This is a genomic window from Luteibacter sp. P1_D3 (assembly GCF_056406135.1).
This window is the reverse complement of sequence record NZ_JBFUAT010000008.1, coordinates 1-56,931: the sequence shown is the minus strand read 5'-3', so window position 1 is coordinate 56,931 and position 56,931 is coordinate 1. Positions and strand designations below refer to the sequence as shown.

General features: G+C 65.5%; 53 protein-coding genes. 24 read left to right on the top strand and 29 right to left on the bottom strand.

Annotated features, from left to right (window positions below):
- Nucleotides 1-241: 241 nt before the first annotated feature.
- A complete protein-coding gene (locus tag AC1DYM_RS07505) occupies nt 242-775 on the top strand; it encodes an acyloxyacyl hydrolase (RefSeq protein ID WP_046969198.1) in 534 nt (177 codons plus the stop codon).
- Nucleotides 776-853: 78 nt separating this feature from the next.
- Here the strand turns inward: AC1DYM_RS07505 and AC1DYM_RS07500 are convergent, their stop codons facing one another.
- From AC1DYM_RS07500 to AC1DYM_RS07480, 5 genes are all read right to left on the bottom strand, one after another.
- Nucleotides 854-2,380, bottom strand: a complete 1,527-nt coding sequence (locus AC1DYM_RS07500) for a DHA2 family efflux MFS transporter permease subunit (RefSeq protein WP_477337350.1) — start codon at nt 2,378-2,380, stop codon at nt 854-856.
- A 12-nt stretch (nt 2,381-2,392) separates the two neighbouring features.
- The gene (locus AC1DYM_RS07495) at nt 2,393-3,604 is read right to left on the bottom strand and encodes an EmrA/EmrK family multidrug efflux transporter periplasmic adaptor subunit (protein ID WP_477337349.1); all 1,212 of its coding nucleotides are present in this window, start codon (nt 3,602-3,604) and stop codon (nt 2,393-2,395) included.
- A 23-nt stretch (nt 3,605-3,627) separates the two neighbouring features.
- Nucleotides 3,628-5,088, bottom strand: coding sequence for an efflux transporter outer membrane subunit (locus AC1DYM_RS07490; RefSeq protein WP_477337348.1), 1,461 nt, complete (start codon nt 5,086-5,088; stop codon nt 3,628-3,630).
- Between the two features lie 23 nt (nt 5,089-5,111).
- Complete coding sequence (locus tag AC1DYM_RS07485) at nt 5,112-5,570, bottom strand: MarR family winged helix-turn-helix transcriptional regulator (RefSeq protein ID WP_477337347.1); 459 nt, start codon at nt 5,568-5,570, stop codon at nt 5,112-5,114.
- A gap of 78 nt (nt 5,571-5,648) precedes the next feature.
- On the bottom strand, nt 5,649-5,891 hold the full coding sequence (locus AC1DYM_RS07480) for a hypothetical protein (protein ID WP_477337346.1): 243 nt from the start codon (nt 5,889-5,891) through the stop codon (nt 5,649-5,651).
- 143 nt (nt 5,892-6,034) lie between these two features.
- Here AC1DYM_RS07480 and AC1DYM_RS07475 point away from each other — a divergent pair, with 143 nt between their 5' ends.
- Nucleotides 6,035-6,829 carry an AraC family transcriptional regulator gene (locus AC1DYM_RS07475; RefSeq protein ID WP_477337345.1) on the top strand — a complete coding sequence of 265 codons (795 nt, stop codon included), beginning with the start codon at nt 6,035-6,037 and terminating at the stop codon, nt 6,827-6,829.
- 26 nt (nt 6,830-6,855) lie between these two features.
- On the opposite strand, the gene AC1DYM_RS07470 is transcribed toward AC1DYM_RS07475, so the two are convergent.
- The 10 genes from AC1DYM_RS07470 to AC1DYM_RS07425 form a co-directional block, all read right to left on the bottom strand.
- Complete coding sequence (locus tag AC1DYM_RS07470) at nt 6,856-7,248, bottom strand: hypothetical protein (protein WP_477337344.1); 393 nt, start codon at nt 7,246-7,248, stop codon at nt 6,856-6,858.
- A 222-nt stretch (nt 7,249-7,470) separates the two neighbouring features.
- A complete protein-coding gene (locus AC1DYM_RS07465) occupies nt 7,471-8,169 on the bottom strand; it encodes a response regulator (RefSeq protein ID WP_477337343.1) in 699 nt (232 codons plus the stop codon).
- The gene (locus AC1DYM_RS07460; protein WP_477337342.1) at nt 8,166-10,826 is read right to left on the bottom strand and encodes an ATP-binding protein; all 2,661 of its coding nucleotides are present in this window, start codon (nt 10,824-10,826) and stop codon (nt 8,166-8,168) included. Before AC1DYM_RS07460 ends, AC1DYM_RS07465 begins: the two co-directional genes overlap by 4 nt.
- A gap of 135 nt (nt 10,827-10,961) precedes the next feature.
- Nucleotides 10,962-11,537, bottom strand: coding sequence for a potassium-transporting ATPase subunit KdpC (gene kdpC, locus AC1DYM_RS07455; RefSeq protein WP_477337341.1), 576 nt, complete (start codon nt 11,535-11,537; stop codon nt 10,962-10,964).
- Nucleotides 11,538-11,546: 9 nt separating this feature from the next.
- On the bottom strand, nt 11,547-12,965 hold the full coding sequence (locus AC1DYM_RS07450) for an outer membrane beta-barrel protein (RefSeq protein WP_477337340.1): 1,419 nt from the start codon (nt 12,963-12,965) through the stop codon (nt 11,547-11,549).
- Nucleotides 12,966-13,042: 77 nt separating this feature from the next.
- On the bottom strand, nt 13,043-13,249 hold the full coding sequence (locus AC1DYM_RS07445) for a hypothetical protein (protein ID WP_477337339.1): 207 nt from the start codon (nt 13,247-13,249) through the stop codon (nt 13,043-13,045).
- 13 nt (nt 13,250-13,262) lie between these two features.
- Nucleotides 13,263-15,341: a potassium-transporting ATPase subunit KdpB gene (gene kdpB, locus AC1DYM_RS07440; RefSeq protein ID WP_477337338.1), complete on the bottom strand. Its 2,079-nt coding sequence runs from the start codon at nt 15,339-15,341 to the stop codon at nt 13,263-13,265.
- Between the two features lie 3 nt (nt 15,342-15,344).
- Entirely contained in the window at nt 15,345-17,066 is a 1,722-nt protein-coding gene (gene kdpA, locus AC1DYM_RS07435) for a potassium-transporting ATPase subunit KdpA (protein WP_477337337.1), read from the bottom strand.
- Nucleotides 17,063-17,155, bottom strand: a complete 93-nt coding sequence (kdpF, locus tag AC1DYM_RS07430; protein WP_071924904.1) for a K(+)-transporting ATPase subunit F — start codon at nt 17,153-17,155, stop codon at nt 17,063-17,065. Before kdpF ends, kdpA begins: the two co-directional genes overlap by 4 nt.
- 348 nt (nt 17,156-17,503) lie before the next feature.
- Nucleotides 17,504-19,909: a S9 family peptidase gene (locus tag AC1DYM_RS07425; protein WP_477337336.1), complete on the bottom strand. Its 2,406-nt coding sequence runs from the start codon at nt 19,907-19,909 to the stop codon at nt 17,504-17,506.
- An 83-nt stretch (nt 19,910-19,992) separates the two neighbouring features.
- On the opposite strand from AC1DYM_RS07425, the gene AC1DYM_RS07420 reads away from it, so the two are divergent.
- From AC1DYM_RS07420 to AC1DYM_RS07405, 4 genes are all read left to right on the top strand, one after another.
- On the top strand, nt 19,993-22,095 hold the full coding sequence (locus AC1DYM_RS07420) for a prolyl oligopeptidase family serine peptidase (protein ID WP_477337335.1): 2,103 nt from the start codon (nt 19,993-19,995) through the stop codon (nt 22,093-22,095).
- A 90-nt stretch (nt 22,096-22,185) separates the two neighbouring features.
- Nucleotides 22,186-22,590: a DUF350 domain-containing protein gene (locus AC1DYM_RS07415; RefSeq protein ID WP_477337334.1), complete on the top strand. Its 405-nt coding sequence runs from the start codon at nt 22,186-22,188 to the stop codon at nt 22,588-22,590.
- A 13-nt stretch (nt 22,591-22,603) separates the two neighbouring features.
- Nucleotides 22,604-23,092 carry a hypothetical protein gene (locus tag AC1DYM_RS07410; protein ID WP_477337333.1) on the top strand — a complete coding sequence of 163 codons (489 nt, stop codon included), beginning with the start codon at nt 22,604-22,606 and terminating at the stop codon, nt 23,090-23,092.
- Nucleotides 23,092-24,192: a glutathionylspermidine synthase family protein gene (locus AC1DYM_RS07405; RefSeq protein WP_477337332.1), complete on the top strand. Its 1,101-nt coding sequence runs from the start codon at nt 23,092-23,094 to the stop codon at nt 24,190-24,192. The genes AC1DYM_RS07410 and AC1DYM_RS07405 overlap by 1 nt, the downstream gene beginning before the upstream one ends.
- Nucleotides 24,193-24,287: 95 nt before the next feature.
- Here the strand turns inward: AC1DYM_RS07405 and AC1DYM_RS07400 are convergent, their stop codons facing one another.
- On the bottom strand, nt 24,288-24,857 hold the full coding sequence (locus AC1DYM_RS07400) for a hypothetical protein (RefSeq protein WP_477337331.1): 570 nt from the start codon (nt 24,855-24,857) through the stop codon (nt 24,288-24,290).
- A 110-nt stretch (nt 24,858-24,967) separates the two neighbouring features.
- Between AC1DYM_RS07400 and AC1DYM_RS07395 the strand changes: the two genes are divergently transcribed.
- From AC1DYM_RS07395 to hemC, 4 genes are all read left to right on the top strand, one after another.
- Nucleotides 24,968-25,636 carry an alpha/beta hydrolase gene (locus AC1DYM_RS07395; protein WP_477337330.1) on the top strand — a complete coding sequence of 223 codons (669 nt, stop codon included), beginning with the start codon at nt 24,968-24,970 and terminating at the stop codon, nt 25,634-25,636.
- A gap of 44 nt (nt 25,637-25,680) precedes the next feature.
- Nucleotides 25,681-26,748, top strand: a complete 1,068-nt coding sequence (locus AC1DYM_RS07390) for a sensor histidine kinase (protein ID WP_477337329.1) — start codon at nt 25,681-25,683, stop codon at nt 26,746-26,748.
- On the top strand, nt 26,726-27,439 hold the full coding sequence (locus AC1DYM_RS07385; protein ID WP_477337328.1) for a LytR/AlgR family response regulator transcription factor: 714 nt from the start codon (nt 26,726-26,728) through the stop codon (nt 27,437-27,439). The genes AC1DYM_RS07390 and AC1DYM_RS07385 overlap by 23 nt, the downstream gene beginning before the upstream one ends.
- A 64-nt stretch (nt 27,440-27,503) precedes the next feature.
- On the top strand, nt 27,504-28,424 hold the full coding sequence (gene hemC / locus AC1DYM_RS07380; RefSeq protein ID WP_477337327.1) for a hydroxymethylbilane synthase: 921 nt from the start codon (nt 27,504-27,506) through the stop codon (nt 28,422-28,424).
- Nucleotides 28,425-28,545: 121 nt separating this feature from the next.
- On the opposite strand, the gene AC1DYM_RS07375 is transcribed toward hemC, so the two are convergent.
- The gene (locus tag AC1DYM_RS07375; protein WP_477337326.1) at nt 28,546-29,598 is read right to left on the bottom strand and encodes a DUF481 domain-containing protein; all 1,053 of its coding nucleotides are present in this window, start codon (nt 29,596-29,598) and stop codon (nt 28,546-28,548) included.
- A gap of 40 nt (nt 29,599-29,638) precedes the next feature.
- Nucleotides 29,639-30,568 (bottom strand): hypothetical protein, encoded by a 930-nt coding sequence (locus AC1DYM_RS07370; protein ID WP_477337325.1) that lies wholly within the window; start codon nt 30,566-30,568, stop codon nt 29,639-29,641.
- A gap of 224 nt (nt 30,569-30,792) precedes the next feature.
- On the opposite strand from AC1DYM_RS07370, the gene AC1DYM_RS07365 reads away from it, so the two are divergent.
- Nucleotides 30,793-31,785, top strand: coding sequence for a helix-turn-helix transcriptional regulator (locus tag AC1DYM_RS07365; protein WP_477337324.1), 993 nt, complete (start codon nt 30,793-30,795; stop codon nt 31,783-31,785).
- A gap of 13 nt (nt 31,786-31,798) precedes the next feature.
- Entirely contained in the window at nt 31,799-32,746 is a 948-nt protein-coding gene (locus tag AC1DYM_RS07360) for a patatin-like phospholipase family protein (protein ID WP_477337323.1), read from the top strand.
- 16 nt (nt 32,747-32,762) lie between these two features.
- Here the strand turns inward: AC1DYM_RS07360 and AC1DYM_RS07355 are convergent, their stop codons facing one another.
- The 7 genes from AC1DYM_RS07355 to AC1DYM_RS07325 form a co-directional block, all read right to left on the bottom strand.
- Nucleotides 32,763-33,476, bottom strand: a complete 714-nt coding sequence (locus AC1DYM_RS07355; RefSeq protein ID WP_477337322.1) for a glycosyltransferase — start codon at nt 33,474-33,476, stop codon at nt 32,763-32,765.
- A gap of 79 nt (nt 33,477-33,555) precedes the next feature.
- Nucleotides 33,556-34,293 (bottom strand): DUF3379 family protein, encoded by a 738-nt coding sequence (locus AC1DYM_RS07350; RefSeq protein WP_477337321.1) that lies wholly within the window; start codon nt 34,291-34,293, stop codon nt 33,556-33,558.
- Nucleotides 34,290-34,823, bottom strand: coding sequence for a sigma-70 family RNA polymerase sigma factor (locus AC1DYM_RS07345; RefSeq protein ID WP_477337320.1), 534 nt, complete (start codon nt 34,821-34,823; stop codon nt 34,290-34,292). The genes AC1DYM_RS07350 and AC1DYM_RS07345 overlap by 4 nt, the downstream gene beginning before the upstream one ends.
- Before the next feature lie 38 nt (nt 34,824-34,861).
- On the bottom strand, nt 34,862-35,734 hold the full coding sequence (locus AC1DYM_RS07340) for a ParB/RepB/Spo0J family partition protein (protein ID WP_477337319.1): 873 nt from the start codon (nt 35,732-35,734) through the stop codon (nt 34,862-34,864).
- A 10-nt stretch (nt 35,735-35,744) separates the two neighbouring features.
- Complete coding sequence (locus AC1DYM_RS07335) at nt 35,745-36,596, bottom strand: ParA family protein (protein ID WP_046968066.1); 852 nt, start codon at nt 36,594-36,596, stop codon at nt 35,745-35,747.
- Nucleotides 36,597-36,736: 140 nt separating this feature from the next.
- The gene (rsmG, locus tag AC1DYM_RS07330) at nt 36,737-37,366 is read right to left on the bottom strand and encodes a 16S rRNA (guanine(527)-N(7))-methyltransferase RsmG (protein WP_477337318.1); all 630 of its coding nucleotides are present in this window, start codon (nt 37,364-37,366) and stop codon (nt 36,737-36,739) included.
- A 67-nt stretch (nt 37,367-37,433) separates the two neighbouring features.
- Nucleotides 37,434-37,868, bottom strand: coding sequence for an SPFH domain-containing protein (locus tag AC1DYM_RS07325; RefSeq protein ID WP_477337317.1), 435 nt, complete (start codon nt 37,866-37,868; stop codon nt 37,434-37,436).
- Between the two features lie 275 nt (nt 37,869-38,143).
- On the opposite strand from AC1DYM_RS07325, the gene AC1DYM_RS07320 reads away from it, so the two are divergent.
- From AC1DYM_RS07320 to AC1DYM_RS07265, 12 genes are all read left to right on the top strand, one after another.
- Complete coding sequence (locus AC1DYM_RS07320; protein ID WP_477337316.1) at nt 38,144-39,415, top strand: hypothetical protein; 1,272 nt, start codon at nt 38,144-38,146, stop codon at nt 39,413-39,415.
- Complete coding sequence (locus tag AC1DYM_RS07315) at nt 39,412-39,789, top strand: hypothetical protein (RefSeq protein WP_477337315.1); 378 nt, start codon at nt 39,412-39,414, stop codon at nt 39,787-39,789. Before AC1DYM_RS07320 ends, AC1DYM_RS07315 begins: the two co-directional genes overlap by 4 nt.
- A 113-nt stretch (nt 39,790-39,902) precedes the next feature.
- Complete coding sequence (locus AC1DYM_RS07310) at nt 39,903-40,172, top strand: hypothetical protein (protein ID WP_477337314.1); 270 nt, start codon at nt 39,903-39,905, stop codon at nt 40,170-40,172.
- Entirely contained in the window at nt 40,172-40,435 is a 264-nt protein-coding gene (locus tag AC1DYM_RS07305; protein WP_477337313.1) for a hypothetical protein, read from the top strand. Before AC1DYM_RS07310 ends, AC1DYM_RS07305 begins: the two co-directional genes overlap by 1 nt.
- A 4-nt stretch (nt 40,436-40,439) precedes the next feature.
- Nucleotides 40,440-42,044 carry a PepSY-associated TM helix domain-containing protein gene (locus tag AC1DYM_RS07300; protein WP_477337312.1) on the top strand — a complete coding sequence of 535 codons (1,605 nt, stop codon included), beginning with the start codon at nt 40,440-40,442 and terminating at the stop codon, nt 42,042-42,044.
- Nucleotides 42,045-42,435: 391 nt separating this feature from the next.
- The gene (locus tag AC1DYM_RS07295; protein ID WP_477337311.1) at nt 42,436-43,455 is read left to right on the top strand and encodes a LacI family DNA-binding transcriptional regulator; all 1,020 of its coding nucleotides are present in this window, start codon (nt 42,436-42,438) and stop codon (nt 43,453-43,455) included.
- 210 nt (nt 43,456-43,665) lie between these two features.
- Nucleotides 43,666-46,689: a TonB-dependent receptor gene (locus AC1DYM_RS07290; protein ID WP_477337310.1), complete on the top strand. Its 3,024-nt coding sequence runs from the start codon at nt 43,666-43,668 to the stop codon at nt 46,687-46,689.
- Between the two features lie 167 nt (nt 46,690-46,856).
- Nucleotides 46,857-48,338: a glucoamylase family protein gene (locus tag AC1DYM_RS07285; protein WP_477337309.1), complete on the top strand. Its 1,482-nt coding sequence runs from the start codon at nt 46,857-46,859 to the stop codon at nt 48,336-48,338.
- Nucleotides 48,339-48,394: 56 nt separating this feature from the next.
- Nucleotides 48,395-49,624, top strand: a complete 1,230-nt coding sequence (locus AC1DYM_RS07280; protein ID WP_477337470.1) for a sugar ABC transporter substrate-binding protein — start codon at nt 48,395-48,397, stop codon at nt 49,622-49,624.
- Nucleotides 49,621-50,499: a carbohydrate ABC transporter permease gene (locus AC1DYM_RS07275; RefSeq protein WP_477337308.1), complete on the top strand. Its 879-nt coding sequence runs from the start codon at nt 49,621-49,623 to the stop codon at nt 50,497-50,499. The genes AC1DYM_RS07280 and AC1DYM_RS07275 overlap by 4 nt, the downstream gene beginning before the upstream one ends.
- On the top strand, nt 50,496-51,317 hold the full coding sequence (locus tag AC1DYM_RS07270; RefSeq protein WP_477337307.1) for a carbohydrate ABC transporter permease: 822 nt from the start codon (nt 50,496-50,498) through the stop codon (nt 51,315-51,317). Before AC1DYM_RS07275 ends, AC1DYM_RS07270 begins: the two co-directional genes overlap by 4 nt.
- 5 nt (nt 51,318-51,322) lie before the next feature.
- Nucleotides 51,323-54,064, top strand: coding sequence for a discoidin domain-containing protein (locus AC1DYM_RS07265; RefSeq protein ID WP_477337306.1), 2,742 nt, complete (start codon nt 51,323-51,325; stop codon nt 54,062-54,064).
- A 28-nt stretch (nt 54,065-54,092) separates the two neighbouring features.
- On the opposite strand, the gene AC1DYM_RS07260 is transcribed toward AC1DYM_RS07265, so the two are convergent.
- The 4 genes from AC1DYM_RS07260 to xth all read right to left on the bottom strand — a co-directional run.
- Nucleotides 54,093-54,452, bottom strand: coding sequence for a hypothetical protein (locus AC1DYM_RS07260; protein WP_477337305.1), 360 nt, complete (start codon nt 54,450-54,452; stop codon nt 54,093-54,095).
- Between the two features lie 226 nt (nt 54,453-54,678).
- The gene (locus AC1DYM_RS07255; protein WP_477337304.1) at nt 54,679-55,509 is read right to left on the bottom strand and encodes a pirin family protein; all 831 of its coding nucleotides are present in this window, start codon (nt 55,507-55,509) and stop codon (nt 54,679-54,681) included.
- A gap of 105 nt (nt 55,510-55,614) precedes the next feature.
- Nucleotides 55,615-56,286: a YecA/YgfB family protein gene (locus AC1DYM_RS07250; RefSeq protein ID WP_477337303.1), complete on the bottom strand. Its 672-nt coding sequence runs from the start codon at nt 56,284-56,286 to the stop codon at nt 55,615-55,617.
- Nucleotides 56,283-56,931: exodeoxyribonuclease III (xth, locus tag AC1DYM_RS07245; protein ID WP_477337302.1), on the bottom strand; the 649-nt coding region annotated here is incomplete at its 5' end. The genes AC1DYM_RS07250 and xth, both read right to left, overlap by 4 nt.

Here is a 56,931-nt window from a genome sequence, read left to right as displayed (position 1 = left end):
CCCTTGCGCCCCAACACCCATACCGTTCCCCAACCGAACGGCGGCGGGACCCTGTACGTCTTTAACGGCAGGCGGCCCCGCGTCTTGACCCCCGGCTTTCATGCGCGTGCTCAGACGAAAGGAGGGTGCAATATCGGCACGAATATTCTTAAGTACCCTCATTGATTCACGTTCGCTGAACACCAATTACCGAACGATCCGGTTCATAAACAAAACGTCCCACCACAAGGACCGCTCCCCCATGCGTTCGTCCCCCTTCGCCCTCGGCCTTGTCGCCGCGCTTTCGCTCTCCGCCGTCGCCCTCCCCGCCGTCGCCGATACGCACCTGGAAATCCAGGGCGGGCGCAGCTACATGGATACGCACGGCACCAACGTGTTCTTCATCGAATCCGTCTTCAACCCGTACCAGATCGGCCAGAGCCGCTTCACCTGGTCGCCGGATGTCTCGGTCGGTTACATCAATGGCCGCAACATCCAGCGCTACGAATTTTCGCAGCCTGGCGTCACCAACAACGTGTGGCTAGGCGCCGCCGGCGCCCGCTTCCACTACGGCACGGACAGCGACTGGTACCAGCCGCTTTTCTTCAGCTTCCAGGTCGCCGGCACCGCGGGCGGTCACACACAGGCGCTCTCCAGCAGCTACCAGTTCGTCAGCACGCTGGGCTGGCAGATGAAGAACGTGAGCTTCCAGATCCGCCACATCTCGAACGGCAGCTTCAAGGAGCCGAACCGCGGCGAGACGATGGCGCTGGTGGGTATCGGCTTCAATCTCTGATCCAGAACGACAAAGCCCGGCACGAAGCCGGGCTTTTTCGAAGAGCATCGCCGATGAATCGGCTCCTACACGGTAAGGTTAGTGGCCGGCGGCCGCCGGGCCGGCCTTGGCGGCGAACGGCGGCTTTGCGAGCCAGACGATAAAGACCAGCCCGATGAACACATACCCGAGCAGGTGGAAGACCTCGTTGAACGAGATCTGGTAGCCCTGGTTGGTGATCATCGCGTTCAGCGCCGAGGTCGCGTATTGCGAATCGCCGTGACCGATCGTCGTCAACGCCTGCTGTGCCGTCGGATCGAACGGCGTGATCGTCTCGGTCAGCCGCTCGTGGTGGACCACTGCACGTCGATCCCACAGGAACGTCGTGAGCGATGCCGCGAAGCTGCCACCCAACGTACGCAGGAAGGTGGCGAGGCCGGAGCCCGCCGCGATCTCGCGCGGCTGCAAATCGGACAGCAGGATGCTGAGGATCGGCATGAAGAACAACGCCACGCCCAGGCCCTGGATCAGCTGCACCATCGCGACACTGTAGAAGTCGATGTCGAGATAGAACTCCGAGCGCATGAAGCACGTCGCGCCCATCACCAGGAACGCTCCCGACGCCAGCACACGCAAGTCGAACTTGTGCGCGTAGCGACCGACGAACGGCGTGAGTATCACCGGGATGATGCCTAGCGGCGCCGCGGCGAGGCCGGCCCAGGTCGACGTGTACCCGACGTTGCGTTGCAACCACTGCGGCACCAGCAGGCCGATCGCGAAGAACGCCGCGTAGGCGAGCACGAGACACAGCGTGCCCATCGCGAAGTTGCGATGCCGGAACAGCTTCAGGTTCACGATCGGGTCCTTGTCCGTGAGTTCCCAGATCAGGAACACGGCCAGGCCGATGGCGGCGATGATCGCGGTGACGATGATGAACGGCGACGAGAACCAGTCCTCGTCGTTGCCCTTGTCGAGCACGACCTGCAGTGCACCCACACCGATGATCAGCGTGATCAGGCCGACGTAATCCACCTTGGGCTTCTCGGTGACTTCCGGACGTCCCTTCATCTGGTTCGCCACGACGAAGCTGGCAAAGATGCCGATCGGCACGTTGATGAAGAAGATCCACGGCCAGGTGTAGTTGTCCGTGATCCAGCCACCGAGGATCGGGCCCGCGATGGGCGCGACGACGGTGACCATCGCCAGCAGCGCCAGGGCCATGCCTCGTTTGGCGGGTGGATAGATCGAGATCAGCAAGCTCTGCGTGATCGGATACATCGGGCCCGCCACCGCGCCCTGGATGGCGCGGAAGATGATGAGCATGGTCATGCTCTGCGCGATACCGCACAGAAACGAGGCCATCGAGAACAGCAGCGTCGCCATGACGAACAGCTTCGTTTCACCGAAGCGGCGCGTCAGGAAGCCGGTCAGCGGCAGCGCGATGGCGTTGCTGACCGCGAACGAGGTAATCACCCACGTGCTCTGGTTGGAGCTGACACCCAAGTTGCCCGCGATGGTCGGCAACGACACGTTGGCGATCGTCGTGTCGAGCACCTGCATGAACGTCGCAAGCGATAGGCCGATCGTGGACAACGCCAGGTTTGGCGGTCGAAATTCGGTGCTCATGAGACCGTCTCCTTACTTCGGAGCTTTCTGCTGCTCGCCTTCACCCGCCGATGCGTTCTCGTGGATGACCCGCGCGATATCCGTGTCGGCGTCGGCAAGCTGCTTGTCGTAGATCGGCGTGGAGAACTCGGCCTTGGTCGGCGCCTGCGTCGAGAGCAGCGGACCGCTCTGGTCGTGCAGGTTCACCGTTACCTTGGTCGACAGCCCCAGGCGCAACGGCTTTTCTTCGAGCTGCTTCGGATCAGTGAAGACCACGCGGACCGGCACGCGCTGGACGATCTTGATCCAGTTACCCGTGGCGTTTTGCGCCGGAAGAATCGAGAAGGCGCTGCCGCTACCGATACCGAGGCTGCGGATCTTCGCCTTGTAGACGGTCTTGCCGCCGTACACGTCCGCCGTCACCTCGACCGGCTGGCCAATGCGCATCTTGTTCATCTGGGTTTCCTTGAAGTTCGCGTCGATCCACACTTCGTGGAGCGGCACGACGGCCATCAAGGCGGCACCCGGCTGCACGCGCTGGCCGACCTGCACCGTGCGCTTGGCGACGTAACCGTCCACCGGCGCGACGAGCGTGGCGCGGACGTCGTCGAGGTAGGCCGAACGCAGCTTGGCGGCAGCGGCACGAACGTCCGGATGCGAGGCGACAACGGTGTCGTCGACCAGCACCTTGTTGCTGCTGTAGGCCTGTTTCGCCGACGACAGGCTGCTCTCGGCGGAGGTCAGCGTATCGGCGGCATGCGACAGTTCTTCGGCCGAGATCGCGCCGGACTTGGCGAGATCGCGACGACGGTTATAGTCCTGGCGGGCACGATCGACCGCGGTCTGGCGAACGGCAACGTCGGCCTGCGACGAGGTTACGTTGTTGTACAGGCCACGCACCTTGCGCACCGTGTTGGCGAGGTTGGCGCGGGCGCTCTCCAGCGCGACTTCGGCATCGCTCGGATCGAGCTTGACCAGCACGTCGCCCTGATGGACGAGGTCGCCGTCATCGGCGCCGATCGAGGTCACCGTACCGGCGATCTGCGGCGTGATCTGCACGACGTTGCCGTTGACGTAGGCGTCATCGGTGTCTTCTTCCCAGCGACCGTCCACGAAGTACCAGACAGTCCAGCCGATCGCGGCGAGCACGATGACGGCAACCAGGAGCTTGAGGAAGAAGCCGCGACGGCTCTTCGGTGGCGGCGCAACGACGGCGCCGGATGGGGCAATGGTTTCTTGTGACATCGGAAGCGGCCTCGGTACGATTTTTAATGGGTGGCGGGCGTGGCGGCGACGACGGGCTGGTCGTCGGCCTCGGGGCGGAAACCACCGCCGAGCGCCTGAATGAGTTGGACGGACGTGTCGACCTGCTGCGCCTTCAGCGACGCCATGCGCTGCTGGGCTTCGAGCAGCTGCTGGCGCACCACGAGCGATTCCAGGTAGCTGCCGACACCGGCCTTGTAGCGAAGCTGCGAGAGGTCGTACGCCTGCTGCGCCGCATCCTGTGCGCGCTGCTGCGCCTGGATCTGCGTGCCGAGCGAGTCGAGACCCGAGAGGTCGTCGGCCACGTCGTTGAGCGCGCCGACCAACGTCTTGTTGTACTGCGCCACGGCGAGGTCGTACTCGGCGTCCTTACCCGACAGGTTCGCGCGGAGACGACCGCCATCGAAGATCGGCAGGCTCACCGCCGGCAACACCTGCCAGAAGCGCGCACGTGACGAGAACAGGTTGTCCGAACCACCCGCGGCCTGCGCGGCGAGGATACCGAGCGAGACGTTAGGCAGGAACTCCGTTTTCGCTGCGGCGATGTCCTTCGATGCCGCCTCGACGCGCCAGCGCGCGGCGACCAGGTCGGCACGATGGCCGATCAGGTCGGCGGGCAGGTTCGCCGGGATGGCCACGGCGGACGGGGCCAGCGCGGCGGGACGGGTGATGTCCATGCCGCGATCCGGACCCTTGCCCAGCAGCATGCTGAGCTGGATGCGCGCGGTGTCGATGGCGCGCGCGGACACGGCGATCTCGCGCTCGGCCGAGGCGACTTCGCTGTCCGCCTGCTTCACCTGCGTCTGGTTGTCGACGCCCGCGGCGACGCGCTGCACGGTCAGCGTCTGCGATGCCTTGCTGCGGTCCAGTTCGGCCTTGGCGACGTCTTCCTGGGTGAATGCGTAGCCGAGCTGCACGTACGCACGGGCGACGTTGGTCGAGATCTCGATGCGCGCGGCGCGGGCATCGATTTCCGTAGCGCGCTGGCTGCCAAGGGCCGCTTCCCACGCGGCACGCTTGCCGCCCCACAGGTCCAGGTCCCAGCTGAAGTTGCCGTAGCCGAACTTGGTCCACGAGAAGTGGTTACCCGGCGGCGACGGCAGCAGCGAACCCGGCAGGTGCGCACCTGCGGCGCCGGCACCGACGTTGAACGTCGGATCGCGCGCGGCATCGGCACCGCTGGCCTGCGCCTGTGCCTGCCGCACACGCGCATCGGCGGTGGCCAGATCCGGGTTGTCCTTCAGGGCTTCCTCGATCAGGGAGGTGAGCTGGCTGTCGCCGAGCCCCGTCCACCAGTCGGCCGACGGCCAGCCGGCCGGCGAGACGGCCACCTTGGCCAGGGTACGGTCGGCGTGGAGAGTGGTCGGGTCGGTGAGCTGACCCTGCGGATCCAGTCCACGGCTGGTGACGCAGCCGGAAAGAATCAACGCGGCCCCGACGGCCGCCACGAGAGTGTGCAGACGCATGCGTATTGCCTCGGACGTTTAGTTCAGTCTTTGTCGCGGAGCGCGTTGAGCACGCGCTCCAGGTAATCGTGCAACTGATCGCGTTCCGTCCCGGTAAGGTCCTTCTGGGCCCGTTCGAGCGTCGCGATGTTGCTTTCGTGCAGATGTTTCCAGAGGGCTTCGCCGGCTTCGGTGAGCTCGATACGCAAGGCCCGACGGTCCTGCTCGTGCTGCTTGCGCCGCAAGTAACCCTTGGCCTCGAGCTGGTCGAGCTGGCGCGTCATCGCGCCGCCGTCCAGATCGACCGCCCGGGCCAGTTCCGTGGCCGTCATGGCGCCATGGGTGGCCAGGCGCTTGAGGACGTGGAACTGGGTGAACTTCAGATCGACGCCCAGCGAGGCAAGATCCGACTCGATCGCACGGACGATTTCGCCGCGCACCATGCCGATAAGGGCACCCAGGCTGTCGCGGCCGTCATACGAAGGGCAAGTAGGGATGTTCATGAACACGCATTCTATTGCCCGGAAGATAGTTGTCAAGGCAAATATGTGTCCAACGGATATTTCAGGTTTCTCGGATATTCATCCTTCGTCGGCCAGCAGGGCCGCCAGTGCGGGGTCGCGCACGTCGAAAAGTTCGAAGACACCCAGTGCCTTCAGGGTCGGTAGTTGCGCCAGCAGGCGAGGTTCCAGGCGGCGTACCTGCTCCTCTGGGGTGCTGGGATCGAGCATGGCGTGGGCACAGGCGACAAAGGTCACGAGCGCATCGCCGGCCTCCTGGCCTTCGGTCAATTCGGTTAGATCAGTGGTGACGAGACGGATCATAGGGATCTCCGCTTCAGGGTCACGGGCGCCGGTCGTCGGCGGATGCCGGGCGCAGGACAGTTGCTTGGGGTTGCAAATGATAGTCATGGAAGCAATCGGCCTGATATCGTTAGTGGGCCAACTTATGTCGAGATCCGGCCAAGATGCACGACGAAACCCTTCACCGATTGCTGGAAAGCGCCGACGGTCCGCCCCTCATAGCGTACGAGGCGCGCGGCGAAATCCCCCTTAGGGAAACCGACTGGCACAGCCACGTCCGCGGCCAGTTTTTCTATGTGGAACAAGGGCTTTTTATCACCCGCACCGAGCACGGCTCCTACCTGCTGCCGCCCCATCGCGCCGGCTGGATGCCGCCGGGGATGATGCATACGGTGAGCATCGCGGGGCCGAGCCACGCCTGGGGCGTGTTCATCGCACCATGCGCCGCGTCGGTCCTTCCCGACCGCCCCTGCGTGGTCGGGGTCAATGACCTCTTCCGCGCTATCGTCAAACGGGCCGCCACCTGGCCGGCCGACGCCGTGACCGTCGAGCCCGAACGCGAACGACTGTTCGCCGTGTTGCTCGACGAACTGCGCCGCGCACCGGTGGAATCACTGCACCTGCCGATGCCGATCGATCGCCGGCTCCGCCGCGTCGCCGTGGCCATGTACGAGAACCCGCACGACACACGCGGCATCGACGACTGGGCCAACTGGGCAGGCATGTCATCGCGCACGCTCACGCGTCTGTTCCGCCAGGAGACCCAGTGCAGCGTGGCGCAGTGGCGACAGCAGGCGCGGCTGGCGCGTGGGCTGGAACGGCTGGCGCATGGCGAGCCTGTTTCGGTGGTCTCCGATGCGCTCGGCTATGCCACGCCGAGTGCCTTCGTCGCGATGTTCCGCCGTGCCTTCGGCGATTCCCCAGGTCGCTACCTCGCCCGCCAGGCGAGCGGCACGTAACGCGCCGCTCTTTGGTAGGAGCCGATTCATCGGCGATGGGTGCTCGCGGCGGCTTCCGCCACCGGCTTGCACATCCACAACCCCTCGAACGTGTAACGGTCGCCACTGCTTCGCTCGAGAACATCGACAGCGATGCGGCCATGCCGCCATGGGCCGTGACTCCCTTGCGAGCCGCTGTCGTGACACGAGCGCAAGGGCGCAAACGCACCTCGTTCCGGATGGGTGAGAGCGGATTCCTGCGCGACACATTCGGCCATGGCCTCGTCGTAGCTCGGCAGCGTCAGCTCGCCGGTACGGAAGTGTTCGCTACTGCACACGGGTGACGCGCTCAACGCCGGCGTCGCGGTGACGAGTCCGGAGAACAGGCTGGCAGCCGCAGCGAGACGCTGAAGGGTGGCGTGGGTTCGGGATGGTGTCATGACGCGCTCCTGGGTGAGAGGGGCGGAAGGTCATGGGTTCGTCGTGGTGGGGGAATCGGAATAGTCTGAAAAACGGGGCGGATTTCGCGGGGTGAGGGGTGCGTCACAGTTGGGCGGGCTCGGGAGTGATGTCCCATCTGTTCGCGCTTCAAGGCCTGCCGTTTTTGCGAGCACCCGTTCGCCGATGAATCGGCTCCTACAGGGGGCGGGTGCCGAATTTGGTCAGGTCGCGGGGAAGCGGTAGCCGACGCCGGGTTCGGTTTTCAGCCAGCGCGGCGTCGAGGGATCGTCGCCCAACTTGAGGCGGAGCTTGCCCATGACGATGCGCAGGTAATGCGTGTCCTGCGTATGCGTGGCGCCCCAGACTTCGCGGAGGATCTGTTGCTGGCTGACGACGCGGCCGGGGTGGCGGACGAGCAGCGACAATACGGCGAACTCCTTGCGCGTGAGCGCGACCGGCGTACCGTCGAGCAGCACTTCGCGCCGCGCAAGATCGATGACGAGGCTACCGTCATCGTAGCGTACCGGCGCATCGGCCTGACCGCCCTTGGCGCCCTGGCGCAGCAGCACGCGCAGGCGCGCCATCAGCTCCTGGATGCCGAAGGGTTTGGTCACGTAGTCGTTGGCGCCGTGATCGAGGGCGCGGACTTTCTCGCTCTCCGAATCGCGCACGGAAAGCATCAGCACGGGCACCTCGCTCCACATGCGGATCTCGCGCAGCACATCGTGGCCTTCCATGTCCGGCAGGCCGATGTCGAGCACGACGACATCGGGCGACTGCGTCGCGGCCAGCCCGAGGCCTTCCTCGCCGTTAGCGGCGAGTAGCACCTGGTAGCCCTCGGCGCGCAGGCCGATATCGAGGAAGCGGCGGATCTGCGCTTCGTCATCGATGACCAGGACTCGTGGAGCGGTGGGGTTCATGCGTTGGATTCGGGGGGCGGCGACAGCGGCAGCGAGACCCGAATGGTCGTGCCTCCGCCCACGTGGGGCAAGGCCTCCACGCTGCCACCATGCGCGCCGATCATGCCGCGGCAGATGGCCAGGCCAAGGCCCGTGCCCTTGCCACCGCGATCGCCGCGCGTTACCGAATAGAACATGTCGAAGATCCGCGCCCGCTCGTCTTCCGGGATACCCGGGCCACGGTCGGCCACGTCGACGAGCAGCCGGCCCGCTTCGGAGCGGACCGTGACGCGGATCGGTTCCTCGGGCGGCGTGAAGCGGCCCGCGTTCTCGAGGATGTTAAACAGGGCCTGCTCGATGAGCGCCGGATGCACGTGCAGGAGCACGGTATCCGTCGGCAGGTGCACGTCGATCCGCACGTCGGGAAAGAGCTTGCGCATGCGCGATACGGCAGCCGCCACGATCTCGCCGGCGTCGACCCAGTCGCGATGGAGCTGCAAGGTGCCGTGACCGAGCCGGGTCATGTCGAGCAGGTTCTGGATGTAGCGGTCCAGGCGCTGGCCCTCGCCGAGGATCGCCTGGAGCAGTTCGTGCCGCTCGTTCGCCGGCAGTTGCGCATCGTAGCTGAGCAAGGTTCCCGCCGAGCCGATCATCGAGGCCAACGGCGAGCGGAGGTCGTGCGAGACGGACGAGAGCAGGGCGCTGCGCAGGCGCTCGGTCGCGCCCTGCACGCGTGCACCTTCGAGTTCGTGGGCGAGCCGCGCGCGGTCGAGCGCCTGTCCGATGTCCTGCACCATCGCCAGCGCGAGGCTGCGCCGGTCGGCATCGGGCTCACGCGCGCTGAGAGGAAAGCGCAGGGCGACAACGCCCGCGCGCTGGTGTTCGGCGCCGAGTGGCAGTATCCAGCATGAGGCCGCGTGCAGGGTATCGGTGTAGCGGCCGGCGGGCTCGGCGTGGCTTTCGCACCATTCGGCAGCAGCGAGGTCCTGCGTAGACAAGGCGAACGCATCGGGCACCGAATTCACGACCTTGAAATGACCGTTGGCATCGCGCGCAAGCATCGCGATCTCGATCGATAGCGCCCGGGCCAGCGCCGAGGCGCCGGCCTTGCGAATGCTGTCTGCGTCGGCGCTGGTCGCCAGTTGCTGGCCCAGTGCAACCAGGGCGCGGGCACGCACCTGGGCCGCACGCAGTGACGTGACCTGCCCGGCCAACCGCGTCGCCAGCCGGCTGCAGACCAGGGCGACGACGAGGAACAGCACCACCGCCAGCACGTCGTCGGCATTGGCGATCGCCAGCGTGTAGCGCGGTGGGGCGAAAAAGAAGTTGTAGCCAAAGAAGCAGAGCAGCGCCGTATAGACCGCGACCGCCATGCGCGTGCGCACGGCGACGACGAGCACGGCGGTGAGGAAGATCAACGAGAGATTGGCCACCGACAGGAAGCGATCGGCAACGAAGGAAAGCGCCATCGCGATGGCCGTCGCCCCGGTGGCAAAGGCGTACTCGCGGCGCGATCCGCGGCCGTCCTTGAAACGCAGGCGGCGACGCGCACGCGCGCGCTCGGCCGGCGTGGCGACGATGGTAAGCTCGAGGTGGGCGCCACGACGCAGCAGCTGCTGAGTGAGCGAGAAGCCCAGGCGCCGCGCGATCGGTCGCTCGCGCGTGCGGCCGACGATGATCTGGCCTACGCCTTCGCGATCCGCCCAGGTGAGCAGCTCGTCGGCCACGGCGTGACCGCGCAGGATCACACCCTCGCCACCGAGACGACGGGCGAGACGCATGGCGGCATCCACGCGCTCGCGGCGGTCGGCATCGAGGCCACCGCGATCGACAAAAACGACGCTCCATGGCGCTCCGCGCCGCTCCGCGATACGTCGTGTGATGCGCACGAGGTACTCGCTCTGGCCCTGGCCATCGATGGCCGCCATGCAGCGACGGCGCACCGGCATGGCATCGCCGCGGGCAAGCATGATCTCGCGGAGGTCGCTGTCGACATGTGCGGCCACGGTTTCCACCGCGAGTTCGCGCAGGGCGGCGAGGTTGGTCGGCGAGAAATACTTGTCCAGTGCGACTGCGGCCGTTTCCGGCACGTACACCTTGCCCTGCTTGAGCCGGCCGATCAGTTCACGGGGTGGCAGGTCGACCAGCACGATGTCACGCGCCCGGTCGAGGAAGGCGTCGGGGACGGTCTCGCGCACGGCGACGCCGGTGATCCGGCGGATCTGGTCGTTGAGGCTCTCCAGATGCTGCACGTTGAGCGCCGTATACACCTCGATACCCGCATCGAGCAGTTCGGCGATGTCCTGCCAGCGCCGCGTGTGACGGCCGCCGGGTAGATTGGTATGCGCGAGTTCGTCGACCAGCAGCACGGCCGGTCGGCGCTGCAAGGCAGCCTCCAGATCGAACTCGCGGAAGTCCCGGCCGGCGTAGCGCACGGGTCGGGTCGGCAGCACTTCCAGGCCTTCGACCAGGGCGACCGTGTCCGAACGGCCGTGCGTTTCGACCAGGCCAACGACGACGTCGATACCCTGGCGCTTCAGATCCCGCGCCGCGGACAGCATCGCGTAGGTCTTGCCAACGCCGGGTGCGGCACCGAGGAAGACTTTCAGCCGCTGGCCGTCTTCGTCGCTGGCCGCACTGAGCAGCGCGTCGGCTCGGGCATCGCGGTCGTCAGTCATGGGGAGTGGCCGGGGAGGTTGGGCTGCATGGGCTAAGGGTAGCGGATGGGGTGAGGCGATCTGGTTATCGCCGATGAATCGGCTCCTACCGTAGGAGCTGATTTATCGGCGATGACGCCGCGACCAGGACCGCCTTTACCGCGCCGCCTCATCAACCGCCAGGTTGAGCTTCAACACATTCACCCGCGGCTCGCCCAGCACACCCAACTGCCGCCCGTCGGTATTCGCTGCCACCAGCGCGCGCAGCTTCGCCGGGTCGAGGCGACGCGCTCGCGCCACTCGGGCCAGCTGGTACTCCGCCGCGGCCGGGCTGATCTCCGGATCCAGGCCGCTACCCGAGGCCGTCACCAGGTCCACCGGTACGGCGGCGGTGTTGCCCGGGTCAGCATCACGCAGGGCAGCGATGCGATCGCTCGCCGCCTTGGCCAGCGCCGGATTGGTCGGACCGAGGTTCGACGGCGTCGATGCGGCGGCATTGTTCGGGGTCGGTGTCGTCGCCGACGGGCGGCCCCAGAAGTAGCCGGGCGCCGTGAACGACTGGCCGATAAGCGCCGAGCCGACCGGTTTGCCGTCACGTTCGACCAGGCTACCCGCCGCCTGGTGCGGGAACAGCAGGGCCGAGAGCCCACCGACCACCGCCGGGTAGGCCACGCCGGTGACCGCGGTCATGAGCAGGAGCAGGACGATGGCATTACGCAGCAAGGTGGTCATGGGTGTTCCTCAGTAGTGCAAGATCGCATCGACGATGGCGGTGGCCTGGTAATCCTTTCGGCYGCCGTCGTAGGCGTTGACGTCGTATGACCGGTCGTAACGGATTTCAGGGCGGATCTCGAGATCCTGGGTCACCCAGTGCGTCATGCCGAGCGTGTGGCTCGTGTACTTCGTCGGGTAGCCGGTGCGCTGGCCCTTCTGGTCGTTATAGAACTCGTTGCGGAACGAGATCATGTTCTTCGGATCGAGCTCGACATTGAAGTAGTTCACGATGCCGTACTCGCCCGCCTTGCCCGGGTACGGCGACGAGCCGGCGACCTTCGGGTCGAAATCCTCGCCATAGCCCGGGATGTTGCGGCCGTACATGTAGTAAGCCTCGGTAAGCATGTGCACGTTGTCACTGAAGCGATGGCCCCAGGTGGTCACGTACATCTGCACGTTGTTGTAGTTGTAGTCCGAGTTGTTGAAGCTGTTCACACAGGGATAGAGCATGTCGTTGTTATCGGACGATACGTAACGCACGCAGGCCTGCAAGGTCGGGCGCGCGGAATGGTTCCACACGGCAGTGTCGTTGCCGCCATTGATACCGATCTGCAAGGTCCACTGCTGGTTGAGGCGCGTCGTCGTCATCACACCCATCTGCGTGTACGGATCCACGGTGTAGAGGATCGAATGGGTGACCAGGTAGTTGTTCGGCGAGAACTGCGCCTCGATGTCGGGCAACGACAGCCAGCGACCAATACGGATATCCATGCCCTCAGCCACGTGCGGCAGGTAGATATCGCCGTAGAACAGCATCGGATCGTAGCCGTAGATCTTGCCGTTGAGCGGCTCGTTCGGCTTGGGGTTGTTGAGCAGCTGGTTACTGAAAACGCCCTTCGCCGTGGTGAAGTGGTAGTCGTAGCCGTAGAGGTTGTCCAGGTGGAAGCCCCAGTCCACGTGATCGGTCTGCACGGTGTCGGCAAGACGCTCGATGCGGAACAGCGCCTGGTTGAACTCGACGCGGTTGGGCCGCACGGCGTACGACACGGGGTAGTTCGTGCGCGACGAGGTGCTGATGTTCGCCGAGGCATTCAGCCAGCCGTAGACCTCGATGCGGTTGTCCTTCATCCACTTACCCACGCTGTTGCAGGCGAGCGCCTTCTCGAGCGGGTACTGCGAATTCAGGTTCGGCACACCGATGGGGTAAGCGACGCCGCCTAACTGCCATTCCGCCGAGGGGAACGGCGGTGACGAGAACGGCGAGGCCATGCCGCGGCGTGCCGGCGCCTCAGCGTTCGGGTCGGCAGGCTGGGCGTCTTCGCGGTAGGCCGCGGCAAAGCGGGAAGCGAAGCCTTGGGAGCAATCGTCACTGCCGGAGGCCATGGCCTTGGTGACAGGAGCGAGTGCGCAGATAGCGGCGAGGAGAGCATAACGAGTGGTACGCATGGCGTTTTTACCGATCCCTTTCGGGACCCCTTTATCGGTGGGATGGAATGAGTCGTACGTTTCGGAAACCAGGTGTTTCAGATGCCCGCGTAACCGCCGAGCGTGTATTCGTCGTCGTGGGGCGTTGGCACCGGAACGATGTGCGGCTTCATGACGGCGACCGGAGCGACTTGTGCGACCGGCGCGCCCGCAACGGCGACGTCGTGATCCGGGGCGACAACGCGGACTTCCATGTCCAGGTCGGCGTGGTCTTCGATGAAAACGGTGAGCTTCACGGAATGCATGGGGCGACCTCGGTCAGGCCAGTCCGAACAGGACCAGCAACATGTCGATCAACTTGATGCCGATGAAGGGGACGACGATGCCGCCGAGCCCATAGACGAGCAGGTTGCGTCGCAGCAGCGCGCCGGCACCGAGCGCGCGATAGGCCACACCCTTCAGCGCGAGCGGAATGAGGCAGATGATGATCAGCGCATTGAAGATCACCGCCGACAGGATCGCGCTGCGCGGCGTGGCCAGGTGCATCACGTTGAGCGCGTTGAGCGCCGGGTAGGTCGTGGCGAAGGCCGCCGGAATGATCGCGAAATACTTGGCGATATCGTTGGCGATGGAGAACGTGGTCAGCGCGCCGCGGGTGATCAGCATCTGTTTGCCGATGCCGACAACCTCGATCAGCTTGGTCGGGTTGGAATCCAGGTCGACCATGTTGCCGGCTTCTTTCGCCGCCTGCGTGCCGCTGTTCATCGCCACGGCGACGTCGGCCTGGGCCAGCGCGGGCGCGTCGTTGGTGCCGTCGCCGCACATCGCCACCAGGCGGTTCTCGGCCTGCATGTCGCGAATGAGCTTGAGCTTGGCTTCCGGCGTGGCCTCGGCGAGGAAGTCATCGACACCGGCCTCGGCCGCGATCGCCGCCGCGGTGAGCGGGTTGTCGCCGGTGATCATGATGGTACGGATGCCCATCTTGCGCATCTCGGCGAAGCGCTCCTTGATCCCGTCCTTGACGATGTCCTTCAGCTCGACCACGCCCAGGGTCAGCGAGCCGTCGACCACGATAAGCGGGGTGGCGCCACGACGGGCGACATCTTCGGCCATGCGACGGACCAACGGTGGCAGATGGCTGTCCTGCCCGTCGAGGTAGCGCTCGACGGCATCCATCGCGCCCTTGCGGATATGGCGGGTGCCGACATCCACGCCGCTCATGCGGGTCTGCGCGGTGAACGGCACGAACTCGGCGCGACGATCGTCGTGGCGGCGCTCGCTGACGCTCACGCTGATGTACTTCGCGGCCAGGGTGACGATGCTGCGGCCTTCCGGCGTTTCGTCAGCGCGCGAGGCCAGCTCGGCGGCTTCGGCCAGTTCGCGTTCCTCGATGCCCGGCGCCGGATAGAAGGCCACGGCCTGGCGGTTGCCCAGGGTGATCGTGCCGGTCTTGTCGAGCAGGAGCACGTCCACATCGCCGGCGGCTTCGACCGCGCGGCCGGAGGTGGCGATCACGTTGGCGCGGATCATGCGATCCATGCCTGCGATGCCAATGGCGGAGAGCAGGGCGCCGATCGTGGTCGGGATCAGGCAGACCAGCAGGGCGATGAGGACGGTCAGGCTGATCGGTTCACCGACACCGGCGGCCTGCACGCTATAGATCGAGTACGGCAGCAGCGTCGCGCAGGCCAGCAGGAAGATCAGGGTGAACTTGGCCAGCAGGATCGTCAGCGCGATCTCGTTCGGGGTCTTGCGACGTGAGGCGCCCTCGACCATCGAGATCATGCGGTCGAGGAAGCTCTCGCCCGGGTTGCTGCTGATACGTACCACGATCCAGTCGGAGAGCACGCGCGTGCCACCGGTGACCGCGCTGCGGTCGCCGCCGGACTCACGGATGACCGGAGCGGATTCGCCGGTGATGGCACTCTCGTCCACGCTGGCGGCGCCCACCACGATCTCGCCGTCGCCCGGGACGATCTCGCCGGCTTCGACGAGCACATGGTGGCCCAGGCGAAGCTCGCTGGACGGCGTGAACACGATGGGTGCGTGGCGATCCGCCGAAGCGAGCTTCTTCGCCATCACGTCCCGACGGGAACCGCGCAGCGCATCGGCCTGGGCCTTGCCGCGCCCCTCCGCCAGTGCTTCGGCGAAGTTGGCGAACAGCAGGGTGAACCACAGCCAGAGGCTGACCCAGAAGATGAACGCGGTCGGTGCTTCGGCGTGGCCGGTGAGGGCCTGCACCCAGAGCAGCGTGGTCGCCACGCTGCACACGAAGACCACGAACATCACCGGGTTGCGGAACTGCAGGCGCGGCGAGAGCTTGCGGAACGCGTCGACGAGGGCGCGAGTCACCAGCGCGCGATCGAAACCGCGCGGGGTATGGGCTTGGGAAGTCATGGATCAGTGGCCCGTGGCGGACATCAGTTGTTCGGCGATCGGCCCGAGGGCGAGTGCCGGGAGGAAGGTCAGTGCGCCGACGACGATGACGACGCAGGCAAGCAGGGTGACGAAGAGCGGCGTGTGCGTCGGCAAGGTGCCGGCGGTCTCGGGCACGTGGCCCTTGGCAGCCAGCGAGCCGGCCATGGCGAGCATGGCGATCGCGAGTGGGAAGCGGGCGAGGAACATGCAGATCGCCAGCAATACGTTCCAGAAGGGCGTGTTGGCAGAGAGGCCGCCGAAGGCGCTGCCGTTGTTGTTCGAGGCCGAGCTCACGGCGTAGAGGATCTCGCTGAAGCCGTGCGCACCCGGATTGGATACGCCTGCGATACCAGCCGGCGTCATCACCGCGATGGCGGTGCAGATCACCACCAGGGCGCAGGGAATCAGCACGGCGAGGCTCGCCATCTTCATCTCGTGCGCTTCGATCTTCTTGCCGAGGTATTCCGGTGTGCGACCGACCATCAGTCCGGCGATGAACACCGCGACGACGGCGAAGGCGAGCATGCCGTACAGACCCGAGCCGACACCGCCGAAGATCACTTCACCCAGCTGCATCAACCACATCGGCACCAGGCCACCCAGCGGCGTGAGCGAGTCGTGGGCAGCGTTCACGGCGCCGCACGAGGCCGCCGTGGTGATCGCGGCAAACAGGCCCGAGGCGGCGATGCCGAAGCGCGTTTCCTTGCCTTCCATGTTGCCACCGGCCTGCGTGGCCGAGGCCTGTGCATCGATGGCCAGTCCGTGCAGCGCCGGGTTACCGGCCTGTTCGGCGGCTACGAGTCCCAGCGTCAGCGGCACGAAAATGAGCAGCATGGTGGCAAGCAACGCCCAGCCCTGGCGGCGGTCGCCGACCATGCTGCCAAAGGTGTAGCAAAGTGACGCCGGAACAAGAAAGATCGCCAGCATCTCGACGAAGTTGGAGAACGGCGTCGGATTCTCGAACGGATGCGCGGAGTTGGCGTTGAAGAAGCCACCGCCATTGGTGCCGAGCATCTTGATCGCGATCTGCGAGGCCGCCGGGCCCATCGGCAAGGTCTGCTGGCCGTGCTGCAAGGTCGCGACGTCCACGTAGGCCGACACGTTCTGCACCACACCCTGCGAAACCAGCAACAGGGCGATCACCAGGGAGAAGGGAATCAGCACGTAGAGCGTGGTGCGGGTCATGTCGACCCAGAAGTTGCCCACGGCCGCGACGCCGCGCCGACTGAAGCCACGGATGACCGCGATCAGCACGGCGATGCCGGTCGCCGCCGAGAGGAAGTTCTGCACGGCCAGGCCGATCGCCTGGGTGAAGTAACTCATCGTCGACTCGCCGCCGTAGCCCTGCCAGTTCGTGTTCGAGGCGAAGCTGACGGCTGTGTTCATCGCCGAGTCCGGCGTGATCGCGCCGAAGTGCTGCGGGTTCAGCGGCAGCCACTGCTGTGTGCGCTGGAGGATGTAGACGACGGCGAGGCCGGCCACGTTGAACGCGAGCATGGCGATCGCATAGCGCTTCCAGCTCATGTCCTCGTCGGCACGAATGCCGGACAGTCGATAGAGCAGGTTCTCGGCGCGTGCACCGAAGCGGTTGACGCGGTTCGGCGTCTCGGCGAACACCTGGGCCATGTAGTGGCCGACGGGTTTCACCAGGACGAGAAGGACGGCCAGGTACAGGCCGACCTGGAAGAAGTCGTTCGCGGTCATTCGAACCACTCCGGCTTCAGCAGGGCGACGCAGAGGTAGCCGACAAGGGCGACCGCGACCACGGTGGCGATGATCAGGGAAAAGGTCATGGCGGGTTCCTCAACGACGACCGAGTCGGTCGCAGATCATGAGGAAACCGATCGTCAGCGCCGTAAGGACGATAACGAGAAGGACGTACAGGAGTTCCACGGGTGCATTCCGTCGAAGAAGACGGCGCATTGTTCTCCCGCAGCGATATGAGGGGCGTATCGCGCCCCGCGGCACCCGTAAATTCTGCGTAAATTTTCTACACGGCGGCGGTTGTAGGAGCCGATTCATCGGCGATTGGGTGCTCGCGACACCCTGGCCCGCTGCCGCGGGATCGCCGATGAATCGGCTCCTACCAAACCCTGGCCCGCTGCCGCGGGATCGGCGATGAATCGGCTCCTACCACCGCGTCATTTTTCGAGGTTTTGCTGGAACAGCTCGTCGATCCGGCGGTATTCGTCGTACCAGGAGTCCGCGTGGACGAAGCCGTGGCGCTCCAGCGGGTACAGCGACATCCAGAAGTTCTTCTTGTGCAGCTCGATGAAACGCTGGTACAGGCGGACCGTGTCGCTGGCCAGCACGTTGTCGTCGATCAGGCCGTGCTCCATCAGCAGCGGATCGGACAGCTTGTCCGCATACATGATGGGCGAGCTGGTGGCGTACGCCTCGGGATCGAGCTGCGGATCGTTGAGGATGTTGGCCGAATACTCGTGGTTGTAGCTGGTCCAGTCGGTGACCGGACGCAGTGCGGCACCGGCGGCGAACTCACCCGGGGCGCGCAGCAGCGCCATCAGCGTCATGAAGCCACCGTAGCTGCCGCCGTAGATGCCGACGCGCTTCGGGTCCACGTGCTGGTTCTTCACCAGCCACGCCTTGCCGTCGAGCAGGTCGTCGAGTTCCGGATGGCCCATGTTGCGGTAGATCGCGGTGCGCCAGTCACGGCCGTAACCCTTGGATGCGCGGTAGTCCATGTCGATCACGACATAGCCGCGCTGGACCAGCAAATTGTGGAACATCTGCTCGCGGAAGTACGCCGGGTACGACAGGTGGACGTTCTGCAGGTAGCCGGCGCCATGGACGAAGATCACCGCCGGGCGGGAGGCTGCGTTGCTGCCATCGGCCGGGCCGTAGAACTTCGCCCAGATCGTGCCGGCACCGTGACTGGAAGGGACCTGCACGATCTTCGGCGCGATCCAGTCGTGCGCCTTGTAGCCGGGCTTACGTGTGTCGGTGAGCTCGTGGACGGCGGCGCCGTCCACACCGATCGTGGCCAGCTGCGAAGGCACGTACGACGACGAGTGCAGGACGGCCAGCGAGCGGCCATCCGGCGACAGGCTGAAGTCGTCCAGGCCTTCGAAATGCGTGATGCGGGTCAGTGCACCACCCGTCGAGGGCACGCTATAGATGTCGTAGCTGTACGGGGCGACCTGGTTCGTACGCACGTAGAAGGTCGAACCGTCCGGGCTGAGCACCGGGTGGTCGGTTTCGAACCGGCCGCTGGTAATCGCCGTGGCCTTGCCGCCCAGCGGGCGCGTGTAGAGCTGGGCGAAGCCGGATTCCTCGCTGAGGTACCAGAGGCTGCGGCCATCGCGAAGCCAACCGAAGTCATTGCCGTCCCAATTGATCCAGGCCTTGTCGGTCAGGCGGTGCTGGCTGACCAGTGCGTGCCTGTCGAAGTCGACGGTGGCGATCCAGCGGTCCTTGTTGTCGATCGCCCGCAACTGCACGGCCACGTTGCGACCGTCGTCGCTCCAGACGATGCCCGGGCTGTATTCGCCATTGACGATCACCGGGCGGACCTTCGGCGCGGCGAGTGCATCGGCACGGTCGCCCTTGCCGTCCTTGCGCAGCGCAGCGACGGTCTTCGCGCGCAGCTCGGCCAGCGGGTCGTCGCCGATACCCGGGAGCTTTGCCGTGTCCAGGTCGTAGCTGGTGTGGGTGCGCAGATCGAGGAGCCGCAGGGACTGGGGCGCCGGGTCGTTGCGGCCGACGTAGGCACGCGTGGCCTCCGTCTCGGCGTAGCCGGAATCCGTCACGTAGTGGGTGAGGTCGGCGATCTTTCCGCCGTCCGTGTCCTTATCCTGCGTGACGACGACCATCCAGCGCCCGTCCGGCGACAGCGAGGTATCGGTCACGCTGACTTTCTTGCCCAGCCAGAACGGCTGCGGCGCCTGGCCGGGATCGGCAGCGGCGAGCGCGTCGGCATCGGCCTTTACCGCGTCCTCGTCCGAGCGCAGCTGGCGCAGCGTCTTGAAGATGGCCTGCTGGTCGTCTTTCAGATCATCGGACTTCTTCGTCTTCGGGTCGTCCTTCTCTTCGAGCAGGGCGGCTGGTGTCACCGGGCCGCCGGCGACCGCGTAGGTGAACCAGTTGTTGCCGCTGCGGAAGGAGAGCAGGCGTCCGTCCAACGAGAAGTGCGGGTCGCGCTCCTTGGCCGCCGAACGGGTCACCTGCACCGTGGCACCCGTGCCGAGGTCGCGAAGGAAGACGTCACCGTGGCGGACGAAGGCCGCGTGGCGATGCTCGCGGTCGAACACCAGCTTGCTGCCGTCTGCGCCAGCGGCGGCCTTGGGGTCGAGCTGCACGGACGTAGCGCCCGTGGCCGCGACGCGATAGAGATCGCGCACGGGGCTGCCGTCGTGCTTCAGCGAGTAATAGAGCTGCGTGCCGTCGACGCTCCAGTAGGCGTCCTCGACCGGTGCGCCGATCCAGTCCGGGTCGGCCATGATGGTTTCCATGTCCAGCGGCGGCGGTGGCGCGGCGAAAGCCGGGGCGGCGGCGAGGACGGTAAGCAGGGCGGCGGCGAGTACGCGCATCGAACGTTTCCCGGGTCTGGCAAATCGGTCGAGGATAGCGCGCCTTTGCTACGCTCGGGGCCCCTGCACCGGAGTCGTCCCCCATGCGTGACCTCGTCCCCCGCCTGCTCGCCGCGAGCCTTTTCGTTGCCTTCAGCGCCCACGCCGCCACCGGCACCCCGCCGCCGACCCCGAAGCACGTGGTCGCCGAGACGCTTGCCGGGCAGCCCGTCACCGATCCCTATCGCTGGCTGGAGAATCCGGACGCGGCCGATGTGACGAAGTGGATCGACGCGCAGAACGCGTACACCGAGGCGACCATCGGCGCGATGCCGCTGGGCAAGACGCTGAGCGCGCGCATCCGCGAGCTGGCGATCACCTCGACCACGCGCTCGTCGCCGACCCTGGCGGGCGGCACCCTGTTCTACTTCGAGAACACGCCGCCGCAGCCGCAGCCGGTGCTGGTCGCGAAGGCCTGGCCAGACGGTCCCACGCGCACCCTCGTCGATCTCAATCAAGGTGATGGCAACACGGCGATCACCGAATACTGGCCGTCGCCGAGCGGCCGCTACCTCGCCTATGGCACCGCCGAGGGCGGCAGCGAACTGACCACCATCCACATCCTCGACACCACCAGCGGCAAGCCGCTCGGCGACGTCCTTCCGCTGGCCGGCGGCGGTACGACACCGCAGGCGCTGGCCTGGGATGCCGACGAGAAGGGCGTGACCTACGCGCGCTTCGAAACGCCGAAGGCCGGACAGGCCCTGCGCGAGTTCGACGCCGTGCTGGCCCATCACACCCTCGGCGAGCCTGCCACCAAGGACCGCACGGTCTTCGGCAAGGGCTATTCGCACGTCGCCGAATACATCCTGCTCGAAGGCAGTGCCGGCAAGTCCGTCGCTCTGCTCGCCAACGAAGGCGACGGCGGCCCGGCCGAGGTCTACCTGCGCGAAGGCAAGGGCAACTTCGCCCGCGTGCTGGGACACGATGCCGACGCGCGCTCGGCCGCCTGGGTGGGCGACCGTCTGTTCGTGGTCAGCTTCGCCGGGGCACCGCGCGGCAAGATCGTCGCCGTGGGTGCAGGCGGCAAGACCACCCCCGTGCTCGAGCAGGGCGAAGGCGCGATCCAGCGCGTGACGCCGCTGGGCGACGGCTTCCTGGTCGTACGTAGCGCCGGTCCCGACTGGTGGGCCGACCAGTACGACGCCAAGGCGGCCTTCGTGCGCCGCGTCCCGCTGCCGGCTACCGGCGTGACCATCGGCGGCATCGCCTCGGAATCCGGCCAGAACAAGGCCCTGATCTCCTACGTCGGCTGGACCACCCCGACCCATTGGGCGGAGTACGACGGCGCCAGCGGTTCGCTGAAGACGATCTTCGAAGTGAAGCCGGCTGCCGACTATTCGAAGGTTCGCGTCACCCGCGTCGACGGCGTCTCGAAGGACGGCAGCAAGGTGCCCGTCACCGTGATCTCGATGGACGGCATCACGCCCAACGGGAAGCGTCCGACCATCCTTTACAGCTACGGCGGTTTCGGCATCCCGGTCACGCCGGGCTTCATCGGCGCCAACCTCGCGTGGCTCGAACGGGGCGGCGTGCTGGCGTACGCCAACATCCGCGGCGGCAACGAGTTCGGCGAGGCCTGGCACGAACAGGGCCAGAAGCTGCGCAAGCAGAATGTGTTCGACGATTTCTACGCGGCGGCGCAGGCCATGGTCGCCTCGAAGTGGACCGACACGAAGCACCTGGGCATCCTCGGTGGCAGCAACGGCGGCCTGCTGATGGGCGCGGCCCTCACCCAGCATCCGGAGCAGTACCGCGCCGTGGTCGGCGCCGTCGGCATCTACGACGTTCCCCGTCACGAAACCGCGTTCGCCAATGGCCCCTACAACGTCAGCGAGTACGGCACGGTAACCGACGATGCGCAGGCGAAAGCCACGCTGGCCTGGTCGCCCCTTCATAACGTGAAGAAGGGCACGGCGTATCCGGCGGTGCTGTTGACCACGGGTGCGAACGATCCGCGTGTCGCACCGTGGCAGTCGCGCAAGTTCGCGGCGTCGCTGCAGGATGCGACGACGTCGGGGCAGCCGGTGTTGCTGCTGACGCGGATGAATGCGGGGCATGGTATCGGTGCGCCGTTCAGCCAGCGCGTGGGTAATGCGGCGCTGTCGATGACGTTCTTTGCGACCGAGCTGGGATTGGGGGAGTAGGAGCCGATTCATCGGCGATGGGTGCTAGCCGAGATTTCGCCTATCCTTACGACGCGGCCAAGGGAGGCCGCGCCCTACAAGGAAGCGTTCGTGATCGTCTCGGACCTGTTCACCCTGCCCGCCTTCGTGGCGTATCTCGCCCTGGGCATCTTCTACTTCGTCGCCTTCGTGGTGACCTACATCTGGATCACCCCGCAGCGCGAGATGGCGCTGATTCGCGACGGCAATCTCGCCGCGGCGATCAGCCTCGGCGGCGCGGCGCTCGGCTTCGTGCAACCACTGGCCAGCGCCATCGCGCACAGCGTGAGCCTGACCGACCTCGCCCTGTGGGGACTGGTCGCCTGGGTCGTGCAGTTGCTGACCCACTTCGTGCTTCGCCTGCTGGTGCGCGACCTGCGGCGGAAGATCGAAGAGGACGTCCGGTCGGTCGCCCTGTTCGTGGCGATCGTCGCCATCTGCGTCGGCACGCTTAATGCCGCCGCGATGTCCTACTGAGGCAGGCGACAACATGGCGAACAAAGGAAAGTCGAGGCCTGTCGTCCCGCGGAGAAGCCCCCCACTCAAACCTGCCACCGAGTATCGGCATCCGTCGTTCTACCCACCGCAGGAGCCACTGACGCGCAAGCGCACGGTTGCCATCACGCTGGGCGTGCTCGGCGCGGCAGCGGTCGGCTTTGCCACCCTCGGCGGCAAGGACGTGCAACGCAACAGCTATACCTCGCAGGAAGACTGCGAGCACGACTACGCGACCGGCCAGTGCACGCGCGAACAGCCCGTAGGGAATGGCGGCTATTCAGGCAGCGGGTACGGCGGCTATCACTACTACGGTCCCTGGTATCGCAGCGACTGGCGCAGCGGACCCATCAAGGGCGATCCCGGTCCCGGGCGCAGCTATGCGTCCGGCGTGGGTAGTTCCGGGCATGGCCCGACCGGCTTCGACTTCGGCAGCCGCGGCGGCTTCGGCTCGAGCGGTCGCGTATCGGCACGGGGCGGCTGATGCGGCGTGAATCGATCGCGCCGCGCGGGGACTGGCAAGCCCGGGTCGAAGCCCTAGGTTTCGGCTTCCACACCATCAACGGCCAGGCCTACTGGCGTGAAGACGCGTGCTACGTGTTCGACGAAGCCGCCGTGGATACGCTCGAAGCGGCGACCGCGGAGCTGCATGGTCTCTGCCTTGAGGCCGTCGACCGTATCGTTCGCGCCGGCCGCTATGCCGACCTCGGTCTCGACGATCGCGCGGCGCAACTGATCGAACGCAGTTGGTTCGATCGGGATCTCGCGCTCTACGGTCGTATGGATCTGTCCTTCGACGGTCACTCGCCACCGAAACTCCTCGAGTACAACGCCGATACACCGACCTCGCTCTTCGAAGCATCCGTCGTGCAGTGGTACTGGCTCGAAGATGTCGCACCCGAGGCCGACCAGTTCAACTCGATCCACGAGAAGCTGATCGAACGCTGGCGCGCCGTCGGTGGCGGTCCGCGGGTGCACTTCGCCGCGTGTTACGACAACCCCGAAGACGCGACCACCTGTGACTACCTGCTCGACACCTGCATGCAGGCGGGCCATGCGGTGGAAGCCCTCGACATCGAATCGATCGGCTGGTCCGGCAAGGCCTTCATCGATCTCGCCGACCGGCCGATCGACCGGCTTTTCAAGCTGTATCCGTGGGAATGGTTGATGAGCGAGTCCTTCTCCCAACACATTCCCGCCAGCGGAACGCGGTGGGTCGAGCCCCCGTGGAAGATGCTGCTGTCGAACAAGGCGATCCTGCCGCTGCTCTGGGAGTACTTCCCGAATCATCCGAACCTGTTGCCGGCGAGCCGGCGTCGCGAAGACGTCGATGGCGCGGTGGTAGAGAAGCCGTATTGGGGTCGCGAAGGCGAGGGCATCGTCGTGCTGGATGCCCACCAGCGTGGGTCGGGCACGCCGTTCCAGATCTATCAGGCGCTCGCGCCGCTGCCTGTCTTCGATAGCAGGCATGCGCTGGTGGGTTCCTGGGTGATCGGCGACGAACCGGCGGGCATCGGTATTCGCGAGGACGACGATCGCATCACGCGCAATACGAGCTGTTTCGTGCCTCATCTGTTTCGATGAATGCACGTTCGCGCAGTGGGCGGCCGCCATCCTGGCTCTTGCATGCATCGTTTTTGCGGTACTGACGTTCCGGTTGGTTGCGTCCCGTCGCTAACTCAACGATGCGGCGGGTCGTACATCACGGTGACGTAGTACGTGACGTGGCCCGCCGGATTGTCACGGCGGAAACTCGCGAAGACGAATGCATCGGCAGGTTGGTTGAACGGAGCCATTTGCGACTTGCCCGTCACGGCGACATTTCCTTGGGCGACGGTGCCTACGAGGTCGGGTTCTGGCAACGCAGTGGGCGGATCGAAGACGACGTCGGGGAGTTCGATGGCTCCATACTTCGACTTCAGGGCACGATACGTGTTTGCCCAGACCTTGCCGGCGTCCTTGATGTCCTCGCCCTCATAAAGGTAGACGCCTATGCGGACGAGCTTTCCGTCCTTGAAGAAGAACTGTACGTTCTCTTTTCGGCCATCGAACGTGCCGTTGTAGGTCTCGAGATCACCGTTGGTGAATGACTTGTACGGACCCGCGTCTAGCTGCGACGTGACCTCTTGCGGCGTCATTCCGAAATGCCAGGGCGGCAGGCCACCGGTTGGCGGCAAGGTTTGTGCCGTAGTCATTGCACTGAAGGCCAACGACAGTGTGAGACCGATCGAGGCTAGGGTATTCCGCATGCTTCGCGTTCCTTGGAATATTGCGGTGGATGGGACGAGCATCGCCGATGAATCGGCTCCTACATGGGGCTGCGATGTACCATATTTGATCGCATCCAGGAAAAGTCATCATGCCCTTGCCCACCGTCGAAACCGAAACTCGGCCCTCGCCGACCTGGTCGGTCATCTGGCTGCACGGCCTCGGTGCCGACGGCAACGACTTCGCGCCGATCGTGCCGGAGCTGGTCGATGCGGCGTGGCCGGGTGTGCGCTTCGTCTTTCCTCACGCGCCGGTGCGGCCCGTTACCGTGAATAACAACGCGCCCATGTGCGCCTGGTACGACATCAAGGGTCTGTCCATCGCGGACAAGCAGGATGCCGAAGGTATCCGCGCCTCGATCGCCGAAGTCGAAGCGCTGATCGCCCGCGAAGAAGAGCGCGGCGTGCCCGCATCGCGGATCATTCTCGCCGGCTTCTCGCAGGGTGGCGCCATGGCGCTCTCCGCCGGCCTGCGCCATCGCGAAACGCTCGCCGGGCTGATGATCCTGTCCGCCTACCTGCCCCTGCACGACACCATCGAAGCCGAGCGCACCGGCGCGAACCACGCCACGCCGATCTTCTGGGGGCATGGCACGGCCGACCCGATCGTCCCTCTGATGCTGGGTGAGCAGTCGCGGCAGGCCCTCGAGTCGCTCGGTCATCGCATCGACTGGCACAGTTACCCGATGGCTCACCAGGTGAGCCTGGACGAGATCGCCGATGTGCGCGCCTGGCTGACCGAGCGCTTCGCCAACGCGTGATCGCCTGCGCGGCGATGTGAACGGGCATCCGGCATACTCGCCGCATGCCCGCCACCTCTTCCCAGACGTCCGCCGCACCGCGTCCACCCTCGGCGCCGTTGCCCGATTTCTGCAGCCTGCCGGTGCTGTTCGCCTTGCTCGTGGTGGGTGCGCTCACGGTCTCCCTGATGTGGCTCGCCCCCGGCGGGACGGGCACCCTGCGCGATTACTGCATCGCCGTACTGTTTACCAGCTGGTTGTCGATCCTGCTGACCGTGGCACTGTGCAAGCTGCGCACAGGCATGCAACGGCTGTCCGGACTGCTGCCTTACGCGGCGGTCTGGCTCCTTCTGGTGGCCACGGTCGGGTTGAGCGCGGGCGTGATGGGCTGGATCGATCACAGTCTCGTCTTCGGCATCACGCCGTCACCGACGTCCCGCTTCGTCCGCGACAGCATGCTCGCCACCGGCCTGCTCGGTGCCGGTTTGCTGCGCTACTTCTATGTCGTCGCGCAGTGGCAGGCGCGCGTCGCCGCCGAAGCGCAGGCACAGGTCGCCGCCCTGCAGGCGCGCATCCGTCCGCATTTCCTGTTCAACAGCATGAACGCGGTGGCCGCCCTGATCCGGGTCGATCCGGATGCGGCCGAGCGCACGGTCGAGAACCTCGCCGAGCTTTTCCGGGCAGCCCTGGGTAGCGACACCGAGTCCCTGGGTACGCTCGGCGACGAGTGGAACCTCGTCGACCGTTACCTGGAGATCGAATCGCTGCGCCTCGGCCATCGACTCCGCGTGGAACGCGACATCGACGTACCGCCGGGGCTGCCCATGCCCCGCATGCTCCTGCAGCCGCTCGTGGAGAACGCCATTCGCCACGGCGTGCAACCCAGCCGAAGCGGTGGCACGATTCGCCTCGGCGGTCGCAGCGTCCCCGGCGGGGTCGAGATCGTCGTCGACAATCCGATCGCCGACGGTGAGCCCACGCCGGGCACCGGGCATGGTTTGCGCAACGTTCGGGAGCGGGTCCGTTTCCACTATGGTGCGCGAGCGAGCGTGCGTGTCGACACCGAGGCGGACCGCTTCATCGTGACCGTTTTCCTGCCGGAGTCCGCGAATGCGCGTCCTGATCGCCGATGACGAACCGCTTGCGCGGGCGCGGCTCGATTCGCTGCTGGCCCGCCGGGCCGATGTGGAGGTGGTCGGCAGCGTCGCCGATGGCGAGGCGGCGCTCGAGGCCTGCGCCTTATTGCTTCCCGACGTCATCCTGCTCGATATCGAGATGCCCGGTCTCGGCGGCACGGCTGTCGCCCGGCGCCTCGCCGAAGTGCCCATGCGGCCTCAAGTGGTGTTCTGCACCGCCTACGAGCAGCACGCCCTGAGCGCCTTCGACCTGGGTGCCACGGATTACCTCTTGAAGCCCGTGCGCGCGGAGCGCCTCGACGAAGCCCTCGATCGCGCGGCGACCCGCTTGCAGCCGCCCCCCGCGGCACACTCGACATGGTTGCGCGCGCGCAGCGGTGCCGACGAAGTCCGTGTGCGCCTGGATGATGTGCTGTACCTGCTCGCCGACGAGAAGTACGTGGCCGTCCACCATGGCGGGGGCATGTGGTTGATCGACGACTCCCTGCGCCAGCTCGAGACGGTGCACGGCGAGCGGCTGGTTCGTCTGCATCGCAATTGCCTGGTGCCGCGCGCCCGCCTGCTTGGCCTGAGGACGTTGAGCGATGGCCGTGTGCTTGCCCGCCTGTCCGGCACCGAGGTCACGCCCGAGGTGAGCCGGCGCAACCTGCCCGCGGTGCGCCAGCTGCTGCGTACCGACGCCGGCTGAGCGTGCAAGAACGGGGCGAAACGCGGGACAATCGCGCCTCGACCGATCGCCCGCCAGGATAGAAATGACCGCACCGCTTCGCATCGCCACTCGCAAGAGCGCCCTGGCCCTCTGGCAGGCCGAGCACGTGGCCACGCTCCTGCGCCAGGCGCATCCCGGTTTGCAGGTCGAGCTGGTGCCGCTGTCGACCCGCGGCGACGAGATCCTCGACCGCTCGCTGGCGACCATCGGTGGCAAGGGCCTGTTCCTCAAGGAACTGGAGGTCGCCATGCTCGACGATCGTGCGGATATCGCCGTGCATTCGCTGAAGGATGTGCCGGCGGAACTGGAACCGGGCTTCGTGCTCTCGGCCATCCTGCCGCGCGCGGATGCGGCCGACGCCTTCATCAGCAACCACTACGCCAATCTTGCCGAGCTGCCGCACGCCGCCCGCGTCGGCACCTCATCGCTGCGTCGCCAGGCGCAACTGCGCGCCGTACGACCCGACCTGCAATTGCTCGACCTGCGCGGCAACGTCAACACGCGTCTGGCCAAGCTCGACGAAGGCCACTACGACGCCATCATCCTGGCCTGCGCCGGCGTGGAGCGTCTTGGCCTGGGCCAGCGCATCACCGCACGACTCGCCAGTCCCGACTGGTTGCCTGCCCCGGGCCAGGGTGCGATCGCGGTGGAATCACGCGCCAGCGATGCGCGTGTCACTGAGTTGATGGCTGCGCTGGGAGACCCCGAGACGCAGATAGCCGTCGACGCGGAGCGCGCCATGAATGAACGATTGGGCGGCAGCTGTGCCGTGGCGATCGGCGCCTGGTGCGTCGTGGCCGAGTACGGCCTCACCTTGCACGGCATGGTGGGCAACGCCCATACCGGCGAAATCCTGCGCGCGCAGGCCGATGCGAAGGCCGATACGCCCGTGGCGCTGGGCCATGAAGTAGCCGCGATGTTGATCGGGCTGGGGGCGGAGGCGTTCCTTTCGCCGCAGCGGTGAGGGTGCCTTGCCCGCTGCCGCGGGATCGCCGATGAATCGGCTCCTACCGAGCTTGCGCTGCTCTTCGTAGGAGCCGATTCATCGGCGATTGGGTGCTGGCGACCAGCTACCCGCCAACCCCTCAGAAGTTATAAACGAGGTTCGTCGTCATCAACTTATCGGTGCTCACCGTACCCGGCTGCGTGTCGCTGTTGTAGCGGATCTGGTAGCCGAGCTTCAGCGCCATCTTCTTGGTCATGCTGACCGACAGGCCGATGTCGTTCTGGTAGTACTGGTTCTTCGAGCCTGCTTCGATCAGCAGTGTGTCTTCGAGCGCGGTGTTCTCGGTAAGTCGGTATTTGCCGTTGATCAGGCTACGTGCCACCACCTCGCCTTCCGTGTTCGGCGTATAGGGCACGGACACCGCGGCGCCGGTCACCGGATCCACGACAGGCGTGCCATCGGCGTTGAGTTCCGGACGCGTGGACTTTGCCGGCTGGTAGCGCTTGTAACCGGGACCGACTTCGAACGACAGCTCGGCCCGGTCGTTCTTCAGCGCGATGTAGCCGTAGCCGACCGAGACGATGCCCTGCCACAAATTGGCGCCAAAATCGTCGTGCTCGTAACGGGCGGCGGTCACGATGTAGCTGCGCGGATCGAACTTGTAGCCGACCGAAGCGCCGGTGTCATACCGGTTGGCCGTCGTGCTGAACTTGTCGATGGTGTTGCCATCGGCGTCGGTGACCGTCGTTTCGCCCTTCGAACGCAAACCGTTGAGGTAGACGTTGTTCTTCCAGAGCTCGTTCTCCTGGCTCAGGCCGAGCTTCGCATTGGCGTTTTCCGTGCGCGAGTTACCGCGCGACGACGCGAAACCGAATTCACCGGAGCCGGTCCAGCCGCCGTTCTGGGCCGCGTCGGGCGCAGCCGGCGCAGCCGGCGGAACGTTGGCGTCGAAAGGTGCCGGGGCGGGAGCCGGCGCAGCAACCGGGGTCGCCGTCGTCGTCGTCGTGGCCGGCGTCGTGCTTGTCGCTGCCGTCGTGGTGGTTGTCGTAGCAGGCGTGGTGGCCGTAGCCGGCGTGGTCGTCGTCGTTGTCGTTGCGGTGGTACCGGCGCTCTTGGAGGCGCTGGCGTCCTGCGCCGACGCGGTGAACGGCAGCGCGGCAAGGACGAGCGTGGCGATCAGGGATTGTTTCATCGTCTACCCGTGTGTGGAGGAAAGGTCAGGAAAAAGGGGGTCAGGCGACCACGAGCTGCGCGTACGCCCGCCCGTAGAGCCGCTGCTCGAGACATTGACCGATAACGCAGCTTAACGCGGCCAGACCGGCGGCCGGCGCCAGGAGTCTCCCCGCAGGGTGAGACACCAACAGGAGACAGGGCAGGCCGACCGAAAGGACGGCCACGCCGACCCGGCCAACCAGGAGGCGCGCCGCGCTCCCACCGGTGGTGAAGCGCTCGGTCACGCCACGCTCCTCGGCCAGCTGGCGCAGCGCGCGCCAGCGCATGCCCTCGACGATTCCCAACGCCAGTGCCACGGCGAGAAGACCGAGTCGCCAGGGGGTGGGGGGATCGATCGCCGTCTCATTCTGCAGTGCGACACAGAGCCAGAGCCATAGTCCGCCGGCGAACAGGGCGGACACCGTGCGCCCGAGCGGCTGGGCATTGGCGAGGGCGGCGACGGCCGGGAGCAGGCGGTGCGCGGCACTCCGGGCGGTGTACACGAGCGTGGCCAGGGTACACAGGGCGAGGATGGCGCCGGCCAGGCGGGTGGCCCAGAAGTCGTTTTCGCCGCGCGCCAGGCCGGCAAGCGCCAGCATGGGCAGGTAATTCACCATGGCGACCAGGCCCTCGATCGTCGGCATCATGCGCTTGGCGGGGTTCCAGCCATGCCAGTCCGGGGCAAACGCCAGTCGCAGGCAGGTGGCGATGAGACCGAGGCTGACGAAGACCAGGCCGATGCTCAGCGGGGCGAGCACTTCGCCGCGCCCATCGGGATAGACGCCTAGCGCCAGCGAGATGCCGAGCACCATCCACAGCCCATAGCCGGCCGCCGTCGCCGTCTGGATGACCACGAGGGGGGCGGTGAACAGGATGTCGGCGCGAGGAGCGTCGCCCGGTGGTTCGTGCGGACCCACCAGGGCCGGGCCTGCGTGCTTGGGTTCCGCCATGGTCGGGGGAGGCCTTCGGCGAATCGCAAAGCAGCATTTTTGCGCCTAATGGCCCTCGGCGCAAACTGGCGGTCGCAAGACCCCACGAAGGGGCGGAGTCTCATGTCCCTTGCGGACGGCCATCGCCACCGCCATGCTTGAGCTGCGTAGCCTGAGCCGCGTAGATATGGGCATCACGCCCACGCGGACACACTTCCCGAAGCATCATCCAGCCGGCGACACCCATGGACCGCTACGAGCGCATTCTCTCCCTGCATCGACTGCTGAAATCAGCGCACTATCCCGTGCCGCTGTCCCGGCTGATGGACGAGCTCGAATGCTCGCGCGCCACGCTCTATCGCGATGTCGCGTTTCTGCGTGACGCGCTGGGCGCCCCCGTACAGAGCGTCGCCGGCGAACAGGCCTCGTTCCGCTATGACGCTTCGGAGGCCGACAGCTTCGAGTTGCCCGGCCTGTGGCTGACCAGCGACGAGCTGGCCGCGCTGATGGCTCTCAACGAGCTCATCGGCCGATCCGATCCGGGCGTCCTCGCCGGCGCGCTGGCGCCGTTCAAGGCGCGCATCGAGCGACTGCTTTCCGATCACGGCAGCGGCAAGGCGTTGCCGGTAGACCGCATCCGGGTGATTTCCTGGGGCGCGCGCAAGATGGACCAGCAGGTGTTCCGCATCGTCGCGGGCGCGACGCTCGAGCGTCGCCAGCTGAGCTTCCGTTACCGCGCTCGCACGACGAATGCCGACTCCAAGCGCACGGTGTCGCCGCAGCGCCTCACCCACTACCGCGACAACTGGTACCTGGATGTCTGGGACCACGATCGTGAAGCCCTGCGCAGCTTCGCCGTCGACCGCATCGCCGATCCGCAATCGCTGGAAGCCAAGGCGAAGGACGTCGATGACGCCGAACTCAACGACCTGCTCGCCTCCAGCTACGGCATCTTCGCCGGCAAGCCCAAGGCCTGGGCGACCATCCGTTTCTCGTCGCACGCCGCTCGCTGGGTAGCCGACGAACACTGGCACTCGCAGCAGAAGGGCGAGTCGCTGCCGGATGGCCGCTACGAACTCAAAGTGCCGTATTCGAACTCGCGCGAACTGCTGATGGACGTCCTCAAGTACGGGCCGGACGCCGAGATCGTGTCACCGCTGCCACTACGCGAAGAAATGAAAATCCTGCTCCAGCTGGCCCTGACCGGCTATCAGAACAGTTCGAACAACCACCACTGAGCGCCGCCGCTGCATGAGTGAGATCGATATCGCGGATCCGGGYGCGTTGCCCGCCGTCAGTGGCATGCCGCGAAAGCCACGCGTCGCCCTCGCGCTCGGCGCAGGGGCGGCCAAGGGGCTCGCTCACATCGGTGCGATCGAGGTGCTCGAGGAACGCGGTTTCGAGATCGTCGCCATCGCCGGCACATCGATGGGCGCCTTGATCGGCGGCATCTACGGCATGGGCAAGCTGGACGTCTATCGCGACTGGGTGTCCGCCCTGGCGCGGTTCGACGTGCTGCGCCTGGTCGACTGGAGCTTCTCCGGCGGTGGCTTCATCAAGGGCGACCGGATCATGGCGGCCCTGCGCGAGCTCATCGGCGAGGTGAACATCGAGGAGCTCAACATCTCCTACACCGCCGTCGCCACCGATCTGGATCGCGAACGCGAGGTGTGGCTGACGAAGGGTCCCCTCTTCGATGCCATCCGCGCATCCATCGCCATCCCGACCCTGTTCCGCCCCTACATCCACGACGGGCGCCGCCTGGTCGACGGTGCGCTGCTGAATCCGCTGCCGGTGCTGCCGTTGATGCGCGAGGAGGCCGACTACGTCATCGCCGTGAGCGTGGACGGTGCGGCCGAGCTGCAGAAGCCGCCCGAGAAAGACGTCACGGTGACCACCGACCAGGGCTACGCCGCCAAGCTCGGACGCCTGATCGGCCGCGTGCTGCCCTCGTCGGACGGGAAGCCCAAACTGAGGGACCCGGGCGCGTTCGACCTGATGACCCAGGCCATGGACCTCATGCAGGCCAATCTGTCGCGTCTGCGTCTCGCCGCGTACCAGCCGGACGTGCTGGTCGAGATTCCGCGCAACGTTTCCACGGTGTATGAGTTCTACCGGGCGCGGGAGTTGATCGAGCTGGGGCGGGAGCGGACGGCGCGGGCGCTGGATGCGTGGCAGCCGCGGATGTTGTTGCGCTGAGCTCCCGTAAAGAGCATCACACCTCTTCGGTGCGCGTGACCTTGGCCCGCCGCATCAACCACGCCACGCCGCGCAGATCGGCAAGCCCGACCCACAGCCGATCCAGCATCCCGTACTTCGACGTCCCCGCCGTACGCGGACGATGCCCGACCGGCACGCTCTGACTGGCGAAGCCCGCGCGCTTCACGAGCGCCGGCAGATAGCGGTGCATGTGGTCGAAGTAGGGCAGGCGCAGGAAGGTTTCGCGTTCGAACAGCTTCAGGCCACAACCGGTATCCGGGGTGCTGTCCTGAAGCATGCGCGAGCGCACCGCGTTGGCGACCTTCGAGGAAATGCGCTTGTTGAAGCTGTCGCGGCGGGTGACGCGCCAGCCGGCGAACAGCTTGAGCGTCGGCGCGGCCGCGCGTGCGTCGAGCAGCTTGGGGATATCGGCCGGATCGTTCTGACCATCGCCGTCGAGCGTGGCAATCCAGGGCGCGCGGGCGTTGCGCACGCCATTCCACACGGCGGTGCTCTGCCCGCTGCGGGCGAGGTGACGGATGACCCGCAGTTCCGGGTACTGCGCCTTGGCTGCGGTCAGCACGGCGACGCTGTCGTCGGTGCTGTCGTCGTCGACGTAGATGATCTCGAAGTCGATCCGGCCACGCAGGGCCGAGGCGATCTCGGCGAGGAGGGGCGGGATGTTGTCGCGCTCGTTGAAGACGGGCACGACTACAGCGAGGTCGGTCATCGCGATTCCGGGGCTGGCTCGATCGGGGCGGCATTATCGCCCAACCGGCCTGGGATGGGGCCGGGCCCGCGGGTTTCGTTCAGATCTGGCCGACCGTCTGCGGGGCCGGCCCCTCGATCGCGGCACGCCAGCCTCGCTCCACGGCGTCCATCGCGCTACGGCTGGCGCCCTGCTGGGCAAGGACCACCAGCGTGCCTCCACGCAGCGGCATCTGCCGGCCTTCCCAGCCGTCACGCTCGAAAGTGCCGGGCTGGGTGTCCATCTTGCCCGGCATATACAGGGCGACGACCGGCTCATCGTTCATGCGGGTCACCAGGTGCACCACCGGATACGGGCCCACCGTGCAGTCATGCACGTAGGTGACGCCCGCCGGCATCGGACCCTTGAGACGGGTCGCCCGGCCGATGAAACCGGCCTCGACCTGGGCATCGGTCATGGGTCGGGTCAGGCTTAACGAGCCGATCTCGCCCGGCATGTGAGCCACGGCGAGTGCCGGCAGCGAGTTGAGATCATTCTGACGCCACATCATGCCGACGCCGGCAAAGGCGAGGACGACCGAGGCAGCCATAGCCATCCAGACGCGGCGCCGACCGACCTGCCGACGACGTTCACCCGTGGCCTGGGCAAGCAGGATGCGATCCACCAGACCTTCGGGAAGGGGAATGGCCAGGGCGGCTTCGAGGTCGTCGTCGAAACGCTGGGCGCGCTGCCAGAAGGCGGCACAGCCGTCCTTGCAGCTATCCCGATGGGCGAGCAGTTCGGGGGCACGCGAGCGTGGCTCGGCACCGATGCGGCGGCGGAATTCGAGGCAGTTCATTTCCGGCCTCCTTCAGCCGCGGCGCGTCCGCCGAGCAGGTCCTTCAGACGCTGGCGGGCACGGAACAACTGGGTCATCACCGCGCCCGGCTGCTGGTCGGTAGCCGCCGCGATCTCGTCGCAGCTCATGCCACCGAGCACCTGCATGGCCAGGGGTTCACGGTACTTGTCGGGCAGCTTGAGCATGGCGTCGCGCACCTGGGCGGCATCGCCACTGCGCTCGGGGCTGGCAAAGGCGGCTTCTTCGGGCACGGTGTCATCCAGCTCGACGGTGTCGAAGCGCTTTCGTTCGTACATCCGCGCATGTTCGCGGCGCAGGATGGTGATCAGCCAGGGCTTGGCGGATTCGGCGTCACGCAGGGAGTCGAGATTCTTCCAGGCGCGCAGGAAGGTCTCCTGGACCAGGTCCTGGGCCACGGATTCGTTGCGCGACAGCCAGAAGGCGAACCGGTAAAGGTCGGCCGACAGGGCGCGCACCATCGCTTCGTATTGGCGCTGCTTCGGGTTCACGTCCTTATGGACCGGAGGCATGGCCATTTCCTTTCAGACGCGACCTGTCAGGGCCGCGCTCAGCGGACCTTGGTCAGGATGCCGTCGAGCTCGTCGAGGCTATGGTAGTGGATGACCAGCTTGCCCTTGCCGCCGCGGCCGTGCGCCAGTTCGATCCGGGTGGCGAACCGCTCCGCCAGCTCGCGTTCGAGGTTGGCGATGTTCGGGTCCGTCGGGTTGGCCTTGGCCTTGCCCTTCGGCGCCAGCTGCGCCTTACGGGCGGCCTCTTCCAGTTCGCGCACGGTCCAGCCATGGCGCGCGGCTTCCAGCGCCAGCGGCTCGGCGATCGTGTGCGGCAGGGTGAGCAGGGCGCGGGCGTGGCCCATTTCCAGCTTGCTCTCGTCGAGCAGCGTCTTGATCGATGCCGGCAGATCGATCAAACGCAGCAGGTTCGACACGGCGGCACGCGAACGGCCGACGGCATCGGCCGCTTGCTGGTGCGTGAGGTCGAACTCGTCGATAAGGCGCTGCAGGGCCTGTGCTTCCTCGAGCGGGGTCAGTTCCTGGCGCTGGATGTTCTCGATCAGGGCCATGGCGAGCACGGACTGCTCCGGCACGTCCTTGACCAGTGCCGGGATCTCGCTCATGGAGGCGCGCTGCGCCGCGCGCCAGCGACGCTCGCCGGCGATCAGCTCGTAGCTGTTCTTGCCGATGGCGCGGACCACCACCGGCTGGATCAGGCCCTGGGCCTTGATCGAGGCGGCGAGCTCGTCGAGGGCCTCGTCGTTCCAATGGCGGCGCGGCTGGTACTTGCCGGCCTGGATCTGGTGGATCGGCAACAGTCGCAGCTCGCCTTCCTGCTCGACGATCGACGGACCGGCGTCGGGACCGGCGCCACCACCGAGCAGGGCGTCCAGGCCACGGCCAAGTCCACGTTTCTTCGCTGCTGCCATCGGGAGTTCCTTAAGGTGCCGTCGGAGCCGCGTCGGTGGCGTCGGGCGCCGCGTCGTCGGTCTCGGGGGTGTCGCTTGCCGCGTCCTGGGCCGCATACATGGCGCGTTCGCGACGAATGATTTCGCCGGCGAGGCCGATGTAAGCGATGGCGCCGCGGGACCCGCGATCGTAGAGATGAATCGGCTGGCCGTGGCTGGGGGCCTCGGCAAGACGCACGTTACGCGGAATGATCGAGCGCAGCACCTTGTCGCCGAAATGCTGGGTGAGCTGGGCCGAGACCTCGTTGCCGAGGTTGTTGCGCACGTCGTACATGGTGCGCAGCAGGCCTTCGACCTCGAGCTCCGGGTTCAGGCGCATGCGCACGGCCTTGATCGTATCGAGCAGGCTCGACAGGCCTTCCAGCGCGAAGTATTCGCACTGCACGGGAATCAGCACGCCGTCGGCCGCGGTGAGCGCATTGAGCGTCAGCAGATGCAACGACGGCGGGCAGTCGATGAGAATGGTGTGATAGTTGTCCGCGACCTTGGCCAGCTGTTCCTTCAGCCGGTGCTCGCGCGCCATGCCGTCCATCAGCTTCAGCTCGGCGGCAGTGAGGTCGCCATTGCCCGGCAGCAGGTCGTATCCGGCCTCGGTGCGCTTGAGCACACTGCCGATCTCCACCTCGCCCAACAGCACTTCGCAGCCGTTCGGCTTGGCCTCGTGCTTGTCCACGCCCGACGCCATGGTGGCGTTGCCCTGCGGATCGAGGTCGACAAGCAGCACCTTGCGCCGCGCGGCGGCCAGGGCCGCGGCGAGATTGACGGAGGTGGTGGTCTTGCCGACGCCGCCTTTCTGGTTGGCGACTGCGAGGATGCGGGCCATGGAGGGTCGTTATCTACCGTGCGCGGAAGGGGCGCTAGCGTAGCATTGCCGGGAGGCTGCGCCCTAGACGCGGCAAGCGCCGTGTGCTCGGTAGGAGCCGATTCATCGGCGATGGGTGCTCGCGACGGGCCTTCAGCGGCTCACGCCCGTCTGATCACCACCAGATGCCGTTCACCCTCCACGCCCGGCACCGTCAGCACATGAATCCCCTCGACGGTAAACCCGGCCGGCACCCCATCCAGCTCCTCGGCCGGATGCTTGCCCTTCATCGCCAGCCACACGCCGCCCGGCGCCAGCAGATGACCGCCCCAGCCCAGCATGTCGGCCAGGCTGGCGAAGGCACGGGCGGTGATGCAGTCGAACGTACCCTCGACATCCTCGACCCGGCTCTGCAGGGCGCGGCCGTTGGTCAGCTTCAGCGAACGGATCGCCTCACGGAGGAAGCGGACCTTCTTGCCGTTCGAGTCGACCATCAGCACCTCGCGCGCCGGCTCGGCGATCGCCAGCGGGATGCCCGGAAGCCCCGGACCCGTGCCCAGGTCGGCGAGGGTGGTGCCCTCGACGAAGGGAACGATGGCCAGCGAATCGAGCAGATGGCGCGCCACCATCTCGTCCGCGTTGCGCACCGCGGTGAGGTTGTAAGCCGAGTTCCAGCGCTCGAGCAGCTCGCGGTAATCGAGCAGCCGGGCGACGGCGCCCTCGGGCAAGGCGGTGCCGAGCGTGGCGATGCCGCGTTCGAGCTGGGTTTGCAGGGCTTCGCGCGCAGTCATGCAGCACCGGGAATGGTGAAGGGGCGGAAGAGTATGAAAGCGCCGACGCGAAGGCGCCAGCGCGGGATCAGGCGGCGTCGAGCTCGACGCGTGTGACCAGCATGCCGCGCGAACGCAGCGAGCCGTTCATCGTGTGCTTGAGCTGGGTGCCGACGGCGCGGCGGTCGGCCTGGTGGGCCGTGCTCGCGTCGCGCAGGGCGGCGACGACATTGCTGCGAATCATTTCGGGCGCTTCGTCGATGACTTCGTCGGCCACTTCGGGCTCGAGCACCTGCCAGTAAACCGTACCGCCTTCGAAGCGCAGCACCTGGCCGCCGAGGTCGATCTTGTGGAAGACGCGGTCGATCACCGGCAGGACAACGTGGGTTCCGGCGGTAAGCAGCGCAGGCGAGCGGCCGAGGCGGCGCACGCTGTAGACCTGACCTTCCGGGATGCGTCGCACCGAGGCCGCCGCAAGTGCGAAGGCGACGAAGGTGGTGGCAATGAGGATGGTGGTCAACATGGCTTTTATTTCAACGAGTTACCGTGATTTCCTGTCGCACTGCGTGGCGAGACGCGCCAACGCGGTGATTCGTGAGGTGTTAATTCTAATTTAACAGGAGGGTTAACGCTAGTTTTACTTAACCCCCGTATTCAGTTAACGGTCGGTTTGGTCAAAACTTGAGCAGGTGGTGATTCTTTGACCACGCCCTACAACCAAAGAGGTATTTCAGAGCGTCCCGGCGAGGTCTAAGTTCGGACGAAGGAGATCCACCGCTCAGACAAGGAGAAGTCGCCATGCGCAACACCGCGAAATCGGTATCGTCAGCCCTGTTCGGCATCCTGGCCGCGGTGGGCGTATCCCCTCCGGCACCCGCCGCCACCATTGCAAACCTCGGCCATGCTTCCGGCGCCCAGTGCAGCGCCGTGGATGTCAATGACGCAGGCGTCGCCGTGGGCGCCTGTCGCCCCGCAAACACCAACGGGCCGACCGTGGCGTGGATCGCTGTCACCGGCACCGAAGTTTCCCTGGCGCCCCTGGTCGCCGGGCAGTCGTGCAGCGCGAGCGGCATCACCAACGGCGGACGGATCGCCGGCGCCTGCGTCGATGCGAGCAGTGTGGGGTTTGCGGTGTCGTGGAGCGCATCGTCGCCGGCTACCACGCCGGCGAAACTTGCCCCCTTGCCCGGCTTGCTAGGCCTCGGCCTGCTGGCCGACGTCAGCTCCGCCGCGACGGCATACAACCAGTTCGGTGCGATCGCCGGGCAGAGTATCGCCGGCAATGGCGCCTCGACAGCGGTCGTCTGGCCCGCGGGTTCGAGCACGCCGGTGCAGGTGTCGACACGAGGCGACAACTGCGCGGCCGTCGACGTACAGGCGCAGGCCGTCGCGGGTAACCCAACCGTCCTGCTCGATTGCCCCAGCGGTAGCGGGACCGTCGTCCCGCGGATTGCGACCCCGACAGGCTTGCTGGGAGCCTATGTCACCAGCGATCTGGCGAAATTCTCGACGGCCACTTTCTGCGTCGCGGGCTCGATCAATGTGCCGTCGCAGGTCGTCGGCCAATGTGTCTTCGCCGCACCGCCGTTTGCGCGAGCCGCGGTGTGGTTCTCCACCACGAGCAGCGCCGCCGTCCTGTCCCTGCCCAATTTCCCGGGCGACACGGTCGGGCAGGCGAGCACCGGCCTTGCGCTCAACGATGCCGGACACATGGTGTTTCAGTACCGGACCAGTGACGGACGTTCGAACGCGGGGTACATCAATCTCGCCAGTGGCACGCCCAACTTCAATGTCCCGATTTCCCTTCCGGCGTTGCATCCCGGCACCAACGTCGTCGCGACAGGGCTCGGCGCGAACGACCTCGTCCTGGTGATGGGTGTCAACGACGATGAGCACGGCCAGGCTGCTGTGTGGAATCCCGCGTTTCCATCCGTGCTCACACCGGTGCCGCTGCTAGGCGGCGGCACTGGCAATGCCGTCGCGACGATGTCGAGCAGTGGTTCTTACGCTGTGGGCGTTGCCGTCGACAGCAGCCATGTCGCCAATGCTGTCTTGGCGACACTGCCATGAACACGCCGAAGCTCAGGTTTGTGCTCGCCACGTGCCTGGCGGGTTGTGCTTTGTTTTCGACGGGGGGAGCGGAAGCGCGATCGCGGGTTCAGGCGCTCGAATACTCTCGGCATTACGCCGCCTATGTCGGCAAGCATTTCGGCGTCGCCCTCCACGGAGCGGATATCGAAGGAGTGTTCATGGAAGTCGTCAACGGTGGCGATGGAACCGCCTACCTGACGCAAGCGCTGATCAGGGTAGGGCTCGACACCGGCGAGCCAATTGCCTGCACACGCTTAATAAAGTCGCGAATGTTTGCCGAATCCATGACGTTCGGGACGGAATTCGACGACGACGCCTTCGAAGCCGTCATTTTCTCCACCTGCGGCATCTGAGGCCATTCATGGGGGTAGCCAGGGGCTTCGTCGCAACGCTTCAACGCATATCGATTGACCAGGCCGGACTGAATGATAATAATTATCAATCAGCCCGGCCTGGCAACGCATATATGAATGTCCTTGGTTGCGTGGCGGCTCTCGTCGCCATGGCCCTCGCTTATCTTGCAGCGCCTAACCAGCGCCTGCTAGTTCGCCCCCTGGCGCGCAAGGCCCGCACGGCTGCATGGATCTTTGCTGTGCTCGCTTTCGCTGCCTGGATCGGCGGTGAGACCTCACTCCCAGGCATCTTCGCCGCCCTGACCTCGCTGATGCTCGGCGCCGTCGCCTTTCCCTATGCCGTTTGGCTCCTGCGTCCCGCCTCCGAACGGAAGCCCCGCTGATGCTGGCCAAGACCTTCGCCGGCATCCTGCTCGGCCTGCCGCTGGCGCTGGCGCTGGTCGCCGTGGCGATCTGGATCTGGCCCGGCTCCAGCGAGTCCGTGACGTTGCCGTTCCTGATCGCCTTCTTCCCGGTCTGGACCGGGATCATGGGGGCCACCTATCTGTTCCGCAGTGGCGCCCGTGCCTGGGCCTGGCTGGCCGTGGCGAATCTCGCCGCGTTCGGCGCGCTGTTCCTTGCCAAGCACACGATGCCGGGGCTCTGATCCGATGAAAGCCTCGACCCTCCGCACCTTCACCGTCGTGCATACCTGGACCGGCCTGCTGGCCGGCTTCGCGCTGTTCATCGCGTTCTATGCCGGCGCGTTGACCATGTTCCACGACGAGATCGACACCTGGGCCTCGCCCCGGGCCGAGATGGCCCGCGCCGACACGATGGATCGCGTCGAGACGATGCTCGAGGGCATCGTCGCCACGCATCCCGGTGCGCGTGAACAGATTGGCGTGACCTTCCCCGCCGATCATCCGTCGCACGAGGTCGCCGCCTACTGGATGGACAAGGACGGCACCTGGAAGACGCAGACACTGGACGAAAGCAGCGCACGCGATGCCGAAGACCATGAGCACGCGCTGGCGGACTTCGTCTACGAGTTGCACTACGACCTGGGCATCCCGGCGATCGGCATCTACCTGATGGGGATCGTCAGCGTGATCTACGGGCTGGCCTTGCTCACCGGCCTGTTGATCCACCTGCCCAACCTCGTGCGCGAGCTCTTCGCGCTGCGTCCAGGCCATAACCTCAAGCGGCTGTGGCAGGACGCGCACAACGTCATCGGCATCCTCAGCCTGCCTTTCCACATCATCTTCGCCATCACCGGCGCGCTCCTCTGCCTGACCATGGTCATGCTGATGGCGTTCAACACGGTGGCCTTCGACGGAAAACTGCTGCCGGCGTTCGAGCGCATGACCAGCGCCCTGCCGGAGACCGCGGCGAAGGGCGGCAGCGCCATCATGCTCACACCGGCCGAACTCGGCGCGCGAGCACGCCAGGCGGCACTTGCCTCGGGCGCGGCGAACTTCGAACCCGACTACATGCGTTACATGCATTACGGCCAGGAGGGCGCGGCGGCCGAAGTACGCGGCACCTCGACCAAGACGCTCGGCGAATACGGCATGGTCGCGCTCGATGCCACCGACGGTCACGTGCTGCGAGTACAGGTGAGTGGGGCCCGCGATGCCAACCACGCCACCTACTCGGCCATCTTCGGCCTGCATTTCGGCTCGTTCGGCAACGTGTCGTTGCGCTGGCTGTACTTCCTGCTCGGGTTGGCCGGCGCGTTCCTGTTCTATTCCGGCAACCTGCTCTACATCGAGACGCGCCGTAAGCGCCGTCAGGCCGAGCAGCCGATGAAGGTACGCGCCATGGCCACGGCGACCGTGGGCGTGTGCATCGGCTCCTGCTTCGCCATCTCGGTGACCTTCCTGGGCAACCTCATCGGCCCGCTGTTCGGTGCCACTCCCGAGGCGATCGTCCAGCCCGTGTGCTTCACGGCGTTTGCCGCTACCGTGATCTGGACCTTCTGGCGTCGCCCGGCCAAGGCCGCTGTGGATTTGCTCTGGGCGACCGCCCTGGTCAGCGTCGCTGTAGGCATCCTCGACGTGACGATCCACGGCGACCGCCTCATGCGCACTCTGGCTGAAGGCCGCTTCGCCGTCCTCGGCGTCGACCTCGTCGCCATCGCCATGGGGGTCGGCTTCGCCTGGCTCGGCATTGCTACACGCAGGCGTGCCGTGGAGGGCGATCCGTGCAGTGTCTGGTCGTCGAAGCGGGCGGTCGTCACGGCGGCCACCTCGGCGACCACCCAGCAAGCCTGAGAGTCGGCTCTATGTGGGAGCCGCTCAAGCGGCGATGGGTCCCCGCGGTGATCTGGCCCGCTGCTGCGGATCGCCGATGAATCGGCTCCCACATCGCGTCGTAAGAAGTCGCGGTTCAGCATGTAACGCGCGTTACTAAACAAGGCAATCATTCACTTCCGTGACGGGCTCGTCACCTTTGCCTGCTGCGTCGCCGCAAACGTTTACGTACCACTCAAACCGCTGACACCGCACGGATTTTTAACAGGTGCGGGCAAGTGGTATCCCGTAACGTCCAGATTACTACTGCACTGCAACAAGCCCTTGTTTTCGAACGCTTTACAAGCTGACATGAAAACGTTTACGTTCCGCGCCGTCAGCCCTCCGGGGTCAGGGGAAAGGGTAGAAACGCGTGAGTGTGACCATCAAAGACGTCGCGAGAATGGCCAACGTTTCCGTGGCTTCCGTCTCCCGTGCCCTGAACGGCCATGGCGGCGTCACTGCGGAAACCCAGAAGCGCATTCGTGAAGTTGCGACCCGCCTTCGCTATGTTCCGCACAATGCTGCGCGCAGCCTGATCACCCGCCGGACCCAGACCATCGGCGCCCTCCTGCCCGATCTGCACGGCTCGTTCTTCTCCGAACTCATTCGCGGTATCGACCTGGCCGCACGCGCCCGTGGCCTTTACCTGCTGGTCTCCAGCTCCCATGGCGATGCCACGGAGGCGGCCATCGCGCTGCGTGCGATGCAGGGCCGCGTGGACGGCCTGCTAGTGATGTCGCCGCATGCCGATGAAGCCTTCCTCGACGAGAACCTGCCGATCGTGCTGCCGACCGTGCTGATCAACAGCCACGTGCGCTCGGAGCGGCATGCCTCGCTGGACGTGGACGACTTCGGTGGCGCTCGCGCCATGACCGAACATCTGCTCGGCCTGGGCCGCAAGCGCATCGTTTTCATCGCCGGCCCGGAAGTGAACCACGACGTCCAGGAGCGCATCCGCGGCTACCGCGATGCGCTGTCCACCGCCGGCCTGGGTGGCCGCGCTGCCGTGCTGCACGGCGATTTCACCGAGGAATCCGGCTACCACGCCGGCAAGCAGGCCCTGGCCATGGTGCCGCGCCCGGATGCAATTTTTGCCGCGAACGACATGATGGCCATCGGCTGCCTGTCCGCCCTCGCCGAAGCGAAGGTGCGTACGCCGGACGACATCGCCGTGGTCGGATTCGACGATATCCCGATGGCGCGTTACGTCTCGCCGCCGTTGACGACGGTGCGCATTCGCATCGCCGAACTGGGTGAAGCCGCTCTCGAGCGCCTCGCCGCCATGATCGAAGCACCCGATGACGCCGCTCCCGAGCCGCACGTCGTCGGCACCGAAATCGTCGTTCGCGCCTCATGTGGCGGGAGCGACACGGTAAGACGACGGGCCTGACGCCCGTTGGAATACACGGCTTGCCGAGCCGTGGCTGGAACATCAGGGACGGCGTCAATCACAGGACATCCGAACGAACTTCCGGTCCGCATCCGCGGAACGGGCGGGATAGCACGGGGGCGTAACGCTCTCAAAAAAATAGTCGACCACCGTGCTTCACGCTCCGCCGGACCGGACAGCAACGCTAGAACCATTTGGGAGAGGGGATTCATGAAGGTTTCGTCGCAACTGAAGAAAAAACTGCTGGTCAGCGTCATCGCTGCCGCGGTCGCCACCGCGATCGCACCCGGCGCCGTGTTCGCGCAGACCGCCAACGCCACGCTGCGAGGCAAGGCCACGCCGGGCGCCAACGTCACCGTGTTCAATCCGCAGACCGGCCTGACCCGTCATGCGACCGCTGGCGCCGATGGCTCCTACGTGATCAACGGCCTGCCGCCGGCGACGTATCGCGTGGACGCAGGTCCGGCCACCGAACAGAACATCACCTTGACGGTCGCCTCCACGGCCACCGTGAACCTGGCGGCCCCAACCTCCCAGGGCACGACCGCCAACGCAGCGAATGCGACCGCGATGGAAGGCGTCACCGTCGCCGCCACGACGATCCAGGAAGTGAAGACCCCGGAAGTCGGCCAGACGATCTCGCTTCACCAGATCGCGACCATTCCGCAGGCTTCGCGTAACTTCCTCGAATTCGCCGATACCGTGCCGGGCATGGTCTTCAGCGTCGATGCCAAGGGCAACACGTCGCTTCGCGGCGGTGCGCAGAACACCAGCTCGACCAACGTCTACATCGATGGCGTGAGCCAGAAGAGCTACGTGAAGGAAGGCGGCGTCTCCGGCCAGAGTGGTAGCCAGGGCAACCCATTCCCGCAGCTGGCGATCGGCGAATACAAGGTGATCACCTCGAACTACAAGGCCGAGTACGACCAGGTCTCGAGCGCGGCGATCACGGCTGACACCAAATCGGGCACCAACGAATTCCACGGCGAAGTGTTCGGTACGTACACCAACGACGCGTTCCGCAACCGCACGCCGATCGAGAAGTCCTCCGGCAAGAAGGTCGAGTCCGAGTCGAAGGAATACGGCTTCGCGCTCGGCGGCCCGATCATCAAGGACAAGATGCACTTCTTCGTGGCCTACGAAGAGAAGAAATTCGACACGCCGATTTCCGTCGTGCCGAACAGCGTCAACAACCCGAACGCTGGCGCACTGTTGCCGGCCTCCGCACAGGCGGAACTCGGCCCGGCCAATATTCCGTTCAACGAAAAGCTCTACTTCGGCAAGATCGACTGGGAACTGACCGATCGTGACCGCATCGAGATCAGCACCCAGGTGCGTCGTGAGACCCAGGTCTCGAATGTCGGCAGCGGCGTGACGGCTTCGGCCGGGCTCGACAACAACAATCACGATACGCGCGGCACCTTCAAGTGGGCCCACAGTGCGGACAGCTGGTACAACGAGCTGATCTTTACCTATGAGAACGCGTACCTGCGCGCCGTTCCTACGGTCGTCGGCAATGGTGCGACCTACACGTACCAGCCGCAGCAGGACGCCACGATCCTCACCACGGGTTCGGCCGATCCCCGCGGTATCTCGGACAAGAGCCAGGAAGGTCCGAGCATCTCCGATACGTTCACCTTCAACGACCTGGAATGGCACGGCGATCACGTCGTCAAGTTCGGTTACAAGTACAAGTCGATCGAACTGAAGGCCGCGGATGCCGCAGCCTCGAACCCGCAGTTCTTCTACGACGTGAATCCCACCGGCACGTCGGCACAGCCGTGGAAGGTTTTCTACGCCACACAGCTCCCGGGTGTGGATGGCGTGGCCAACACCACGTCGCGTCAGTACGGCATGTTCGCGCAGGACGACTGGACGGTTAACGACCACCTGACCCTGAACCTCGGCGTGCGCTGGGACTACGAGGTTACGCCGCAGTACACGAATTACGTGACGCCGCAGCGTGTGCTCGATGCGCTCAATTCGCAGGACCCGTACGCGGGCGCGCCGGTCGGCCAGACCTACGCGGAGTCGCTCGCGAAGGGCGGTGTGAACGTCAACGATTACATCAGCACGGGTAACAACCGCAAAGCCTATAAGGGTGAGTGGCAGCCGCGCCTTGGCTTCTCGTACGACCTCTTCGGCGACGAAGAACACGTGATCCACGGTGGTGCGGGCCGCGCCTATGACCGCAACCTGTTCGATTACCTGCAGGTCGAGCAGACCAAGCTGACGCTGCCGCAGACCACGCTCAATTTCAACCTGCCGACCCACCCGTGCGACACGGGCGCGTCGAACTGCCTTCCGTTCAACCCGGCTTACCTGACGGGTGGCCAGGGCGTGTTGAACAGCCTGCTTTCCGGCGGTAACTCCGGCCAGGAAGTGGACATGCTCAATAATCACCTGAAGGCGCCTTACTCCGACCAGTTCAGCCTCGGCATGTCCAACACCGTCGGCGACTGGCAGACCGATGCCACGGTGACCCGCGTGCTTTCGCGCGATGGCTTCGTCTTCACGCTTGGCAACCGTTTCCCGAACGGCCAGTTCTTCCAGGGCGGTTCACAGCCTTGGGGCAATGGCGTGCCGAACATGGGCGGCCTGATCATCGGTAACAACGGCATCTCGACGCGCACCACGCAGGTCCTGCTGTCGGCCAACAAGCCGTACACCGTGGAGTCCGGCTGGAGCACGAGCCTGGCGTACACGTTCTCGCACGCCAAGCAGAACCGCGATATCAACGAGCACTACTCGTTCGACGAAGCCTCGATCAACGACTACCCGTTCATCACCTCGAACGCCGTCGCGAAGCATCGCTTCGTCGGTACCGGTGCGGTCGACCTGCCGTGGGGCATCAATGCCTCGATCAAGCTGACCCTCGCAACGCCGTTGCCGAAGAACGATATCGCCTGCTACGGCGCCATCCTGCCTACCGGCAGCGGCTGCAACCCGGTGTCCGGTACGCCGAACGGCTCGAAGTTCCTGGTCGGCGGAGATATCTGGGGTTACCGAGATATCGATATCCAGTTCACCAAGGACTTCATCATCACTGGCGACACCAAGATCTACGCCCGCTTTGACATCCTGAACCTGTTCAACTGGCAGAACTTCGCCGACTACACCACCGCGTGGGGTTCGGGCGGCGTGTTCAATCCGAACGGCGTGACGTACAACAAGCAGGGCAACATCACCTACTTGCCGCGTACCGCCCGCTTCACCATCGGCATGAAGTTCTGATCGACTGGCGCATCCGGCCTGCCGGATGCGCCATACTTTCGGCGCCCGCGAGTCTCCCCGCGGGCGCTGCTTTTGTACGGCAAGCAAAGTCCTCCGGGACTTTTATTTGTCTGGTTGGCGTAAACGTTTACATGCGCCACGGTGAGAAGTACCAAAGGATTCGTTCGATGAAAGCCACTACGATCAAGCGCCTCGCCCTGACCCTCGGTGTCATGCTCGCCACGACTGCTCCCCTTGCCCTCGCGCAGAAAGAACCTGCGAAGGCCAAACACACGTCGGCCGCGACGCTCAAGGATCTCCACGTCGTCCCGCCGATGGTGGTCGAGCTGGAAAAACGCACTTTCCAATGGTTCTGGGACAGCGGCAACCCGACCAACGGCCTCATTCCCGATCACTACCCGAGTCCCTCCTTCGCTTCGATCGCCTCGGTCGGCTTCGGCCTGACGGCGTACGGCGTGGGCGTGGAGCGGGGTTACATCACGCGCGACCAGGCGGTGGAGCGCACGCTGGCCACCCTGAAGTTTTTCCACGACGCCCCGCAGAACGATGCCGAAGACGGCGCCACCGGCTACAAGGGCTTTTTCTACCACTTCCTCAACATGCAGACCGGCGAGCGTGAAGCGCGCTGGACGGAAGTCTCCACGGTGGATACGACCCTGCTGCTCGGCGGCATCCTGTTCGCGCAGAGCTACTACGACCACGACGATCCGAAGGAAGCGCAGATCCGCCAGCTTGCCGACGACATCTACCGTCGCGTGGAATGGACGTGGGCACAGAACCACGGTGCGCTGATCAGCATGGGCTGGACCCCTGGCGGCAAGATGATTCCGCACGACTGGGCCGGCTACAACGAAGGCATGCTGGTCTACATCCTTGCCCTGGGCTCGCCCACCCATCCCGTCGGCGACGATGCCTGGCAGGCCTGGACCGCGACCTACGACAAGACCTGGGGCGAGTTCCACGGCCAGACCTTCCTCAACTTCGCACCGCTGTTCGGTCACCAGTACAGCCATACCTGGGTCGACTTCCGCGGTATCCGCGACGCCTGGGGCCGCGACCACAACATGGRCTACTTCGAGAACAGCCGCCGCGCCGCGTACTCCCAGCAGGCCTATGCGGTGGCCAACCCCGGCGGCTGGAACGGCTACGGCAAGAACATCTGGGGTCTTACCGCGAGCAACGGCCCCGGCGGCCTGATCGTCAAGCAGGGTGACAAGGAACGCACGTACGCCGGCTACACCGCGCGTGGCGCCGGCCTGGACTACATCTCCGACGACGGCACCATCGTGCCCACGGCCGCCGGTGGTTCGATCGCCTTCGCACCCGAAATCGCCATCCCCGCGCTCGAGGAAATGAAGAAGAAGTACGGCCAGTACATCTATACCAAGTACGGCTTCGTCGACGCCTTCAACATGACCTTCGACACCAAGACCGAAGTGCGCACGGGCAAGCTGGTGCCGGGCTTCGGCTGGGCCGATACCGTGCATCTGGGCATCGACCAGGGCCCGATCGTGCTGATGATCGAGAACTACCGCAGCGATTTCGTCTGGTCGGTGATGAAGAAGAACCCGTACATCCGCAAGGGTCTGCAGCGCGCCGGCTTCACCGGCGGCTGGCTTGACGCCGATACGGCCGCCAACCTGTGGTGAGTCGCGTCACCGGCGTTCTCCGCGCCATCGCGGTGCTGGCACTGGCCGGCGCGGCGATGGCCGGTTGTGCGAAGCAGGAAGAGGGCACGCGGACCCTGCAGTTCTGGACCATCGGCCGCGAAGGCGAGGCGGTGGAAAAGCTGCTCCCCGAGTTCGAGCGCGAGCATCCAGGCTTGCACGTCTCCGTGCAGCAGCTGCCGCTCACGGCTGCGCACCAGAAGCTGTTGACGGCGTATGYCGGCGATTCGACGCCCGACATCACCCAGCTCGGCAATACCTGGGTGCCGGAGTTGGTCGCGCTGGACGCTATCGAACCGCTCGACGCACGCGTCGCTTCGTCGAAGGTGGTCGACAAGAACGATTACTTCCCCGCGATCTGGTCGACCAACGTCATCGACGGCAGGCTCTACGGCGTGCCCTGGTATGTCGATACGCGGTTGCTGTTCTATCGCAAGGACCTTCTGGCGAAAGTGGGCTACGACCATCCGCCGCGCGACTGGCCCGAGTGGCAGGCAATGATGGCGAAGCTGTCGCAACCGCCGGGCAAGACGTACGGCGTGCTGTTGCCGACCAACGAGTTCGAGCAGCTGCTCGCGCTCTCGCTGCAGCAGGACGAACCCCTGCTGCGTGACGACGGGCGCTACGGCAATTTCCGCAGCGCAGGTTTCAAGAAAGCCCTGGCCTTCTACGTATCACTGTTCAAGAACCAGCAGGCGCCGATGATGACGAACGTCGGCGTCGGCAACCCGTGGGCCGCCTTCGGCCAGGGCTTCTACACGTTCTACCTGTCGGGCCCCTGGAACATCGGCGAGTTCCGCAAGCGGCTTCCGCCCGAACAACAGGGCGACTGGGCGACGACACCGTTGCCAGGACCGAACGGTCCCGGGGCATCGAATGCGGGTGGCTCCAGCCTGGTGATCTTCCGTGCGTCGAAGCACAAGGACGACGCCTGGGCACTGATCGAGTTCCTCTCCCGCCCGGCGATCCAGGAGCGCTTCTACCAGATCCTCGGCGACATGCCGCCGCGCCGTTCGTCGTGGGAGGCCCCGGCCTTGCGTGACGACGACAAGGCCACCGCCTTCCGCGAGCAGCTCGAGCGCGTGAAGCCCACGCCACCGGTCGCCGAATGGGAACGCATCGTCACCGAGATGCAGCTCGTCGCCGCACAGGCCGCCCACGGCGACATCAGCATCGACGATGCCGCGGCCGAGATCGATCGCCGCGCCGACCGTCTTCTAGAAAAGCGTCGCTGGATGCTCGACCACGGCCACAAGGCATCGCCATGACTACCTCCCGCGCCGCCTGGCTGTTCATCACGCCCGCGCTGATCATCCTCGGCCTGTTCTTCCTGCTGCCGGTGATCGCGGCGCTGATCCTTTCGGTCACCGACTACGATCTCTACGCACTGGCCGATATCCGCAACCTGCGGTTCGTCGCGCTGCAGAACTACTGGCAGCTGCTCCAGCGTCCGTTGTTCTGGTCGGCGCTGGGGCACACCGTGTATTTCGTGGTCGTCGGCGTGCCGTTGTCCCTGTTCGCGTCGCTGGGTGCGGCGATGCTACTCAACTCACCGCTCGCGCGCTTCAAGCCGTTCTTCCGCACGGCGCTATTTGCGCCAGTGGTGACAACGGTCGTCGCGGTCGCTGTGATCTGGCGTTACCTGTTCAACACCAAGTACGGCCTGGTCAACTACGCCCTGGACTCGATCGGCATGCCGACCGTGGACTGGCTGGGCGATCCGCACTGGGCCATGCCGACCATCATCCTGTTCGCGGTGTGGAAGAACTTCGGCTACAACATGATCATCTTCATGGCCGGCCTCCAGGCGATTCCAGGCGATCTCTACGAAGCCGCGCGCATCGATGGCGCCTCGGCCGTCGCCCAGTTCCGGCACATCACGTTGCCGATGCTGAAGCCGACCATGCTGATGGTGAGCATCCTCACCGTGTCCGGTTACTTCCAGTTGTTCGCCGAGCCCTATGTGATGACCGAAGGTGGCCCGCTGCAGAGCACCACTTCCGTGCTGTACCTGATGTACGAAGAAGGCTTCAAGTGGTGGAACCTCGGTTCCGCATCCGCCGTGGCCTTCATCCTTTTCGTCATCATGTTTGCGGTGACCGCAGCGATGTTGCGGCTGTCGCGCCAGGGAGAGAAGGCATGAGTCCGCGTCTGGCCAAGGCCCTCATCAACGGCTTGCTGATCGGCGTCGCGGCGATCGCCATCGCGCCGCTGCTGTACATGCTGTCCGTATCGTTCATGCCACAGGGCGAGGCGAGTGCGTTGCCGCCGCCCATCCTGCCGACTCATCCGACGCTCGCCAACTACCGCCAGCTGTTCCTCAACGCCGGCATGGGTCGCTATCTGGTCAACAGCCTGCTGATCTCCACCGCAATCACGGTGGTCTCGCTCGCTTTCAACCTGATGGCCGGCTATGCCTTCGCCAAGCTGGAGTTCAAGGGGCGCCAGCGACTCTTCCAGGTACTGCTCGGCGCGCTGGTGATTCCGGCGCAGGTGGCGATGCTGCCACTGTTCCTGCTGCTGAAATACATGGGGCTGGTCAACACCTATGGCGCAGTCATCGTGCCGGCACTGGCGACGATCTTCGGCATCTTCCTCGTGCGCCAGTACGCCAGCGGCATTCCTGACGACCTCATGGAAGCCGCGCGGATCGACGGTGCCGGCGAGTTCCGTATCTTCGCCACCATCGTGATGCCGTTGCTGAAGCCGATCATGGTGACCCTGGCGATCTTTACCTTCCTGGCGGCGTGGAACGACTTCATGTGGCCGTTGATCGCGCTGACCGGGCAGGAGCATTACACGCTGCCGATCGCACTGGCATCGCTCTCGCGTGAACACGTGCAGGACAGCGAACTGATGATGGCCGGCTCAGTGGTCACCATCCTGCCAGTGCTGGTGCTCTTCCTTGCCCTGCAGCGTTACTACCTCGAAGGCCTGTTGATGGGCAGCGTCAAGGGATAAGCCGTATGTCGCGTTTCGCTGTACTCACGCTCGCCGTCGCGTGCCTGTCGCTCGCCATGCCGGCGTCTGCCGCAGACAAGGCGCGTACGCTCGACGACTTCGATGCGACGACCGGTTGGTCGGCCGTCCATACCGACGATGTGTCGGCGACCCTGCGCGCCGCCCCGGGACGCACGGGCAACGCCATCTGCCTCGCATACGATTTCAACGGCGTGTCGGGTGCCGCCTCGATCCGCAAGACGCTGCCGATCGACTATCCGGACGGCTTCGCACTCAACTTCGATGTGCGCGGGACGATGCCGCCGAACACACTTCAGCTCAAGCTGATCGACGACAGTGGCGACAACGTCTGGTGGTTCCAGCAAACGCACTTCGTTCCCAGCGATACATGGAAGCCCATCGAAGCGACGAGCCGTCAGGTCGAGTTCGCCTGGGGTCCGGTCAAGGACCGTACGCTTCGCCATACGCGCGATGTCGAGTTCGTGGTGTATGCGGAGGCGCAGCCAGGGAAGACCGCGAACCGTGGCGAGGTGTGTTTCGACAACCTGCGCCTCACACCCCGGCGTCCGGCCGCGGTACCTGCCTCGCCGCCAACGCCGAATGCGGTATTCGAGGCGCGCGCCAGGCAGGTGCGCCGCGGGTTGTACCCGCGTGGCTTCTCGGGTGAGCAGTCCTACTGGACGATCGTCGGCGTCGACGGCGGCAGTCGTGATTCGGCCTTGATGTCCGAAGACGGTGCCGTGGAGATCGTGCGTGGCGGTTTCTCCCTCGAGCCGTTCCTGATCGAGAACCGCAAGCTGATCACCTGGGCGGATGTCACGACGACGCAGTCGCTGCGCGATCGCTACCTGCCGATGCCTTCGGTGCGCTGGGCCGCCGATGGCCTTACGCTAGCCACCACCGCCTTCGCCCAGGGGACGGCAGGCGCCTCGCAACTGGTAGTGAGTTACCGCGTCGCGAACGACAGTGACACCGCCCGCGATGTCACGCTGGCTCTCGCGGCGCGGCCGTTCCAGGTCAATCCGCCGACCCAGTTCCTCAACGCGCCGGGTGGCACGAGCCCGATTCGCGACCTGGCGTGGGATGGCCGCGCGTTGACCGTCAACGGAGAACGTTCGGTCGTACCGTTGCAGGCGACCACGGTCTTCGTAGCCAGTGCCAACCAGCCGAAGGCGCTGAGCGAGCGACTGGAGGCGGGAGAGCGCCCGGCCGTGAAGGCGCTTCACGACGACACCGGCTTCGCGCAAGGCGCCTTGCTTTACGATCTGCATGTGCCGGCGCACGGTCATGTGGATCTCGGCGTGGTCGTGCCGGTGAAGCAGGACGACATCGTGGCCATGCCTGCGGATGCGGGCGCGTGGCTCACCGCCCATGCCGATGGCGTCGCGGCGATCTGGCGCGGCAAACTCGATCGCGTCGGCATCACCGTGCCCGATGCCGCACAGCCGATCATCGATACCATGAAGAGCGGCATCGCGCAGATCCTCATCTCGCGCGATGGGCCGGCCCTGCAGCCCGGCACGCGTTCGTACTCACGCACCTGGGTGCGCGATGGCGCGATGATGCTCGAGGGTCTGCTCCGCACCGGTCACGAAGACGTCGCGGCGGATTTCATCCGTTGGTACGCGCCGCACCAGTTCTCCAGTGGCAAGGTGCCTTGCTGCGTCGATGCACGCGGTTCCGACCCGGTGCCGGAGAACGACAGCCACGGCGAACTGATCTTCAGCGTGGCCGAAGTCTGGCGCTACACGCACGATCGCGCGACGGTCGACGCGCTCTGGCCACACGTGACGAAAGCCGTGGCGTACATGGAGGTGCTTCGGACCAGCGAGCGCCAGCCATCGCGACTTCAGGGTCCGGATCGTGCGTTGTACGGATTGATGCCGGCGTCGATCAGTCACGAAGGCTATTCGACCAAGCCGATGCATTCGTACTGGGACGATTTCTGGGCGCTCAAGGGTTACGACGATGCGATCGAGCTCGCGGCGGCGCTGGGTCACACGGACGACGTGCCCATATACACCGCGTCACGCAATCAATTCCGCGACGATCTTCACGCATCCATCGACGCGGCGGTGAAGGCCCATGGCATCGACTACCTTCCGGGATCTGCCGAGCTCGGCGATTTCGACGCCACGTCCACCACCATCGCGTTGTCGCCGGGCGGAGAACAGGCACGCCTGCCGAAGGCGTTGGTCGAGCGCACGTTCGAGAAGTACTGGGAGGGTTTCGTCGCGCGACGCGATGGCAAGCTGGCCTGGGAGGACTACACGCCCTATGAGGTGCGCACGATCGCGAGCTTCGTGCGGCTGGGCTGGCGGGATCGCGTCAACGACCTGATCGCCTTCTTCTTCGCCGACCGCCGCCCGGCGGCGTGGAACCAGTGGGCGGAGGTGGTCGGCCACGACCCGCGCAAGCCGCGCTTCGTCGGCGACATGCCCCACGCGTGGATTGCCTCGGACTTCGTTCGCTCGGCGCTCGATCTTTTCGCCTATGACCGCGCGTCGGACGGCAGCATGGTCCTGGCGGCCGGCGTGCAAGCCGCGTGGCTCGAGGGCACGGGCATTGCCATCCACGACCTGCGCACGCCGTACGGCCGTCTCGGGTACACGCTGACGGCGAAGGGCGGGAACGTCACGCTGACCCTGACCCAGCCGATCCACCCACCCGGCGGCCTGATCCTCTCGCTGCCGTCGGGCGAGGTTAAACTTCCCAAGGACGCCAAGGTGGTCAGCGGAAAGCTATAGCCCTCGTACGGGGCCCGAACGCTGCCCGTCAGTGCGTCGCTACCCGCGTCCGCAGCAGCGCATCCACCGCCTGCTGCCACTCGGCCGATCCCGGCTTCGCCTGCGGCGCTTCCTCGCCCAGCTTGGTGTTCACCGCCTGGTCCCAGGCCGGTGTGCCTGGATTCGGCCCATGGCCGTCGTCACTGATGGCGAGAGTCTTGTCGACCCACGCGAGCCACTCCGCGGAGCCGAGTGCAGGGTTGGCAGGCGCCGTCTTGCCGGGTGCCGGTGCGGCGGCGCTCGATGCCCCGGCCGTTGGCGTACTCGTTGGGGCAGGCGCCCCCGACGGCGAACAGGCCGCGATGATGAGAGCCGCCGTAATGGGTATGACCGTGAGCAGAAAGCGCATGGGCAATGAATTCCTCGCGAAGCCGATGCGCCGATGCTAAGGAACCTTCCCCGTCCGGGACCTAAATGGGGTGGGGAACTTCTCCCGACGGTTCAGGTAACCGGGCCCGCTGCCGCGGGGTTCGCCGATGAATCGGCTCCTACCGGGCGGGATGTGCCTTGTTTGGTAGGAGCCGATTCATCGGCGATGGGCGCTGCCACAGCGCCACGCCACGCCACGCCAGCGTTCAGAACTTGCCGGCGCGGAAATCCGCAATGGCCTCATGAATCTGCGCCGGGGTGTTCATCACGAACGGACCATACCGGGCCACCGGCTCGGCAAGCGGCCGCCCGGCGACGAGCAGCACACGTGTAGCGGCGTCGGCCGCGAAGCTCACCGTGCCGCCCTTCGACAACACGGCCAGTTCGCTGCGGGCCAACGATTCACCCGCGACCGTGGCGCTTGTCCCGTCGAACACATAGGCAAAGGCACTGTGCCCTTCAGGCAAGTCGAGTTCGAAGCGCGCACCCGCATCGAGCGCGATATCGAGGTAGACCGGTTCAGTTGCCACGGCCGACACCGGTCCCTTCGCCCCGGCCAGTTCGCCGGCGATGACGCGAACGCTCACGCCGTCGGCCGGATGCACCAGCGGAATATCGGACGGCGGAATGTCCTGGTAGCGGGGCTCGACCATCTTGTCCGTCGCCGGCAGGTTCACCCACAGCTGGAAGCCCCACATCAGGCCTTCTTCCTGCTGCGGCATTTCCGAATGCAGGATGCCGCGGCCAGCAGTCATCCACTGCACGCTGCCGGGACCCAGATCGCCCCGATTGCCGTGGTTGTCGCCGTGCTGCATACGGCCGGCGAGCATGTAGGTCACGGTTTCGAAGCCGCGATGCGGATGCTCGGGAAAGCCTTCGATATAGTCGTCGGCCTGGTCGGAACGGAATTCGTCCAGCAACAGGAAGGGGTCGAGCATGTCGAGGGCAGGCTGGCCGATCACACGCTTCAGTTTCACGCCGGCACCATCGGCGGTATCCATGCCGCGGACGCGGCGGACGATGCTTCGTTGGGTCATGGCGGTTCTCCGGGATCGATAACGACAAGATGCCGCTTCGATGGGGCCACGCCAAGCACCGTGGGGTGAACGATCCGTTTCAGGATCGAAGAGGAACATGCGGGCTTAGTGAACCCAGTGGCCGGAACGCTGGCGAGGCGGGCCCTCTTCGCCGTCGACGCGCGGGCGGGTCATCGCCGCCAGCTCTTCCTCGGTCGGCGCATTCTGGCGCCAGTATTCACCGACCGCGTTGAGCACGTCGGGCAGCTGACCAAGGCACTCGTCGTATTCCTCGTCGGTGAGCTTTTCAAACTCCGCATCGGCCTGGAGCACGCCTTCATCGACGGCCAGGGCCATGATCGGACCGAGCAGCTGCATCAGCGTCGGATCCTCGGCAAGCCGGTTTTCCCACAGCTGCGCGCGCATGTCGATGCCGCGACTGAAGCCTTCACACCAACCGGCGGCGGACAGCATCGGACCGTCCTCGGTATCGATCTCGCCCAGGATGGGCTCGTAAGCGTCCACGTCGAGTTCGGCGCTGATCGAGTCGTTGAGCTTGGCCAGCAAGGCAAGTAGCCGGTTGCCTTCGTCTTCGTCTTCGAATGCGTCGTGCAGGATTTCGTGCAGCCACTCTTCCGGCTTCACTTCGAGCGGCCCGATGGCAATGGCCGAAAGGAGGCCATGCAAGCCGTCGAGCATCAGGTCGCCGTCGCCACCGTGCGCACGCAGGTAGGTATCGAGGACTTCGAGTTCGGCGTCATCCAGCGAGCTGGGCCATTCGGACTTGGGTGTGTTCAAAGCATCAACTCCAGCGCGACGGGCGCGTGGTCGGACGGTTGCTCCCACTTGCGCGGGGCCTTGTCGATAATCGACGAGGTGGCCGACGATTTGAGCGCATCGCTGATCAAGATGAGGTCGATCCGCAGGCCCATGTTGCGGCGGAAGCCAGCCTGGCGGTAGTCCCACCAGCTGAAGAGACCGGCTTCCTCGTTGAACAGGCGGAAACTGTCATGAAGGCCGATATCGAACAGTGCCTGCAGCGCCGCTCGCTCCGGCGGCGAACAAAAGATGTCTTCGCCCCAGGCCACGGGATCGTAGACGTCGCGGTCGTCGCGGCAGATGTTGAAGTCGCCGAGCACGACCAGCCTGGGATATGTCGCGGCCTGTTCCTGGAGGAAGTCGCGGACTTTCGCCAGCCAGTGCAGTTTGTAGGTGTACTTCTCGTCGCCCAGGGCCTTGCCGTTCACCACGTAGAGATTGACCACTCGGATATCGCCAACGGTGGCAGCGAGGATGCGGCGCTGGGGGTCGTCCAGTCCTTCAATATCGGTGACGACGTCGGTCAGTTCGCTGCGAGCGAGGATCGCCACGCCGTTGTAGGTTTTCTGGCCGGAAAAAACGGCTTTGTAGCCCATGGCCGCGATCTCGTCCACGGGGAACTTG

Coding starts and splice junctions, on each gene's coding strand:
- AC1DYM_RS07480 (WP_477337346.1), bottom strand. CDS start 5,891: ATGATCCGTCTCGTCACCACTGATCTAACCGAATTGACCGAAGGCCAG.
- kdpF (WP_071924904.1), bottom strand. CDS start 17,155: ATGACCTTTTCCCTGATCATCGCCACCGTGGTCGCGGTCGCCCTTGTC.
- AC1DYM_RS07255 (WP_477337304.1), bottom strand. CDS start 55,509: ATGACCCAACGAAGCATCGTCCGCCGCGTCCGCGGCATGGATACCGCC.
- AC1DYM_RS07420 (WP_477337335.1), top strand. CDS start 19,993: ATGCGTGACCTCGTCCCCCGCCTGCTCGCCGCGAGCCTTTTCGTTGCC.
- AC1DYM_RS07495 (WP_477337349.1), bottom strand. CDS start 3,604: ATGTCACAAGAAACCATTGCCCCATCCGGCGCCGTCGTTGCGCCGCCA.
- AC1DYM_RS07410 (WP_477337333.1), top strand. CDS start 22,604: ATGGCGAACAAAGGAAAGTCGAGGCCTGTCGTCCCGCGGAGAAGCCCC.
- AC1DYM_RS07375 (WP_477337326.1), bottom strand. CDS start 29,598: ATGAAACAATCCCTGATCGCCACGCTCGTCCTTGCCGCGCTGCCGTTC.
- AC1DYM_RS07260 (WP_477337305.1), bottom strand. CDS start 54,452: ATGCGCTTTCTGCTCACGGTCATACCCATTACGGCGGCTCTCATCATC.
- AC1DYM_RS07465 (WP_477337343.1), bottom strand. CDS start 8,169: ATGAACCCCACCGCTCCACGAGTCCTGGTCATCGATGACGAAGCGCAG.
- AC1DYM_RS07325 (WP_477337317.1), bottom strand. CDS start 37,868: ATGTTGACCACCATCCTCATTGCCACCACCTTCGTCGCCTTCGCACTT.
- AC1DYM_RS07385 (WP_477337328.1), top strand. CDS start 26,726: ATGCGCGTCCTGATCGCCGATGACGAACCGCTTGCGCGGGCGCGGCTC.
- AC1DYM_RS07395 (WP_477337330.1), top strand. CDS start 24,968: ATGCCCTTGCCCACCGTCGAAACCGAAACTCGGCCCTCGCCGACCTGG.
- AC1DYM_RS07300 (WP_477337312.1), top strand. CDS start 40,440: ATGAAAGCCTCGACCCTCCGCACCTTCACCGTCGTGCATACCTGGACC.
- AC1DYM_RS07490 (WP_477337348.1), bottom strand. CDS start 5,088: ATGCGTCTGCACACTCTCGTGGCGGCCGTCGGGGCCGCGTTGATTCTT.
- kdpC (WP_477337341.1), bottom strand. CDS start 11,537: ATGACCACCTTGCTGCGTAATGCCATCGTCCTGCTCCTGCTCATGACC.
- AC1DYM_RS07350 (WP_477337321.1), bottom strand. CDS start 34,293: ATGAACTGCCTCGAATTCCGCCGCCGCATCGGTGCCGAGCCACGCTCG.
- AC1DYM_RS07425 (WP_477337336.1), bottom strand. CDS start 19,909: ATGCGCGTACTCGCCGCCGCCCTGCTTACCGTCCTCGCCGCCGCCCCG.
- AC1DYM_RS07500 (WP_477337350.1), bottom strand. CDS start 2,380: ATGAGCACCGAATTTCGACCGCCAAACCTGGCGTTGTCCACGATCGGC.
- AC1DYM_RS07370 (WP_477337325.1), bottom strand. CDS start 30,568: ATGGCGGAACCCAAGCACGCAGGCCCGGCCCTGGTGGGTCCGCACGAA.
- AC1DYM_RS07355 (WP_477337322.1), bottom strand. CDS start 33,476: ATGACCGACCTCGCTGTAGTCGTGCCCGTCTTCAACGAGCGCGACAAC.
- AC1DYM_RS07390 (WP_477337329.1), top strand. CDS start 25,681: ATGCCCGCCACCTCTTCCCAGACGTCCGCCGCACCGCGTCCACCCTCG.
- AC1DYM_RS07290 (WP_477337310.1), top strand. CDS start 43,666: ATGAAGGTTTCGTCGCAACTGAAGAAAAAACTGCTGGTCAGCGTCATC.
- AC1DYM_RS07305 (WP_477337313.1), top strand. CDS start 40,172: ATGCTGGCCAAGACCTTCGCCGGCATCCTGCTCGGCCTGCCGCTGGCG.
- AC1DYM_RS07320 (WP_477337316.1), top strand. CDS start 38,144: ATGCGCAACACCGCGAAATCGGTATCGTCAGCCCTGTTCGGCATCCTG.
- AC1DYM_RS07275 (WP_477337308.1), top strand. CDS start 49,621: ATGACTACCTCCCGCGCCGCCTGGCTGTTCATCACGCCCGCGCTGATC.
- AC1DYM_RS07335 (WP_046968066.1), bottom strand. CDS start 36,596: ATGGCCCGCATCCTCGCAGTCGCCAACCAGAAAGGCGGCGTCGGCAAG.
- AC1DYM_RS07265 (WP_477337306.1), top strand. CDS start 51,323: ATGTCGCGTTTCGCTGTACTCACGCTCGCCGTCGCGTGCCTGTCGCTC.
- AC1DYM_RS07470 (WP_477337344.1), bottom strand. CDS start 7,248: ATGACACCATCCCGAACCCACGCCACCCTTCAGCGTCTCGCTGCGGCT.
- AC1DYM_RS07505 (WP_046969198.1), top strand. CDS start 242: ATGCGTTCGTCCCCCTTCGCCCTCGGCCTTGTCGCCGCGCTTTCGCTC.
- AC1DYM_RS07310 (WP_477337314.1), top strand. CDS start 39,903: ATGAATGTCCTTGGTTGCGTGGCGGCTCTCGTCGCCATGGCCCTCGCT.
- kdpA (WP_477337337.1), bottom strand. CDS start 17,066: ATGACCGCGAACGACTTCTTCCAGGTCGGCCTGTACCTGGCCGTCCTT.
- AC1DYM_RS07365 (WP_477337324.1), top strand. CDS start 30,793: ATGGACCGCTACGAGCGCATTCTCTCCCTGCATCGACTGCTGAAATCA.
- AC1DYM_RS07340 (WP_477337319.1), bottom strand. CDS start 35,734: ATGGCAGCAGCGAAGAAACGTGGACTTGGCCGTGGCCTGGACGCCCTG.
- AC1DYM_RS07315 (WP_477337315.1), top strand. CDS start 39,412: ATGAACACGCCGAAGCTCAGGTTTGTGCTCGCCACGTGCCTGGCGGGT.
- AC1DYM_RS07400 (WP_477337331.1), bottom strand. CDS start 24,857: ATGCGGAATACCCTAGCCTCGATCGGTCTCACACTGTCGTTGGCCTTC.
- AC1DYM_RS07445 (WP_477337339.1), bottom strand. CDS start 13,249: ATGCATTCCGTGAAGCTCACCGTTTTCATCGAAGACCACGCCGACCTG.
- AC1DYM_RS07460 (WP_477337342.1), bottom strand. CDS start 10,826: ATGACTGACGACCGCGATGCCCGAGCCGACGCGCTGCTCAGTGCGGCC.
- AC1DYM_RS07270 (WP_477337307.1), top strand. CDS start 50,496: ATGAGTCCGCGTCTGGCCAAGGCCCTCATCAACGGCTTGCTGATCGGC.
- hemC (WP_477337327.1), top strand. CDS start 27,504: ATGACCGCACCGCTTCGCATCGCCACTCGCAAGAGCGCCCTGGCCCTC.
- AC1DYM_RS07405 (WP_477337332.1), top strand. CDS start 23,092: ATGCGGCGTGAATCGATCGCGCCGCGCGGGGACTGGCAAGCCCGGGTC.
- AC1DYM_RS07345 (WP_477337320.1), bottom strand. CDS start 34,823: ATGCCTCCGGTCCATAAGGACGTGAACCCGAAGCAGCGCCAATACGAA.
- AC1DYM_RS07485 (WP_477337347.1), bottom strand. CDS start 5,570: ATGAACATCCCTACTTGCCCTTCGTATGACGGCCGCGACAGCCTGGGT.
- kdpB (WP_477337338.1), bottom strand. CDS start 15,341: ATGACTTCCCAAGCCCATACCCCGCGCGGTTTCGATCGCGCGCTGGTG.
- AC1DYM_RS07475 (WP_477337345.1), top strand. CDS start 6,035: ATGCACGACGAAACCCTTCACCGATTGCTGGAAAGCGCCGACGGTCCG.
- rsmG (WP_477337318.1), bottom strand. CDS start 37,366: ATGACTGCGCGCGAAGCCCTGCAAACCCAGCTCGAACGCGGCATCGCC.